Source organism: Bradyrhizobium sp. SUTN9-2 (assembly GCF_003122645.1).
Classification (GTDB): Bacteria; Pseudomonadota; Alphaproteobacteria; order Rhizobiales; family Xanthobacteraceae; genus Bradyrhizobium; species Bradyrhizobium yuanmingense.
On record NZ_LAXE01000001.1, the window covers coordinates 5,606,443 to 5,664,113 of the forward strand.

Annotated in this window: 48 protein-coding genes and 1 riboswitch (2 of these 49 only partly in view); of the genes, 18 read left to right on the forward strand and 30 right to left on the reverse strand. The window is 65.5% G+C overall.

All coding sequences use genetic code 11. From position 1 onward, the window contains the following. On the forward strand, positions 1 to 15 hold the 3' portion of the coding sequence (locus XF30_RS39855; RefSeq protein ID WP_260346694.1) for a hypothetical protein. Its footprint begins 108 nt before the window's first position; only the last 15 of its 123 coding nucleotides appear in the window; its start codon lies beyond the left edge, outside the window; its stop codon occupies positions 13 to 15. Between the two features lie 313 nt (positions 16 to 328). Then, positions 329 to 1,465, forward strand: a complete 1,137-nt coding sequence (locus tag XF30_RS26040; protein ID WP_109144256.1) for a GNAT family N-acetyltransferase — start codon at positions 329 to 331, stop codon at positions 1,463 to 1,465. A gap of 20 nt (positions 1,466 to 1,485) precedes the next feature. Here XF30_RS26040 and XF30_RS26045 read toward each other — a convergent pair whose 3' ends face one another. Then, on the reverse strand, positions 1,486 to 2,703 hold the full coding sequence (locus XF30_RS26045; RefSeq protein ID WP_192893251.1) for an FAD-dependent oxidoreductase: 1,218 nt from the start codon (positions 2,701 to 2,703) through the stop codon (positions 1,486 to 1,488). 409 nt (positions 2,704 to 3,112) lie between these two features. On the opposite strand from XF30_RS26045, the gene XF30_RS26050 reads away from it, so the two are divergent. The 3 genes from XF30_RS26050 to XF30_RS26060 all read left to right on the forward strand — a co-directional run bounded on the left by XF30_RS26050 (position 3,113) and on the right by XF30_RS26060 (position 7,406). Continuing rightward, complete coding sequence (locus XF30_RS26050; RefSeq protein ID WP_109144258.1) at positions 3,113 to 4,459, forward strand: lipopolysaccharide biosynthesis protein; 1,347 nt, start codon at positions 3,113 to 3,115, stop codon at positions 4,457 to 4,459. Positions 4,460 to 4,665: 206 nt separating this feature from the next. Beyond that, positions 4,666 to 5,841 (forward strand): glycosyltransferase family 4 protein, encoded by a 1,176-nt coding sequence (locus XF30_RS26055; RefSeq protein WP_109144259.1) that lies wholly within the window; start codon positions 4,666 to 4,668, stop codon positions 5,839 to 5,841. A 29-nt stretch (positions 5,842 to 5,870) separates the two neighbouring features. Beyond that, the gene (locus XF30_RS26060; RefSeq protein ID WP_109144260.1) at positions 5,871 to 7,406 is read left to right on the forward strand and encodes a glucosamine inositolphosphorylceramide transferase family protein; all 1,536 of its coding nucleotides are present in this window, start codon (positions 5,871 to 5,873) and stop codon (positions 7,404 to 7,406) included. Here XF30_RS26060 and XF30_RS26065 read toward each other — a convergent pair. The 7 genes from XF30_RS26065 to XF30_RS26095 all read right to left on the reverse strand — a co-directional run bounded on the left by XF30_RS26065 (position 7,371) and on the right by XF30_RS26095 (position 15,889). Beyond that, positions 7,371 to 9,077, reverse strand: a complete 1,707-nt coding sequence (locus tag XF30_RS26065; RefSeq protein WP_192893252.1) for an FAD-dependent oxidoreductase — start codon at positions 9,075 to 9,077, stop codon at positions 7,371 to 7,373. The genes XF30_RS26060 and XF30_RS26065 overlap by 36 nt on opposite strands. 67 nt (positions 9,078 to 9,144) lie before the next feature. Then, entirely contained in the window at positions 9,145 to 9,612 is a 468-nt protein-coding gene (locus XF30_RS26070) for a MarR family winged helix-turn-helix transcriptional regulator (RefSeq protein WP_192893253.1), read from the reverse strand. Positions 9,613 to 9,762: 150 nt separating this feature from the next. Further along, complete coding sequence (locus XF30_RS26075; RefSeq protein ID WP_036023609.1) at positions 9,763 to 10,710, reverse strand: ABC transporter substrate-binding protein; 948 nt, start codon at positions 10,708 to 10,710, stop codon at positions 9,763 to 9,765. A 101-nt stretch (positions 10,711 to 10,811) separates the two neighbouring features. Next, positions 10,812 to 11,852: an ABC transporter permease subunit gene (locus XF30_RS26080; protein ID WP_036005162.1), complete on the reverse strand. Its 1,041-nt coding sequence runs from the start codon at positions 11,850 to 11,852 to the stop codon at positions 10,812 to 10,814. Next, positions 11,845 to 13,368, reverse strand: a complete 1,524-nt coding sequence (locus XF30_RS26085) for a sugar ABC transporter ATP-binding protein (protein WP_109144262.1) — start codon at positions 13,366 to 13,368, stop codon at positions 11,845 to 11,847. Before XF30_RS26085 ends, XF30_RS26080 begins: the two co-directional genes overlap by 8 nt. 138 nt (positions 13,369 to 13,506) lie before the next feature. Beyond that, complete coding sequence (gene xylB / locus XF30_RS26090; protein ID WP_109144263.1) at positions 13,507 to 14,952, reverse strand: xylulokinase; 1,446 nt, start codon at positions 14,950 to 14,952, stop codon at positions 13,507 to 13,509. A gap of 13 nt (positions 14,953 to 14,965) precedes the next feature. Then, positions 14,966 to 15,889 carry a LysR family transcriptional regulator gene (locus XF30_RS26095; protein ID WP_036023604.1) on the reverse strand — a complete coding sequence of 308 codons (924 nt, stop codon included), beginning with the start codon at positions 15,887 to 15,889 and terminating at the stop codon, positions 14,966 to 14,968. A 107-nt stretch (positions 15,890 to 15,996) separates the two neighbouring features. On the opposite strand from XF30_RS26095, the gene XF30_RS26100 reads away from it, so the two are divergent. The 11 genes from XF30_RS26100 (at position 15,997) to XF30_RS26150 (ending at position 26,869) form a co-directional block, all read left to right on the forward strand. Beyond that, positions 15,997 to 16,320, forward strand: coding sequence for a Dabb family protein (locus XF30_RS26100; protein ID WP_036005173.1), 324 nt, complete (start codon positions 15,997 to 15,999; stop codon positions 16,318 to 16,320). Continuing rightward, on the forward strand, positions 16,317 to 17,396 hold the full coding sequence (locus tag XF30_RS26105) for a maleylacetate reductase (protein ID WP_036005176.1): 1,080 nt from the start codon (positions 16,317 to 16,319) through the stop codon (positions 17,394 to 17,396). The genes XF30_RS26100 and XF30_RS26105 overlap by 4 nt, the downstream gene beginning before the upstream one ends. A 4-nt stretch (positions 17,397 to 17,400) precedes the next feature. Then, on the forward strand, positions 17,401 to 18,789 hold the full coding sequence (locus tag XF30_RS26110) for an amidohydrolase family protein (protein ID WP_109144264.1): 1,389 nt from the start codon (positions 17,401 to 17,403) through the stop codon (positions 18,787 to 18,789). Beyond that, positions 18,786 to 19,688 carry an NAD(P)-dependent oxidoreductase gene (locus tag XF30_RS26115; RefSeq protein WP_109144265.1) on the forward strand — a complete coding sequence of 301 codons (903 nt, stop codon included), beginning with the start codon at positions 18,786 to 18,788 and terminating at the stop codon, positions 19,686 to 19,688. Before XF30_RS26110 ends, XF30_RS26115 begins: the two co-directional genes overlap by 4 nt. A gap of 15 nt (positions 19,689 to 19,703) precedes the next feature. After that, positions 19,704 to 20,588, forward strand: coding sequence for an intradiol ring-cleavage dioxygenase (locus tag XF30_RS26120; RefSeq protein ID WP_109144266.1), 885 nt, complete (start codon positions 19,704 to 19,706; stop codon positions 20,586 to 20,588). Positions 20,589 to 20,643: 55 nt separating this feature from the next. Continuing rightward, positions 20,644 to 22,038 (forward strand): FAD-linked oxidase C-terminal domain-containing protein, encoded by a 1,395-nt coding sequence (locus XF30_RS26125; protein ID WP_109144267.1) that lies wholly within the window; start codon positions 20,644 to 20,646, stop codon positions 22,036 to 22,038. A 10-nt stretch (positions 22,039 to 22,048) separates the two neighbouring features. Further along, positions 22,049 to 23,572: a sugar ABC transporter ATP-binding protein gene (locus XF30_RS26130; protein WP_109144268.1), complete on the forward strand. Its 1,524-nt coding sequence runs from the start codon at positions 22,049 to 22,051 to the stop codon at positions 23,570 to 23,572. Beyond that, positions 23,565 to 24,515, forward strand: coding sequence for an ABC transporter permease (locus XF30_RS26135; protein ID WP_109144269.1), 951 nt, complete (start codon positions 23,565 to 23,567; stop codon positions 24,513 to 24,515). The genes XF30_RS26130 and XF30_RS26135 overlap by 8 nt, the downstream gene beginning before the upstream one ends. Continuing rightward, positions 24,512 to 25,489, forward strand: coding sequence for an ABC transporter permease (locus tag XF30_RS26140; protein WP_109144270.1), 978 nt, complete (start codon positions 24,512 to 24,514; stop codon positions 25,487 to 25,489). The genes XF30_RS26135 and XF30_RS26140 overlap by 4 nt, the downstream gene beginning before the upstream one ends. Before the next feature lie 41 nt (positions 25,490 to 25,530). Then, complete coding sequence (locus XF30_RS26145; RefSeq protein WP_036005202.1) at positions 25,531 to 26,505, forward strand: sugar ABC transporter substrate-binding protein; 975 nt, start codon at positions 25,531 to 25,533, stop codon at positions 26,503 to 26,505. 76 nt (positions 26,506 to 26,581) lie between these two features. Continuing rightward, positions 26,582 to 26,869 carry a YciI family protein gene (locus XF30_RS26150; protein WP_100230901.1) on the forward strand — a complete coding sequence of 96 codons (288 nt, stop codon included), beginning with the start codon at positions 26,582 to 26,584 and terminating at the stop codon, positions 26,867 to 26,869. Positions 26,870 to 27,118: 249 nt separating this feature from the next. On the opposite strand, the gene XF30_RS26155 is transcribed toward XF30_RS26150, so the two are convergent. The 13 genes from XF30_RS26155 to hydA all read right to left on the reverse strand — a co-directional run bounded on the left by XF30_RS26155 (position 27,119) and on the right by hydA (position 42,721). Continuing rightward, positions 27,119 to 28,111 carry an ABC transporter ATP-binding protein gene (locus tag XF30_RS26155; protein ID WP_036005207.1) on the reverse strand — a complete coding sequence of 331 codons (993 nt, stop codon included), beginning with the start codon at positions 28,109 to 28,111 and terminating at the stop codon, positions 27,119 to 27,121. After that, positions 28,108 to 29,097 carry an ABC transporter ATP-binding protein gene (locus XF30_RS26160; RefSeq protein ID WP_192893254.1) on the reverse strand — a complete coding sequence of 330 codons (990 nt, stop codon included), beginning with the start codon at positions 29,095 to 29,097 and terminating at the stop codon, positions 28,108 to 28,110. Before XF30_RS26160 ends, XF30_RS26155 begins: the two co-directional genes overlap by 4 nt. Positions 29,098 to 29,128: 31 nt before the next feature. After that, positions 29,129 to 30,052 carry an ABC transporter permease gene (locus XF30_RS26165; RefSeq protein ID WP_036034858.1) on the reverse strand — a complete coding sequence of 308 codons (924 nt, stop codon included), beginning with the start codon at positions 30,050 to 30,052 and terminating at the stop codon, positions 29,129 to 29,131. Then, entirely contained in the window at positions 30,049 to 30,990 is a 942-nt protein-coding gene (locus tag XF30_RS26170; protein ID WP_036023577.1) for an ABC transporter permease, read from the reverse strand. The genes XF30_RS26165 and XF30_RS26170 overlap by 4 nt, the downstream gene beginning before the upstream one ends. A gap of 17 nt (positions 30,991 to 31,007) precedes the next feature. Continuing rightward, complete coding sequence (locus XF30_RS26175) at positions 31,008 to 32,612, reverse strand: ABC transporter substrate-binding protein (protein ID WP_109145850.1); 1,605 nt, start codon at positions 32,610 to 32,612, stop codon at positions 31,008 to 31,010. Between the two features lie 150 nt (positions 32,613 to 32,762). Then, a complete protein-coding gene (gene nikE, locus XF30_RS26180; protein ID WP_109144272.1) occupies positions 32,763 to 34,433 on the reverse strand; it encodes a nickel ABC transporter ATP-binding protein NikE in 1,671 nt (556 codons plus the stop codon). Further along, entirely contained in the window at positions 34,430 to 35,278 is an 849-nt protein-coding gene (locus tag XF30_RS26185; RefSeq protein WP_036005271.1) for an ABC transporter permease, read from the reverse strand. The genes nikE and XF30_RS26185 overlap by 4 nt, the downstream gene beginning before the upstream one ends. Continuing rightward, entirely contained in the window at positions 35,275 to 36,309 is a 1,035-nt protein-coding gene (locus XF30_RS26190) for an ABC transporter permease (protein ID WP_036005288.1), read from the reverse strand. Before XF30_RS26190 ends, XF30_RS26185 begins: the two co-directional genes overlap by 4 nt. Positions 36,310 to 36,337: 28 nt before the next feature. Next, positions 36,338 to 37,957, reverse strand: coding sequence for an ABC transporter substrate-binding protein (locus tag XF30_RS26195; RefSeq protein WP_036023574.1), 1,620 nt, complete (start codon positions 37,955 to 37,957; stop codon positions 36,338 to 36,340). A 119-nt stretch (positions 37,958 to 38,076) separates the two neighbouring features. Further along, a complete protein-coding gene (locus XF30_RS26200; protein WP_109144273.1) occupies positions 38,077 to 39,513 on the reverse strand; it encodes an NAD(P)-binding domain-containing protein in 1,437 nt (478 codons plus the stop codon). Then, a complete protein-coding gene (locus XF30_RS26205; RefSeq protein ID WP_109144274.1) occupies positions 39,510 to 40,259 on the reverse strand; it encodes an SDR family oxidoreductase in 750 nt (249 codons plus the stop codon). Before XF30_RS26205 ends, XF30_RS26200 begins: the two co-directional genes overlap by 4 nt. A gap of 1 nt (position 40,260) precedes the next feature. Next, entirely contained in the window at positions 40,261 to 41,235 is a 975-nt protein-coding gene (locus XF30_RS26210) for an NAD-dependent epimerase/dehydratase family protein (RefSeq protein ID WP_109144275.1), read from the reverse strand. Between the two features lie 16 nt (positions 41,236 to 41,251). Beyond that, positions 41,252 to 42,721, reverse strand: a complete 1,470-nt coding sequence (gene hydA, locus XF30_RS26215) for a dihydropyrimidinase (RefSeq protein ID WP_109144276.1) — start codon at positions 42,719 to 42,721, stop codon at positions 41,252 to 41,254. Between the two features lie 56 nt (positions 42,722 to 42,777). Between hydA and XF30_RS26220 the strand changes: the two genes are divergently transcribed. Then, a complete protein-coding gene (locus XF30_RS26220) occupies positions 42,778 to 43,440 on the forward strand; it encodes an aspartate/glutamate racemase family protein (RefSeq protein WP_036005298.1) in 663 nt (220 codons plus the stop codon). Here XF30_RS26220 and XF30_RS26225 read toward each other — a convergent pair. From XF30_RS26225 to XF30_RS38255, 8 genes are all read right to left on the reverse strand, one after another. Then, positions 43,437 to 44,096 (reverse strand): flavin reductase family protein, encoded by a 660-nt coding sequence (locus XF30_RS26225; protein WP_192893255.1) that lies wholly within the window; start codon positions 44,094 to 44,096, stop codon positions 43,437 to 43,439. The two genes, XF30_RS26220 and XF30_RS26225, sit on opposite strands and share 4 nt — an antisense overlap. A 5-nt stretch (positions 44,097 to 44,101) precedes the next feature. Continuing rightward, complete coding sequence (locus XF30_RS26230; RefSeq protein WP_109145851.1) at positions 44,102 to 45,034, reverse strand: N-carbamoyl-D-amino-acid hydrolase; 933 nt, start codon at positions 45,032 to 45,034, stop codon at positions 44,102 to 44,104. Positions 45,035 to 45,137: 103 nt separating this feature from the next. Further along, positions 45,138 to 46,820 (reverse strand): long-chain-fatty-acid--CoA ligase, encoded by a 1,683-nt coding sequence (locus XF30_RS26235; protein ID WP_109144278.1) that lies wholly within the window; start codon positions 46,818 to 46,820, stop codon positions 45,138 to 45,140. Further along, entirely contained in the window at positions 46,817 to 48,112 is a 1,296-nt protein-coding gene (locus XF30_RS26240; protein WP_109144279.1) for an aminotransferase class III-fold pyridoxal phosphate-dependent enzyme, read from the reverse strand. Before XF30_RS26240 ends, XF30_RS26235 begins: the two co-directional genes overlap by 4 nt. Before the next feature lie 10 nt (positions 48,113 to 48,122). Beyond that, complete coding sequence (locus XF30_RS26245; protein WP_192893256.1) at positions 48,123 to 49,703, reverse strand: hydantoinase B/oxoprolinase family protein; 1,581 nt, start codon at positions 49,701 to 49,703, stop codon at positions 48,123 to 48,125. After that, complete coding sequence (locus XF30_RS26250; protein WP_109144281.1) at positions 49,700 to 51,709, reverse strand: hydantoinase/oxoprolinase family protein; 2,010 nt, start codon at positions 51,707 to 51,709, stop codon at positions 49,700 to 49,702. Before XF30_RS26250 ends, XF30_RS26245 begins: the two co-directional genes overlap by 4 nt. A gap of 463 nt (positions 51,710 to 52,172) precedes the next feature. Next, a complete protein-coding gene (locus XF30_RS26255) occupies positions 52,173 to 53,609 on the reverse strand; it encodes a PepSY domain-containing protein (RefSeq protein ID WP_109144282.1) in 1,437 nt (478 codons plus the stop codon). A gap of 12 nt (positions 53,610 to 53,621) precedes the next feature. Continuing rightward, positions 53,622 to 55,979 carry a TonB-dependent receptor gene (locus XF30_RS38255; protein ID WP_158284416.1) on the reverse strand — a complete coding sequence of 786 codons (2,358 nt, stop codon included), beginning with the start codon at positions 55,977 to 55,979 and terminating at the stop codon, positions 53,622 to 53,624. Between the two features lie 113 nt (positions 55,980 to 56,092). Then, positions 56,093 to 56,294, reverse strand: a riboswitch (cobalamin riboswitch). Between the two features lie 72 nt (positions 56,295 to 56,366). On the opposite strand from XF30_RS38255, the gene XF30_RS26270 reads away from it, so the two are divergent. Next, the gene (locus XF30_RS26270) at positions 56,367 to 56,939 is read left to right on the forward strand and encodes a histidine phosphatase family protein (protein WP_192893257.1); all 573 of its coding nucleotides are present in this window, start codon (positions 56,367 to 56,369) and stop codon (positions 56,937 to 56,939) included. Here XF30_RS26270 and cobT read toward each other — a convergent pair. Further along, positions 56,932 to 57,671 carry the 3' portion of a nicotinate-nucleotide--dimethylbenzimidazole phosphoribosyltransferase gene (gene cobT / locus XF30_RS26275; RefSeq protein ID WP_109145852.1) on the reverse strand. Its footprint extends 313 nt past the window's final position, so the window shows 740 of its 1,053 coding nt (coding positions 314–1,053); its start codon lies off the right edge, out of view — the gene reads right to left on this strand; it ends in the stop codon at positions 56,932 to 56,934. The genes XF30_RS26270 and cobT overlap by 8 nt on opposite strands.

Consider the following 57,671-nt stretch of genomic DNA (forward strand, 5'->3'; position numbering starts at 1 on the left):
GGGGTGCGTCTCTGAGAAGGCTCACTCGCGCTTGAGCCCGATCGGCCCGAGGATCGGAGCGGAGGGAACGAGCTCGACCTTGCGAACCATAGCTTTCCTGCAGCCGAGGATCGTAGATCATTGCCTGCGCCATGCAGACGATGGCGCCGCGCAAGGTGCGCTCCATGCGCCATTTCCGCCTCCGGCTTCAGAATTTGGTAACCATACGAGCATGGTTGAACGCATTGGCGCAAATCGCGCGGCGGCAGTGTCTGACCTGTAACGGCCTTGGTATAAGCGCAGCTACGGTTCGAACGACGTTCGCGGATGATCCGGTTTCCTTGTGCGCATGAATAAGCCCAGCAACACGTTCGACATCGCCATCGAGCCGTCGTTCGACTTTCTGTCTCCGGAATATGCAGAGCTGTTCGATCGTTCGGCTGCCACTGCCTTCCAGCATCCGGTCTGGTTGCATAGCCTCTACACCAGGCTCGCGCCGGAAACGGATGCAACGGCTCTGGTCGTCGTGGTGCGCTACCGCGACACCGGCGCCCTTGCCATGGTGCTGCCGCTGCTCCGGATCCGGCGCGGTCCGATACGGACCATCGAGTTCGCCGACTTGCGCGTTTCCGACTATCTGGCACCGGTTTGCAGCCCGGACGTGTTCTCGCAATTGCTCCATGATGCGGCTGCATGCGCGCAGATTCGGCGCCTTGTCCGCCCCTTCGATCTGCTGCGAATGGCCAAGCTGCCTGACGGACGGCTTCCGATCGAGGACCTCCTCGCCACGTCCCGCCGTGTCTCGATGAACACCAATGCTTATGCCACGGTTCTGGTCGCGCCGTACGAGCAATGGCGGGCCAGTGCGATGGATCGCTCCTACCAGAAGGAGCTCGCCAAGAAATATCGCCAGCTGCAGAAGAAGGGCGCGCTGAGCTTCTCATGCTGCAGCGACAGCGCCGCCGTGCTCGAGACGATGGAGGTGATGAGGAAGTTTCGCGGCCCGCGCTTTCACGCACAAGGCGACGGAGACCTGCTGCAGCGGCCCGAATATTACGGCTTCTATTCCGACGTCGCCCTTCGGGGCCTCGGGTCCTTCGTTCGCCTCTATGCCATGAAGATGGACGGCGAAGTGATCGCCGCCGTGCTCGGATTGTGCCACCGCGACAGCTTCCTCGTCATCATGAGCGCCTTCGACATCGCCGGCTACAAGAGCCAGTCCATCGGCGCGCTGATGTTCGAACAAGTGGCGCGGGATTGTATCGAGCGCGGAGATCAGATGCTCGACTTCACCATCGGCGACGAGCCATACAAGAAATCGTTCGGCGCACAGGCTTCACCGATGTGGGAGGTCACGCAGGTCGGCAGCGCCGTAGGCGCAATCGCCCTCTTCGCGCTGAAGCAGGCGCCCTGGCTCAAGCTGGCGGCCAAGCGGCTCTCCGATTTGAAGGTTCAGCCCGCCCACACCGCGAGGCCCACGCGCTGACCGGCGGGGGGTCGCAGAGATCAGGCGCGCAATACGCCGCGGACGCGGCCAAGCCAGCCCGGATGCATCTGATCGACGCGGTGTGCAAGACTGCGCCGCAGGAAGTGCAACCGTCGCCGCACGTCCCAGCCGATATCGTTGCGCGAGGTCAGCGCCTGGCGGAAGCGTGCCATCTTCAGCGATTGCTGATCCGCCGCGATCTTGTCGCGATCGGCATAGAATTGCGAGATCTTCTCCAGGCCCATGCCTGCGGTCACGAGCCATTGCGGCACATATTCGGTGCAGAGACGGTCGACGTCCACGAGCAGGCGGGCGACGCCCGTTCCGGCCGCAGGACAATTGGTCTGGAACGCATCGCCGATGAGCACGATTCCGGGCCGGAGATGCCCCTCGACGACGGTCAGATCCATCACCCAGTTCTGGACGCGATCGGTCACACGGAAATCGCCGAGGTAGCTCCGCAATCCCGGCAGCAGGCGCAAAACTGTCGCCTCCGGTTCGCGGCGCAACTCGCGCATAACAGGATCGGTCGGATCGCGGAACATGAAGAGATTGGCACGCATTCCGGCGTGGACGGGAAACAGGCTGAGATAGTCGATGCCATCGGCGGTGCGTTCGCCGTAACAGGTCAACGCCTCGAAATCGAACGGGGTGCCATCCTTGCGCGCGATCGTGAAACCGAACGACACCGAATGGCGCTCGGCAAGCACGCGCCGCCTGATGCCGAGCTTGTAGCCCAGGGCTCCCGCCATGCCGGTGGCCAGAACGACGAGGCGCGCCGCCACGCGCCGTCCGGAGGCGAGCTCGAGATGCTGGACATCGCCGCTGCTGCCAATCGCTGTGACCTCGTCGACGATCAGGTTGGAAGGATCCGGAAGCTGGCGACGCGCCATTGCGACGAGATCGGCATAGGCAAATCCGTAAGCCCTGCCGACGCTGACATCGACCACCTTGCCCTCACGGATGTTGAGCACTTGATCATATCGGCACGCGACATCTTCGAGCGCATCGAGAAAGCCGAGCTTGCCGAACAGCTCCAGCTGATGGCCGCCAATCTTCTCGACCCGGAACTCATCCGGATGGACTGCCCGCTTGTCGATCAGAGCGACGCGGCGCCCTGCCCGGGCCAGCACGGCCGCCGCAAGCGATCCCGCAAGACCGCCACCGACGATGGCGACGTCCGAGTCGATGGTTGCGGTCTCGTCCCCGTCGACCGGCTCGGTCACGGTTCTCGTCATGGCTCCGGCTCCCACGGTTAACAGCGTCTGCAGTGCAATTCTCTCGCCTGATGTCGCATCGCAGGGCCGGGTGCGAACATTTCCTGAGATTGAGGTTAATGACCGCAGGTGCCCAGTTCGCCGACTCGCCGCGGCACGCGTCTTGCTGTCCCGAAACCATTCTGCACGCGAGCCCCGGATCTCGCCTTCTCAGTCGTCGATGCGGCGTTATGCCGTCCGTCGCGCGACTTGAAACTCGCAGATGTTGGACAATGGAGACAGCGATGTTCCAGAACGAAGCAACCCGTATCGCCGCGATCGCCGAAATCCTCCAACTCGTCCATTAACACTCGCGATTGCTCGACATGCTAGGTTCTCGCCGGTATCGGAACATGTCTCGTCAGGGGAGCGCGGCTCCCTTAACCCTTCCATGATCGCATCCATTCTCCAGTTCATGCGGCGCGACGTCACGCGCGGCGTTGCCGGGACCATCCTGCTCAAGGTCGGCAGCGGCGTGCTCGCGTTCGCGTTGTTCTCGCTGGCTGCGCGGACGATGTCGCCTGACGGCTTCGGCATCTTTGCGACCTGGCTGTCGGTCGCGCAGATCGCAGCCGTCGTGGGACTGGTCGGCCAGGAATCCCTGCTGGTGCGATTCCTGAACGAATATCAGGTCGGCGAAAGGCCGGACCTTACCAAAGGCGTGCTGCAATCGAGCTTGAAGATCGCCTCGGTCGCAATGCTGATCGTGATCGGCGGGATCGCGATCGTCGCGAGCATAAGAGGCGACTGGTGGCTGCTGATCCTTGCGGTGTCGGCCTACACGGCCGTCAATGCCGGATTGATGCTCGGCAGCCAGATCGCGCGCTCGCTGGTCAGCATTATCATGGGCGAAGGAAACCGCGAGTTCCTTTGGCGGGCCCTCGTCGTCGTGTTCCTGCTCGTCATGCTGCTCGCCCATCGCCAACTCGATCCGGCCGAGCTGTTCGCGGCGATGACGGTCGCCATGTCGGTTGGCCTTGTTGCGCAGATCGTATCCGTCGCGCGCGTGCTGCCGGATCTGCGCAGTACGCCGGCGCGCTCGGAGACGTCACGCTGGCGATCAAGTGCCCTGCACTTCTGGCTCGCATCGATCCTCGAAGTCGCCAATCAGTATCTCGACGTCATTCTGGTCTACTGGATGCTGGATCCGACGACCGCGGGAATCTACTTTGCCGCCTCGCGCCTCGCCAACATTTTCGCCATGGTGTCCGCGGCGCTTTACACGTTCGGTGCGCGCCGGCTCCCGTCGCTCTATTTCAGCAAGAACCACGGGGAGTTCGAGCGGACCTCGCGCTTGATGGCGGAAGTGACTGGGCTCTGCGTCGTCGCCGGTCTCGCCACGATCTGGATCGGCGGCCCCTATCTCCTCAACCTGTTCGGACCTCATTTCGCCGAGCAGCATTCGGTCCTGATCGTGCTTGCAATCGGAACCGCCATTCAGGCGGCGGGCGGCCCGGCTGCTGCGATCCTGCAGCTGACCGGTCATGAACGAATCTATGTGCCGGTGGTCGCTGCCAACGTCGGGCTGCGGCTCGTCGGATTTCTCGTCCTGGTCCCCTTCCTCGGCGTGCTTGGCGCGGCGATTTCGACGACCGTGTCGCTCGCGCTCGCGACCATCGCCCTGAACGTCCTCTGCCGCCGGCGCAGCGGGGTGGATCCTTCCGTTCTGGTGCTCTTGCGCTTCCCAGCATCGAGGCGCGGCAATTATGCCGTTCGTAGCGCGGACTCGCGTGACTAGGTGTCAGCACGCGCCGCCGGGGTGAACGCGCAGGACCGATTGGTTAACGCGCCAGCCGGGAACCAGCGGAAATGCTGCGCCAACGACACCGTCGCCATCGCGCCGCATTAACTCCGTTTGTTGCTAGCCGGTGTCCGCGGGATGCCCGCATGATAGGTACGGAGTTAAGAAGGTGAAGATTTCGTTGCTTTAGCGGGTCGGGATCCGTGCTCCATTATCAGCCGAACAAGGACCTGGACGAGACGAGCGCGACGGCACCTGCGCGGCCGAACGGCAGTGGGCGAAAACTCCACGTGCTTCTTGCGCAAACCCAGGCCGAGAACGCCGGTGCACAGGAGATCTCGCGGCTGCTCGGCGCCGGGCTGACCGCGCGCGGTCACCGGGTCACCAACCTGTTCTTCTTCCGCAAATCGGACTCCTTTGACGAACCGCCCGCCACGCTCTACTGCGCGCCGAGCCGGCCGGGCAATCCGCTGGCGCTGCTGCGGATGCTGTGGACGCTCGGCCGCCACATCAGAACCACCAGGCCCGACGCCGTCTTGACCTTCCAGCATTTCGGCAACGTCATCGGCGCCGGCGTCACGCGCCTCGTGAGCCGTGCACCCGTCGTCGCCAATCAGGTTTCATCCGCGCTGGCGATGAGCTGGCCGGTCCGCACCGCCGACATCGCCATGGGCAGCCTCGGCTTCTTCGACTGCATCACGCTCAATTCGCAGGACATGGAGCGCGAATATTCGCGCTACCCCGCGGCCTACCGGTCGCGCATGGTGCATGTGCCGCACGGCTTCGACGACAAGGCCCTTACCCTGTCGAAGGAGGCGGCACGAGGTCAATTCAACCTGCCACCGGACCGCGTCCTGCTCGGTTGCGCGGCACGGCTGCATCCGCATAAGCGGCTCGATCTGGCGATCGGTCTGCTGCCGGATCAACCGTCCTGGCATCTTGCGCTGGCCGGCCAGGGAGCCGACGAGGCCCGGCTGAGGCAGCTCGCGAACGACTTGAACGTCGCGGACCGTCTGCATTTGCTGGGAGAGATTCCTCCTGGCCGGATGGCGGACTTCCTTGCTTGTCTCGACGTGTTCGTCTTTCCGACCCAGGCCGAGACCTTCGGTCTGGCCGCGGTCGAGGCCGCCAACGCCGGTGTTCCCTCCGTCGTCACCGATCTTCCCGTCCTGCGCGAGGTATTGTCCTACGAGGGCAGACCGACGGCGCTCTTCGTCGATGCCTCCGATCATGCGAAGCTCTCCGCGGCGGTCTCCAGGCTGGTAACCGACAAGCAATTACGTGACGAGCTGCGACAAAACGCCAAAGGCCTGCGGCTGCGCTATTCGGTAGATGCCATGGTCGAGGAATACGTCCGGATTCTCGACCGGGTCGTTTGACCTGATACGTCGGAACAGATTGGCTCGACATGATCATCGAGTTTCGCTGTGAACGTGACTATGCGCGGCGCTGGATGGACCGCAGGACGCTGTCGGTCGACGGCCGGGACATGTCGGTGCAAGTTGCATGGACGGCAACGGCGGAGCCGCGGCCGGCAGGTCTCGATGCGCTGTTCGAGCTCGAACGCATCGTGTTGCACAAGGGCAAGCACAGCGCCGCCGACAGGCTGACGATCAGCTCCGAACCAGCACGGGTCAGCATCGGCACCGCCGACGTAATCGTCGATTTCACGAATGCCCCGCGCGATCCGGCGAGCCCGGCCCGGCTGTATCTGCGGCCGCTGTTCAACGGCGTCGCAGGCGAAAATGCCGCGCTCGCCGCCATCCTCGCCGGCGACCTGCCCGTGATCGAGATCGTCAACGAGATCGACGGTTCGGTCCTCGACCGCGGCCATCCGTCCGGTGAGATTGCTGCGGGCCTCAGTGGTGCGCTCGAAACGATCATGGCGCGGACCCTCACCATGCTGGCGGCGATCCTGTCGGGAAGGCCGCGCATCGTGCCGCACCTGCCGCGCCCCGCTTCAACTGTCCCGCACCGCGGACCCGTTGGCTACGTGGCGCGCGGCCTTGCCGTTTCGATCGCCAAGGAGATCTATCGCCTCTGCTGCTATGCCCCGCATTGGCATATCGGATGGCGCTTCAACGACGGCCCGGGCGTCTGGCAGACCGGAGACCTGTCAGGTCCAAGCTGGAACGTTCTGGGAGATCCTGGAAACCACTTCTACGCCGATCCGTTTCCCGTCACGTGGCAGGGACGGACCTTCGCCTTCTTCGAGGATCTCGATCACCGTGTCGGAAAAGGTATCATTTCCGCGATCGCGTTCAACGACGCGGGGCCGATCGGCGAGGTGACGCCGGTGCTGGAGGAGCCCTGTCACCTCTCCTATCCGTTCCTGATCGAGGACGATGGCGAGCTGTGGATGATCCCGGAGAGCTCGACCCGCGGGGACGTCGCCCTCTACAAATGCACTCGGTTTCCGGACAAATGGGAGCGATACGCAACGCTCCTTTCCGGCCTCGAGCTGGCCGACGTCACGATCACGCGCCACAACGGCCTGTATTATCTGTTTGGCGCCTGGCGCGACGGAACGGGTGGCTATTCGGATTCGCTGGCGATCTATTACGCCGATCGGCTCTTGGGGCCTTGGCTTCCCCACGCCAGCAATCCCGTCTTGATCGACCGCGCCAGCACGCGGCCGGCAGGAAACTTCGTCACGCTCGATGACAAACTGTGGCGACCGGTCCAGGATTGCACCGACGGATACGGCGCAGCGCTTGCCCTGGCGGAAGTGGTCGAGCTGTCGCCGACGGTATTCAAGCAGGTCGTCCGCCACACTCTGAAACCCGGACCGGCATGGCCGGGCAGGAAGCTGCACACCTTGAATCGCTGCGGGCGGCTCGAGCTGATCGACGGATCGCGCGTCCAGCCCAAGACCAGTCTCTTTACGAGCGCAATTCCATCGGCCGTGTCACCTGCGCGAACCAATCCCTCCACCGCCGGCTAGCAGCCGCGCGTCTTCGCGCCCGAGTACGCGGCTAAGAACGCGTGCGATCGTTCCGGCCTGCGATGCGTTGCCGCGCCAAGCCACGATCTGGTCGGGACGTATCAGGGCGAGATCCGCCTCATAGAGATCGCGCAACGATCTGGGTAGCGTGACGAGCTTTACGTCGGCCCCGATCGCGCGAATGGTGTCAGCGAATGACGCATGGGCCGACATGACGTCCCCAAACTGAAGCAAGGTCCATTCGAATCCGAACTGGTCGTATAGCGACATGCCGTCCTCCAGCCACGCATGCGGTGGGCGGCCACCGGGAGAGGCGGTGGGAACGTAGACGTTGGCAGCATCCGGCGGCGGCTCGCTACCATCGGGGACGATGATTGGGGAGCCGTCGTAGCGTCCGCCGAAGGTGACGCCGGGGATGTTGAACTCGGCACGGGCGTGCTGATTGAGATAGGCACCCGCGATTCGCCGCGCCTTGTGGCCGGCCTCCGTGGCATCCTCGATCTCCGGCGCCGGCGCGAAGAGGCCAAGCGAATCGGCGAAGCGGCGCGCATGATCGGTGTTGCGGAGCGCCACCGGACGCCGCTCGACCTCGTAACTATTGAGCAGTGCCGCCGGGCTCACGCCCTTGACGACGCTTGCGAGCTTCCAGCCGAGATTGACCGCATCCTCGATGGCGGTGTTGTAGCCGAGCCCGCCGGTCGGCGTGAACAGATGCGCCGCGTCGCCGCCGAGGAAGACCCTGCCCCGCTGCATCCCGCTTGCCACCAATGCGTGACCGGCGGTCCAGGTCAGGAAGGACAGAACTTCGCAATCGATCGGCGCACCGCAGGCGCGCTGGAACGCGGCTTTGGCCTGGTTGATCGTGATCGCAGTTTCGTCCTCGGCCGGTCGCAACTGGGTGTGGAATGCAAACTCATCGCGGCCGTTCACCGAAGCCATGAAGGCGCGGCGGTCGCCGTTGAAGCAATTGTACATCCACGCTTTCGCGTGGGGAACGCGCGCGTAGAAATCGGGCGAGCGGAGATAGACCGCCAGCATGCGGCCGCCCATGAAGTCGCGCTGCGTCCCGCTCTCGCCGCCATAGACGATCCCGAGCGATTGTCGGACCATCGAGCGCGGCCCGTCCGCCCCGCCCAGGAAGCCGGCCCGGACCCGGGAGCGGCTGCCATCGTCGAGACGTTCGATTTCGCCGACGATACCGTCATCACTTTCCGTGTAGCCGATCAGCCGGTGACCGTAGTTGAGCTGGATTCCGGGCAGCCGTTCGGCGTGGCGGCGCAGCACCGCCTCGACATATTTCTGCGAGACCCGATGCGGCAGCTCCGCCGCGCTCCAGGAGCCTGACATGCCCTTGATCAGCTCACCCGCCCGCGACGCTGACGGCAGCGCGAACCGCGCCAGCTCGTATCCGGTATAGCGCGTGAAATATGCGACATCGGTCGGGTAGTCCGCGGGCAGACCTTCGCGCCTGATCTCGTCGGCAAAGCCCAGCCGCCGATAATGCTCCATCGAGCGCGCCTGCGTCGCATTGGCTTGCGGGTTGAAGGCCGTGCCCGGCTTTTCGTCGACCAGGATCGCGGACACGCCGCGGCGGCCGAGCTCGTTGGCCAGCATCAGCCCGCAAGGGCCCCCGCCAACGATGAGCACCGCGGCCGTCAGACGAATTTCCAAGCTGCTTCTCCCTACCAACGCCAACCTGCATGGTAAGGACACCTGACTATTTCGTCAAGCTGCCTGACTAATCCGGGTCATCGAGCGTGTCGAATTCCGTGCCATACACCGCGAGCCCCTTCAGGATTGCATCCATCGTGGCCTTGCCGAGCTCGACGCGCATCTCCCGCTCGGCGATGTCGACGGCATCACGGAACGCATCGAGCCATTTGCGTCCGGCCGGCGTGAACACGACGATGCGCGCGCGCCGGTCGGTCGGATCGGCGATGCGATCGACGAGGCCGAGCGCGGCGCATTGGTCGACCAGCTCGCCCATCGCCTGCTTGCTCATGGAGGCGCGGCGGGCGAGCTCGGTGAGCCGCGTCCCCTCCACGTCCAGATTGCGCGTGAGGCTGACATGGGCGATGCGCGTCTCGTCGTGGCCCCGCTCGGTCATCAATTCGAGCACACGGCCTTCGAAGCGCCGCACCGCGTTATTGAGCAGGCGGCCGATATTGGCATGCCGCCACGCGGTGCCTGACGTCGTGGATTTCACCGGATCTGCTTTCCGAATCGACCGAACGAGATCGTGGAAAGCTAGCACAGGCATTGCTGCGTGCTACTGGTGAGCACGCGAGGTATCGGCGGCGGGCGGCGCGATCGAACCGCCACCCGCCATCTCTCGTGCTTCGAACGCCCCGATGCCTTACTGCGAGCGATCCGAGGTCCAGCCCTTGTACGCGGCAACGTTGTCCCTGGTCACCAGCTTGGACGGCAGCAGCTCGACGGTCGAAGCCGGCTTCTGGCCGTTGAGAATGCCGACGCCGACCTGCACGGCCCGCCGCGCCATGAAGAACGGATCCTGCGACGCGGACGCCTGAATCTGCGGCGACTGCGGATCTTTCAGCGCGGCCTCGATATCGGGCGCGCCGTCGACGGCGGTGATGATCATGCCGGTTCGGTTCTGCTGGCGTGCCGCAAGGTCGGTGCCGATCGCCTGCGGATCGTTGATGGCGAAGATGGCGTCGATCTTGGGGAAGCGGGTCAGATAGCCCTGCGCGACGGTGAGGCCGCCCTCGCGCGAGCCCTTGCCGTCCTGGTCGCTCGACAACACCTTGATGCCGGGATTCTTCGCGAACACGTTCTTGCAGCCGACCACACGGTCGATCACGGCGGAGACCTGCGGCCCGTTCTCGATGATGACGTCACCCTTGCCGCCCAATTTGTCGACGATGTACTGGCAGGAGATCTCGCCGGCCTGCACGTTGTTCGTGGTCACGGTGGCATCGGCGCCTTCGGCCGCGGTGTCGACAGCGACGACGACGATGCCTGCGGCTTGCGCCTTCTTGATGGCCGGCCCGATCGCCTTGGGATCGCCGGGATTGAGCAGGATCAGGTCGACGCCAGCGGCGATGAAATTGTCGATCTGGGTGACCTGCTTGCCGAGGTCGTATTCGAAGCCGACCGTCGTGATCTTCACGTTGGGATTGGTCTTCTTGGCCTCGAACTCGGCGCCCTTCGACAGCGCGACGAAGAACGGATTGCCCATCGATCCCAGCGAGACGCCGATCGACTTGAGCTCCTTGGCGAAGGATGGTGCGGTGGTGAGGGCAAGCGCCATGGCGGCGCCGGCGAGCATGATCGTCTTCAACATGGACTTCCTCCCTGGTCTGTCTTCGTCCCCGGCGCGGCAGACCAGTTGCCGCAACGGAATCTCGTCTCAAGCCATGCGCACGCCGTTGCGCGCCAGACCTTTCACGTTCTCGCGGAGCCTTGCAGCCGGTAGCGGTCCAGCGCCACGGCACCGATGATCACCAGGCCCTTGATCACATATTGCCAGATGTCGGAGACACCGATCAGGATGAGCCCGTTCGAGAGCACGGCGATGATGAGCGCACCGACCAGCGTGCCCCAGATCGAGCCGATGCCGCCGACGAACGAGGTACCGCCGAGGATCACCGCGGTGATTGCATCGAGCTCATAGGACTGGCCGAGCTGGAGTCCGTTGGCTGCGTAGAGCCGCGCCGCCTGCATGGCGCCGCCGAGCCCGGCGAAAAGTCCGGAGATGCCGTAGACGAAGATCAGGACGGCCCAGACCTTGATGCCGGCAAGCCGCGCTGCGCTCTCGTTTCCGCCCACGGCATAGATATGCACGCCGAGCACGGTCCGGCGCAGCACCAGCCAGGAGACGAGAATGACGAGCAAGGCGATTACCGAGAGCCATGGGATCGACGCGACTCCGGGAATGAGCGTCAACGAGCCGTTGCCGATGAAGGCATAGGGAATGGAGGGATTGAACACGGTGGTGTCAGCCCCGAGCAGCCGCGCCAGGCCGCGCACTGCGGTGAGCGAGCCGAGCGTGACGATGAAGGGCGGCAGGCGCAGCAGCGCAATCAGCGCGCCGTTGACGATGCCGAAGACGAGGCCGGTGAGCAGTGCGGCCGGCAGCCACAGCAAGCCGAGCTCCGGCATCTTGGAGAGCGTCAAACCCGCCATCGCGGAGGCCGCCAGGATCGAGCCGACCGACAGGTCGATGCCGCCGGTGAGGATGACGAAGGTCATGCCGGCGGCGAGCACGGTGTTCACCGCGGCCTGCTGCAATACGATGCCGAGATTTTGTCCGGTGAAGAAGCGGCCTTCCGACAGCACGTTGAAGCCGATGCAGAGGATCAGCAGCACCGGCAACATGCCGAGCGCGCTGATCAGCATCCTCATCCGCTGGCGTCTTGTCTCCGCGGCAGCGCCATTGGTCGTCGTCGATGCCGGCTTTGCCTCCGCAGCACCATTGTCAGGCATCGAGATGCTCCATCCCCGTGGCAAGCCCCATGATGTCTTCCTGCGCAAGCGGCGAATTCGGACCGCGGCTGACCTCGCCGGCAATGTGCCCGGCACGCATCACGATGACGCGGTCGCAGATGCCGATGATCTCGGGCAGATCGGACGAGATGACGAGGATCGCGGTGCCGGCCTTGGCGAGATTGTCGATGATCGAATAGATTTCCGACTTGGCACCGACATCGACGCCGCGCGTCGGCTCGTCGAGAATGAGGACCTTCGGCGCGATGGCGAGCAGTCGCGACAGCAGCACCTTCTGCTGGTTGCCCCCTGACAGGCCGCCGGCGGGAACGCCGGCATTCGCGGCGCGGATGCTGAGGCCGGCAAAGGCGCGGTCGGCGCGCTCGCGGGCCTTGTCGCGATCGAGAAACCAGCCGAGCTTCGCATCGCGGCCGAGCACGGCGAGGTTGATGTTGTCCAGACACGACATGTCGAGAAACAGGCCGAGCGCTTTCCTGTCTTCCGTCAGATAGGCGATGCCGGCCTCGAGCGCCTCGCCCGGCGTGCGGATCTCGACCGGACGTCCCTCCAGCTCGAGCCGGCCGGAGGTTTTCGGTGACGCGCCGATGATGAGATGCGCAAGCTCGGTGCGACCGGCGCCGATCAGGCCGGCAAGGCCGACCACCTCACCCGCATGCACGGTGAGAGAGCAGCCCTTGACGCGCCCGCCATCGGCCATGTCGATCGCCGCGAGCACGGGATGCCCCCGCCCCGCCTCCGGATCATGGTCCTTCTTGTAGAACGAGGAGACGTCGCGACCGACCATCAAGCGCACGATGGTGTCGGCACGGATCTCGGGCTTGTCGAGCGAGCCGACCAGGCGGCCGTCGCGCAGCACGGTGACGCGATCGCCGAGCGCATAGACCTCGTCCATGCGATGCGAGATGTAGATGATGGCAAGGCCCTCGGCGCGAAGCTGGCGGATCAACGCGAACAGCCGCTCACTTTCGGCGGCCGACAACGAGGTGGTCGGCTCGTCCATGATGAGGATTTTCGATCTGACGTGCAGCGCACGGGCGATCTCGACCAGCTGCCGCTGCCCCATGGACAGATGCGCCACCAGCGTCGAGGGCAGGAAGTCCGCGCCCAGGCGCTTCAGGATCGGGCCGACGCCCTCGCGCATTGTGCCGCGCGCCAGCAAGCCTGACCGCGATATCTCCCGTCCCAGATAGATGTTCTCGGCAACGCTGAGATTGGGAGCGAGCGACAGCTCCTGGTAGATGATGGAGATGCCCGCCGCGCGGCCGCCGAGCGGGCCTTCGATCCGCACCGCCCTGCCCTCCATGCGGATCTCGCCGCCCGGGTCGGGCCGGTAGGCGCCGGACAGGATCTTCATCAGCGTCGACTTGCCGGCGCCGTTCTCACCCATCAGGGCGTGAATTTCGCCGGGATAGACGGTGAGATCGACGGCCCGCAGCGCCTTGATGCCGAAGAAGGTCTTCGAGACCCCGCGCATCTCGAGGATCGGATCGTTCATCGTGCCTCCCGGCGCACAATGCGTTTCCCACCCGCGTCTCGTTTCTCGGCAACGCGGTTTGGTCATTAAACAAAAGCGGGTGACGCAGGGCAATACCGAAGGCGAATATACCGAAGTATGCAAACCAGATTGGGCCAGCTAGTGGCGCGGCCGATACAGGTCGCGCCAGGCGGGAAGCCGTTCAGCGTAGGCATCGACCAGTGCAGCGTCGGGCTCGAATGTTTCGATGCGCTGCGGCTGCATGCATACGTCACCGATTGCCTCACCCGTGACAGCAAGCCGCCCCAATCTCGCCGCACCGAACGCGGCGCCGGTTTCACCTCCGGCAAAGCGATGGATCGGAATGCTCAGCACGTTCGCCAGCACCGAGAGCCAGAAGGTAGAGCGTGAACCGCCGCCAATCACGTCGGCCTCCGCAATCCCGATGCCGGCATCCGCGAGCGCATCGCGGCAATCGGCAAGCGCGAAGGCAACGCCTTCGAGCACCGCCCGCACGATCGCCGCGCGATCGGTGCCATGGCTCAGGCCATCCAGCATGCCGCGCACAACGGGATCGTCGTGCGGCGTCCGCTCACCGGCGAGATAAGGCAGGAAGCTCACGGGCGACGGCGCCTGCGGTCGTGCTCCAAGCGGCGCCAGCAGCTCGGCCTCGGCGGCGCCGAACAGGCGCGCGAGCCAGGCAAGGCAGGAAGCGGCCGAGAGGATCGCGCCGGCCTGAATCCACATCCCTGGAATGGCGTGGCAGAACGTGTGCACGACACGGTCGGGATTGGCGGCGATCCGGTCGGTCGGGACCATGAGCGCACCCGAGGTTCCCAGCGACACGAAAGCGGCTCCCGGCCGGATTGCGCCGATGCCGATGGCGCCCGCGGGATTGTCGCCGGCCCCACCCGCGATCACCGGCTGCCTGATCATCCCCCAGCGCCGCGCGAGTTCGCTGCGCAGCGTGGTTGCGGGCGCGCATCCCTCGACCAGGCGCGGCATGTGCTCGCGCGACAAGCCGCTCGCTGCCAGCGCTGCGTCCGACCAGTCGCGGCGCGCGACGTCGAGCCACAGGGATCCCGAGGCATCCGAGACATCCTCGACGGCCTCGCCCGATAGCACCAGTCGCAGATAGGCCTTTGGCAGAAGAACGAGTTTCGTCGCCGCAAAGATCTCGGGCTCGTGCGCGGCGATCCAGAGCAGTTTTGGCGCGGTGAAGCCCGGCATCGCCTTGTTGCCCGTCACCTCGCGCAAGGCGGGCCAGCGTTGCTCCAGGACACGGCACTCAGTCGCAGAGCGTCCGTCGTTCCAGAGGATGCAGGGCCGCAGCGGCCTAGAGCTCGCATCGAGCAGCGTGGCGCCATGCATCTGGCCGGACAGCCCGATGCCTGCGACCGCCGCCAACGCATCGGCATGCGACGCCTTGAGGGCATCCAGCGTGGCGAAGGTCGCATCGATCCACTGCGCCGGATCCTGCTCGGAATAGCCCGGTTGCGGCGAGACGGTCGCGAGCGACCGGCTCTCGCTTGCGATCACGCGCTGGGCATCATCGACGAGAACCGTCTTGACCGCCGACGTGCCGAGATCGATGCCGAGATACATGGCTGCTTCCCGCTCACTTCGCCGCGTCGATCCAGATCCCCGGCTCTGAATGCTCCCGGATGTAGCTGACGAGGAAGTCGGAGAACACCCTGATCTTGGCAGGCAGCCTGACGCGGTTCTGATAGGCGATGTTCATGGTGAGCAACGGCAGCTGCCAATCGCTCAGGACAGGCACCAGCCGGCCAGCCGCGATATCGCCCTGCACGATATAGAGCGGCTGGATCAGGATGCCGAGCCCCGCGCGCGCCGCACCACAGATGATCTGGCCGTCATTGCTGTCGAGCGTCGGCGCGATCCGGATCGTCTGCGTCGTGCTGCCCTGGCTCAGCCGTAGCGAATAGGGATCATTGGCGAGATTGTAGATCAGCATGTTGTGACGGGCGAGATCGGCGGGATGCTCGGGCCGGCCGTGCTTCTCCAGATAGGACGGAGCGGCCGCGAGCACGCGGTGCATTTGCCCGATGCGGCGCACGATGATGTTGGAATCCGGTTCGTGCTCGCGGGTGCGGATCGCAACGTCAATGCCGGCTTCGATGAAGTCGAGGTAGCGGTTCGCGCTGATGATCTGCACGCTGAGATCAGGATAGAGCGCACGGAAGGCGGGCAGCATCGGCGCGAGGTAGATCATCGCAAAGGACAGCGAAGACGTGACGCGCAGCATGCCCTTCGGCGACAGCGCGCGGTCGGAGACGGCGTCCTCAGCCTCGGCGAGCTCGTTCAGAAGCGTGCTGCACCGCTGCAGCAGTTCCTGTCCCGCTTCGGTCAGCCATTGCCGGCGCGTGTTGCGCTCGATCAGCCGGACCGCAAGCCGCTCCTCCAGCGCACTGAGATGGCGGCTCGCAGCGGCGTTCGACATCCGCAGGATTTCGGCGGCCTTGGAAAGGCTGCCGAGCTCAGCGGTTTTGGAGAACACCTCGAGTTGAAGCAGCCGGTCCATTTTTGCATAAAGAGGAAAAGAGACTTACAAATTTTGACCTTTATTTCCGTTTTCTGCAAGGCAAAATGGCGCCAACAAAGCACCATTGCAGGCGAGGAAATCAGGAAATGTCGGGCCCGATCAGGCACATCGTGATGTGGCGACTGCGCGGGGAGAGCCCTGAGGAGCGCTCGGCCGCCCGGCTCAAGGTCAAGACCCTGTTCGAGGGCCTCAAGGGCCGGATCGACGGCCTCACCCATATCGAAGTCGGCATGGACGTCAGCGCGGTTGATTATGCCTGCGACGTGGTGCTGTTCTCCGAATTCACCGACCAGGCGGCGCTCGCCGCCTATGCCAACCACCCGGAGCATCTGCGCGTGCGCGAGGCGCTGGGCGACTTGCGGATCGGGCGCTTCCAGGTCGATTATCCCATCAAAGAGACCGGCGCATGATCGGCTCGTTCACCTTCGAAAACCTGCCCTGCCGCGTCGTGTTCGGCAGCGGCACGCTTGCCTCAGCCAAGGCCGAGGTCGAGCGGCTCGGCGGCAAGCGTGCGCTGGTGCTGACGACGCCGCAGCAGGAGGCACAAGGCAAGAGCTTGGGAGCCGCGCTCGGCCCGCTCTATGCCGGCATCTTTTCCGGCGCCACCATGCACACGCCGGTCGAGGTCACGGAACGCGCGCTCGCGGCAATGAAGGCATGCGAAGCCGATTGCGTCGTTTCGCTCGGCGGCGGCTCGACCACCGGGCTCGGCAAGGCCTTGGCCTTGCGCACCGGCGTCAACCAGCTCTGCATTCCCACCACCTATGCCGGCTCGGAGATGACGCCGATCGTCGGCCAGACCGAGAACGGACTGAAGACCACGGTGCGCGATGCAGCCGTGCTGCCGGAGACCGTGATCTACGACGTCGACCTGACGCTGACGCTGCCGGCGAGCCTCGCCGCAACCTCCGGCATCAACGCGATCGCCCATGCCGTCGAGGCGCTTTACGCGCGCGATGCCAATCCTGTCACCTCGCTGATGGCCGAAGAAGGCATCCGCGCGCTGGCGCGCGCCCTGCCCGCCATTGCCGCGAAGAGCGACGATCGCGAGGCCCGCACCGAGGCGCTCTATGGCGCCTGGCTGTGCGGTGTCTGCCTCGGCACGGTCGGCATGGCGTTGCATCACAAGCTCTGTCACACGCTCGGCGGCACTTTCGACCTGCCGCACGCCGAAACGCACACCATCGTGCTGCCGCATGCGCTGGCCTACAACGCGCCGGCCGTGCCCGACGCGATGGTGCGGATCGCGCGCGCGATCGGGGCAGCCGATGCAGCTCGGGGGCTTTTCGAACTTGCGAAACGGCTGGGTGCGAAGGTCGCGCTACGCGACGTCGGCATGCCCGAGGGCGGGATCGACAAGGCGGCTGACCTCGCAGTCACGAATGCCTACTGGAATCCGCGGCCGCTCGAACGAGGCGCCATTCGCGAGTTGATCGCGCGCGCCTGGACCGGCGAGCCACCCGGCGCCATCAAAGCGGTAGCTTGAAGCGATGCGGCGCACCCTGATCAGATCCGCCACCGTCATCAGCATGGATGACGCGATCGGCGATCTCTCGACCGGCGATGTGCTGGTCGAGGGCAGCCGGATCGCCGAGGTGCGCCCGTCGATCGACGCTGCGGCCGACACGGCGGTCGTCGACGGCACGGGCCGCATCGTCATTCCCGGCCTGATCAACGCACATATGCACACTTGGCAGACCGGCTTGCGCGGCTTTGCCGCGAACTGGACGCTGCTGGAATATTTCCGCCGCATGCATGCGGGCCTCGCCACCGTGTTCCGGCCCGACGATATCTACATCGCAACCCTCGTCGGCGCGCTGAACCAGATCAATCACGGCGTCACCACGCTGGTCGATTGGTGCCACAACAACCCGACGCCGGATCATACCGACGCCGCCGTGCGCGGCCTGATCGAAAGCGGCGTCCGCGCCGCGTTCTTCCACGGCTCGCCCAAGCCCGAGCCGAAGCCGGGCGAGCCGCATTTCTCGGAAGTGCCGCATCCGCGCCGTGAGGTCGAGCGGCTGCTGGCCGGGCCCCTCGCCGACCGCGACGGCCTCGTCACGCTCGGGCTCGCCATCCTCGGTCCGCATTATTCGACGCTCGACGTCGCCATGCACGATTTCCGCCTGGCGCGGGAGCTGAAGCTGATCGCATCGATGCATCAGGGCGGCGGTCCGGCCAAGACGCCCGGCGGCTGGGAGAAGCTGCTCGAGGCCGGCCTCGTCGGTCCCGGCATCAACATCGTCCACGGCAACGATCTGCCCGATGATCTGCTCGATCGTCTCGTCGATCTCGGCGTATCGTTCTCGGTGACGCCCGAGAACGAGATGATCCAGGGCCATGGCTTTCCGATCACCGGCCGCCTCCTGAATCGCGGCGTGCGGCCGACCATCGGCATCGACCTGGAGTCCGTGCTGGCCGGCGATCTCCTCTCCGCCGCGCGCGTTGCGCTGTCGATGCAGCGGGCACTGGACAATGTGGAATCGCGCAAAGCAAGTGGCGCCATTCCGGCGACGACCACGATTCCCGTGCGCGAAGCGCTGCGCTGGGTCACGACGGAAGGCGCCCGCATGCTCGGCCGAGGGCACCAGATCGGCTCGCTGACGCCTGGCAAGCTCGCCGACCTCGTCATCATCAACGCCTCCGACCTCAATCTCCATCCAGTGCACGATCCCGTCGCAACCGTCGTGATGCAGACGAGCCTCGCCAACATCGAGGCCGTCATGATCGGCGGTGCCTGGAAGAAGCAGAACGGGCGGCTATTGGTCGAGGGACTCGAGACGAAGAAGGAGCTGCTGGCGCAATCCGGCCGGCGGCTGGTGCAGGATATTGAACGACAGGGACGCGCCGCCTGCGGAGCCAATGGACAAGAACAATGACTGACGCTCTGAAAACAGTTGGTTGCATCGGGATCGGCAAGATGGGCCTGCCGATGTCGGTGCTCGTCGCCAAGGCGGGCTTTGCCGTTACCGCGTTCGACCAGAGCGCGGCGCGCATCGACGAGGCACGCGCGCAGGGCATTGCGATTGCCGCTTCGCCGGCCGAGGCCGTGCGCGGCAAGGCCGCTGTGATCACGTCCCTGCCCGACGACGCCGCTTTGCGCGGCGCATTGCTCGGCTCCGCCGGCCTGATCGCCGCGATGGCGCCCGGTGCCGTCTTGATCGAAACCAGCACCGTGAGTGTCGAAGCCTCGGCTGAGGTTGCGGCCGCCGCGCCGGCACGCGGCATTTCCTATCTGCGCTCGCCGGTCTCCGGCAATGCCAGCATCGTTCACACCGGCGCGCTGACCTGCTTCGTGTCGGGGCCGAAAGACGCCTTCGAGAGCGCAAAGCCGCTGTTCACCGCATTCACCCGCGCCCAGACCTATCTCGGCCCGGCCGAGGAAGCGCGCTACGCAAAACTCTCGGTCAACCTGATGATCGCGGTGTCTGCGGCGATGATGGCCGAGAGCCTGGCGCTGGCGCGCAAGGGCGGCATCGCCTGGCAGGACATCCTGAAAGTGCTCGACGACAGCGCGGTCGCCTCTCCCATGGTGAAGTACAAGACCGCGCCGCTGCGGACTCGCGACTTCGAGTCCACCTTCTCCTGCAAGCAGATGGCCAAGGATCTCGACCTGATCCTGGGCGCCGGCCACGCCGTCGGCGTGCCGCTGCAGCTCGCCGCCCAAGTGCGCGAGACCTATGGCGCGCTGGTCGCCCAGGGCGACGGTGATACCGACTTCATTGCGACCGTCAAGCATCTCGAACGGCTGTCCGGCCTCAGCGAGCCGAAGCTGTGATCCACGGAGGCTGACATGCGTAACTTCAACGAAAACACGATCACGGACGCCGTTCTGGAGCGGATCGCGGGCGCGACCGATCCACGCATCAAGCAGGTGAGCGAAGCGCTGGTGCGGCACTTGCACGCCTTCGTCCGCGAGGTGCGGCCCACCCAGAAGGAGTGGGAGTTCGGCATCGATTTCCTGACCCGCACCGGGCACATGTGCAACGACAAGCGCCAGGAGTTCATCTTGCTGTCGGACACGCTCGGCGTCTCCATGCTGGTCGACGCCATCAACCATCCGGTGCCCGAAGGCGCGACCGAGACCACGGTGCTCGGCCCCTTCTTCGTCCAGGCTGCGCCCGAGAAGGACAGCGGCGCTGACATCTCCGGGCCGATGGATGGCGATCCCATGCTGGTCACCGGCTCGGTCTCGACCGTGGACGGAAAGCCGCTCGCCGGCGCGATCGTGGACGTCTGGCATTCCGACGACGACGGCTATTACGACGTGCAGCAGCTCGACAAGATCGGCGATCTCGCGATGCGCGCCCGCTTCCATACCGACGCCAACGGCCGCTTCCATTTCTGGTCGATCAAGCCGGCCGCCTACCCGATTCCGCATGATGGACCGGTCGGCGAGATGCTGGAGGTGCAGGGACGCCATCCCTGGCGCCCGGCGCACGTGCACTTCATGATCTCAGCGCCAGGTTTCGAGCAGCTAGTTACGCACGTGTTCGTTGCCGGCGACCAATATCTCGACAGCGACGTGGTGTTCGGCGTCAAGGACAGCCTGATCCGGGAGTTCGTCCGTCATCCCGCCGGCCGTGCGCCGGATGGTCGCATGGTGGAGCGCGACTATTTTCATCTCAACTATGACTTCGGCCTGAAGCAGCTCGCGAGCAACGCAAGAGCCGCTTAAGCTGAACGACGGACCAACAAGAGTCCGGAGACAGGGAGCAAACGGGAGCTTACGGATGGGACCGCGGGTCAGCACGGACATATTGGCCGAGCGCCTCGCCGGCATGATCGGACCGCGCGCGAGCGTCGCGCGCGGCGTGCTCGATCAGCATGGGCAGAGCGAGTCGCATTATCGCAGCCTGCCGCCGGACATCGTCGTCTTCCCTGAGACGACGCAGGAGGTCGCTGAAATCGTCAAGCTCTGCGCCGGCGCGGGCATGCCGATCGTCCCGTTCGGCGCCGGGACCTCGCTCGAAGGCAATGCGGCCGCGGTCGCCGGCGGCGTCTGCTTCGACTTCGCGCGCATGAACAAGGTGCTCAGCCTGCACGACAGCGACATGGACGTCGTGGTGCAGCCCGGCATCACGCGCAAGCAGCTCAATGCGGAGCTGCGCAACACCGGCTTGTTCTTCCCGATCGATCCGGGCGCCGATGCCTCGATCGGCGGCATGACGTCGACGCGCGCCTCGGGCACGATGGCGGTGCGCTACGGTACCATGAAGGACAATGTCATGGCGCTCGAGGTCGTGCTGGCCGACGGCCGCGTGATCCGTACCGCCCGGCGCGCGCGGAAATCGGCGGCCGGCTACGACCTGACGCGCATGTTCGTCGGTGCGGAAGGCACGCTCGGCGTCATCACGGAGATCACGCTGAAGGTACACCCGGTGCCGCAGGCGATCTCGGCGGCAGTCTGCAGCTTCGACACCCTGCACGATGCGGTGGACACCGCGATCTCCGTGATCCAGTCCGCGATCCCCGTGGCCCGCATCGAGCTGCTCGACGATGTCATGATGCGCGGCATCAATGCCTACGCAAAGCTCGGCTATCGCGAGGCTCCCACCCTGTTCTTCGAATTCCATGGCTCAGAGACTTCCGTCGCCGAGCAGGCCGAAGCCGCGCAGGCGATCGCGGCCGAGCATGGCGGCCATGGCTTTGCCTGGGCTAAGGCGCAGGAAGACCGCAGCCGGCTCTGGCATGCCCGCGACAACACCCTGTACGCCGGCCTTGGCTTGCGGCCCGGCGCGCGCGCTGTGATCACCGACGTCTGCGTGCCGATCTCGCGTCTGGCGGAATGCCTGATCGAGACGCGGCGCGATGCTGACGAGCACGGCTTCACCGCGCCGATCGTCGGCCATGTCGGCGACGGCAATTTCCACATGCTGATCCTGATCGACCCGACACGACCGGAGGAGGTCGAGGGCGCCAAGGCGCTGCAGGCCCGCATGGTCGCGCGTGCCATCGCCATGGACGGCACCTGCACCGGCGAGCACGGCATCGGGCTCGGCAAGATCGACTATCTCACCGACGAGCTCGGCGAGGCCGTGGACGTGATGCGATCGATCAAGGCGGCGCTCGATCCCGACGGATTGATGAACCCCGGAAAGATCTTTGCTGGCAGAGCCAAAACATGAGCAATAAGCCATGAGCGACGCGCTCCCGATCGAGGTCACCTCGCCCACGCCGCTGCTGGAGCTGCGCGGCATCAGCAAGGAGTTTCCGGGCGTCAAGGCGCTCGACGACGTGTCCTTTGCCGTCTACCCCGGCGAAGTCCATATGCTGCTGGGCGAGAACGGCGCAGGCAAGTCGAGCCTGATGAAAGTGCTGTGCGGCGCCTATCGCGCCGACACCGGCGAGTTCTATTACAATGGCGAAAGAGTCGCGATCTCCTCGACCGCCGATGCGCAGAAGCTCGGCATCGCCGTGATCTTCCAGGAATTCTCGCTCGTCCCCTATCTCGACATTGCCCAGAACATCTTCCTCGGCCGCGAGCCAAAGGGCCGCATTCCCGGCACCATCGACCGCCGCAGGATATTGGCCGACGCAAAGCGCGTGCTCGACACGATCGGCTTCGACATCGATCCCGCCACCACCGTCGACAAGCTTGGCGTCGCCCAGCAGCAGATGGTCGAGATCGCCAAGGCGATCAGCCAGAATGCCCGCATCCTCGTCATGGACGAGCCCACCGCAGCCCTGTCCGATCGCGAGACCGAGCTCTTGTTCGCGCTGATCGCGCGGCTGAAGGCCGATGGCGTCGCCATCGTCTACATCTCCCACCGCATGGCCGAGGTGTTCGCGCTCGGCGATCGCATCACCGTGCTGCGCGACGGCCGCCGCATCGACGGTGTCCGGCCTGCCGACGTCACGCCGGACCAGCTGGTCCGCATGATGGTCGGCCGCAACGTCGACATGACCTATCCGCGGAATTTCGCCGACAAGCCCGGCGAGGTGCTGCTCGAGGTCAAGGGCCTCTCCGCGTCCACCGGCATCTCCGACATCAACATCGAGGTGCGCCGCGGCGAGATCGTTGGGCTGTGCGGGCTGGTCGGCTCCGGCCGCAGCGAGGTCGCCCGCGCCATCTTCGGCGCCGATCCCGTGACATCGGGGGAGATCATCTTCGACGGCAAGAGCATTTCCGGCGAGCCGGATCTCGCCGCCCGCCGCGGCATCGCGCTGATCCCTGAGAGCCGCAAGAGCGAAGGCCTCGCGCTGCTGCGATCCGTCAGCGACAATCTGGTGGTGTCGGCGCTGAAAAAGCTGTTTCCGAGCGGGCTGTTCGACCAACGCTCGGCACAGCGCACCGCCGACGGCCTGATCCGGCAGCTCCGCATCGCGACACCGAGCGCACGCCAGACCGTCGGACTGCTCTCGGGCGGCAACCAGCAGAAAGTCGTGATCGGCAAATGGCTGGCAGCCGGCTCGAAGCTCTTCATCTTCGACGAGCCGACGCGCGGCATCGATATCGGCGCCAAGTCGGAGATCTTCGCGCTGATCGACCGCCTCGTCGCGGACGGCGCCGCGGCCCTGATGATCTCGTCCGAGCAGGTCGAGATCTGCCATGTCTGCGACCGCGCCTATGTGATGCGCGAGGGGCGCATCGCGGGACATTTGTCACGCAACGAATTGACCGAGGAGAACATCGTGCGACTGGGGATGCATCATGCGTGAAGCCGCGATCGTCTCAGAGCCCAATCCGCTGCAGCGCATTCCCGGCGTTGCCATGGTGCTGGTGCTGCTGATCGTGCTGTTCAGCGTGATCGCGCCCGGCTTCCTGTCGGTCGCCAACCTCTCCAACGTGCTGGTGCAGTCGACCATCCTGACCATGCTCGCGCTGCCGATGACCCTGATCATCATGACGGAGGGGCTGGACCTGTCGATGGGCGCGGTGCTGACGCTGACCTCGCTCTGCGTCGCGATCGTGTCGCTTGCGACCAAGTCGATGCTGCTGGGCCTCGGCGCCGGCCTTCTGGTCGGCACCGCCTTCGGCCTCGCCAACGGCTGGCTGGTCGCGATTCTCGGCATACCGCCCTTCGTCGCGACGCTCGGCACGCTCGGCATGGCGCAGGGCCTGTCGCTGATCGTCAGCGACGGCCAGAGCGTGGTCGGCATTCCCCACAGCGTGCGCGACATCTACTCGGCGACGCTGCTCGGCATTCCCGTGCCGATCGTGATGGCGCTGGTGACATATGCGGCCTTTCACGGCCTGCTCTATCACACCCGCTTCGGCACCTACATCTTCGCCCTCGGCGGCAACCGCGAGGCGCTGCGCTATGCCGGGCTATCCCCCAACAGGCTGCTGATCGCGGTCTACGCGATCGGCGGCGCCATGGCCGGAATCGCAGGCCTGTTGATGACCGCACGCATGAACTCCGGCCATCCCACCGCCGGCCTCGGCCTGGAATTCGATGCCATCGCGGCCGTCGCCGTCGGCGGCACCTCGTTCGAGCGCGGGAATGGTTGGCTACTCGGTACGCTGCTCGGAGTCCTTTCCGTCGGCGTGTTGCGCAACGGGCTGAACCTGATCTCGCTCCCCTCCTCGGTGCAGGTCGCCAGCGTCGGCGTGCTCGTCATCGTTGCCCTGTTCCTCGACGGCCTCAGGAGCCGCACATGACCGACATCACCAAGGGCGCCATGGCGCCGCCCCGCTCCTTCCTGTCGCAGGACGCGGTCCAGCTATTCTATCGCCTGCTCGCGGCTTTCCTGATCTGCGCGGTGCTGGCCGTGCTCAGCGATTCCTTCCTGAGCCTCGGCAACATCCTCAACGTGCTGAGGCAGGCAAGCTTGACCTTCTTCATCGCCTCCGGCCTGACGCTGGTGGTGCTGACCGCAGGCCTCGATCTCTCCGTCGGCGCCAATGTCGCGCTGTCCGCCTGCCTCGCCGGTACCGTGATCCACACGACCGGTTCGCCTGCGCTCGGCATCCTCACCGGACTTGCCTGCGGCGGGCTCGTCGGCCTGATCAACGGCGTCATGGTCACGGCGCTCCGCATTCCCTCCTTCATCGCCACCTATGGCATGCTCTGGGTGCTGAACGGCCTCACCTATTGGTACATGGCGGGCGAGACCCTGCACGGCTTCCCGGCCGGCTTCCGCCAGATCGGCAGCGGCTATCTGTTCGGCCTGCCCATTCCGGTCTACCTGCTCCTGGTGTTCCTCGGCATCGGGACGTTCTTCGCGCAGCGCACGGTCTGGGGCCAGGAGATCTACGCGATCGGCGCCAATCCTGCCGCCGCACGACTATCAGGCATTCCCGTCGCGCGCCGCCTGCTGCTGGTCTACGCGGTCTCAGGCACCATGGCGGGACTTGCCTCGATCATCTTCCTGTCGCGGCTCAATTCGGCCGAGGCCGATATCGGCGAGAGCCTGACGCTGCCGGCGATCGCGGCCGTTCTGATCGGGGGCACCTCGCTGTTCGGTGGCGTCGGCACCGTGTTCGGCACCTTCATCGGCGCGCTGATACTGACCCTGGTGCTGAACGGCATGAACCTGCTCGCGGTCAGCGCCAATTGGCAGCCGCTCGTCACCGGCGTCATCGTCATTCTCGCGGTCTGGCTCGACATGAAGACCCGCCGCCGCGCGCAATGAGTTCCAGCAATCCAACAAGCAAAATGAGGGATGGAGGCAATATGAGAAAGACAATTGGCTATGTGGCGCTGCCGCTGCTGATGGCGACTGCGCTCACCACTGCGGCGCGTGCCGACGGCGAGACCATCGCCGTCTTCACCAAGAACCAGACCAATCCGTTCTTCCAGACGGTGCGGGTCGGCGCCGACAACATGGCGAAGGTGCTGAACGCGAAGACGCTGCAATACATCCCGACCAAGCCGGACTCGATTCCCGAGCAGCTCAGTCAGATCGAGGACGTCGTGGTGAAAAAGCCGAGCGCGATCGTGTTCACGCCGGTCGACTACAAGGCGATGGTGCCGGGCGTCGAGAAGATCAACGAAGCCAAGATCCCGGTCGTCAACATCACCGACCGTTCGGCCGGCGGCAAGTTCCTGTCCTTCGTCGGCGCCGACGATTACAGCCTTGGGCTGGAGACCGCGCGCTTCCTGCTGAAGACGCTCGGCGGCAAGGGCAACATCGTCATCATCGAAGGCGTCAAGGGCTCGCTAACCAATGTCGACCGCGTCCGCGGCTTCAACGACGCGCTGAAGGAAGCCCCCGGCGCCAAGCTTTTGGCTTCGCAGCCCGGCAATTATCAGCGGCTGCAGGCGCTCCAGGTCATGGAAAACCTGATGCAGTCGAATTCGCAGATCGACGGCGTGCTCGCCGCCAACGATGCCATGGCGGTCGGCGCGATCGAGGCGCTCGACGGTGCCAACCGCAAGGCGCAGGTGATCGGCATCAACGGCACCAAGGAGGCGATCGACGCGATCAAGTCCGGCAAACTGCTGGCGAGCGGCGACTACAACGGCTTTGCGCAAGGCTGCCTCGGCACCATGATGGCAATCCGCTCCCTTCGGGGCCAGCCTGTCATCAGCGAGATCGTGCTGAAGCCGACGGTGATCACCAAGGACAATTACGGGCCGTTCGACGTGCCGCTGGAGCAGCGGACCTGCCCCACCTTCGAGGACGCCGGCAAGCTCAGCGCGAAGTAGGCCATCCCCCCACATCAGGACCGGACGGCCGCAGCCCGCGGCCGTCCCAAGAATGAAGCCAAGAAACGGAGACAGCATGCTGTTCGCCATTCACGCCCTCGACCGCACCGGCGCGTTGCCGACGCGGCTCGCCAATTACGACGCCCACAAGGCTTTCCTCAGCGACACCTCGCGCTTCGGCGTCAAGATCGTGATGTCCGGTCCGCTCGTCTCCGACGACGGCCAGACCATGATCGGCAGCCTGTTCCTGATCGAGGCCCCCGGCCGCGCCGAGGTCGAAGCCTTCAACCGCGCCGATCCGTTTGCCGCGGCCGGCATCTGGGACAAGGTGACGATCACCGGCTTCCTGCGCCGGCAGGGTTGAGGGTCCGCCACGACAAAGTGCGAAAACAACCCCATGCACAGTAGAACGGGGCTTGTTTTCGCTTACGAATTTCCGATGCACCGCGCGACCTCGCATCCGAGGCCAATGCCGACCCGGATCGGCGGTGGATTTTGACTCGTCGGGCAAAACAGGGGCATAATGTAATCATCACCCGATGTCAGTTGCGCCCGCCATCCAGGCACCTGCCCAGCGTCGGCGCGGTGTGCGATGCGGACTGGCGTCAGGTCCCTAACCGCTGACTGCCGCCGCAGCCTCTTCCAGGTGACACGCCACCCACTGCTCGGGTCCCGTCGCGCGCAGCGTCGGCTCCTCGGTCCGGCAACGATCGAACACGAACGGGCAACGGGTGTGAAAGCGGCATCCCTTCGGCGGATTGATCGGGCTCGGCACGTCGCCCTTGAGGATGATGGGATTGCGCTGGGCTCCGGGCTCCGGCAGCGGCACGGCCGAAAGCAGCGCCTTGGTGTATGGATGCCTTGGCGCGGCAAAGATCTCGCGGCGCGGAGCCACCTCGACGATCTTGCCGAGATACATCACGGCGACGCGATGGGTCATGTGCTCGACGATGGCAAGATCGTGGCTGATGAAGAGCAGCGCGAGCCCGAACTCGCGCTGCAGATCCTGCAGTAGATTGACGATCTGCGCCTTGACCGAAACGTCCAGCGCGGAGACCGCCTCGTCGCAGACGATCAGCTCGGGCTCGGCAGCCAGCGCCCGCGCAATGCCGATGCGCTGACGCTGGCCGCCGGAGAATTCGTGCGGCCTGCGGTTCAGCGCCTCGCGCGGCAGGCGCACCGTGTCCATCAGTGATGTGACACGGACCTCGAGATCCTCTGCGGACTTGGCGAGGCCGAAATTGCGGATCGGCTCGGCGAGAATGTCGCGCACACGCATGCGCGGATTGAGGCTGGAGAACGGGTCCTGGAACACGACCTGCACGCGGCGGCGCATCTGGCGCATCGTGCCAGGTGCTGCGTCGTCGATCCTCTGGCCGTCGAGGATGACCTGGCCCGAGGTGATCTCGAACAGCCGCAGGATGGCGCGGCCGACCGTCGATTTTCCGCAGCCGGACTCCCCGACCAGCGACAGCGTCTCGCCGCGCGCGATCTCGAAGGAGACGCCGTCCACCGCGTAGACGAATTCGGACTTGCGGCCGAACAGGCCGCTCTTGACCGGAAAATGTTTCTTGAGGTCGTTGACCTGGAGCAGCGGAGGACTCATGCCGCGACGGCTCCCTTGGCGGCGTAATGGCAGGCGGCGACGTGGCGCGGGCCCTTCTCTTCAAGTCCGGGCGCATATTGCCGGCAGACGTCGGTCGCGAGCGCACAGCGGCCGGCGAAGACGCAGCCGATAATGGGCTTGCGGAGATCCGGCACTTGCCCCGGGATCTCGGCAAGGCGGGTCGCGGTGCCCGCGAGCGAGGAGCCGAGCTTCGGCACCGCGCCCAACAGGCCTTGCGTATAGGGATGACGCGGGGATCGGAACAGCTCGGCCACCGGCGCCTCCTCGACCTTGCGGCCGGCGTACATCACCATAACGCGCTCGGCGATCTCGGCGACGACGCCGAGATCGTGGGTGATCAGGATGATGGCGGCGCCCACCCGGCGCTTCAGGTCCAACATCAGCTTGAGGATCTGCGCCTGGATCGTCACGTCGAGCGCGGTCGTCGGCTCGTCCGCAATGAGAAGCTTGGGATTGCAGGCCAGCGCGACCGCGATCATCACGCGCTGGCGCATGCCGCCGGACAGCTGATGCGGATATTCGCCGACGCGCCGTTTCGGCTCGGGAATGCCGACCAGTGTCAGCATCTCGACCGCGTGCGCCTCCGCCGCCTGCTTGTCGAGGCCCTGATGGATCATCAAGGTCTCGCGGATCTGGCGGCCGACGGTGAGCACCGGGTTCAGGCTCGTCATCGGTTCCTGAAAGATCATCGAGATGTCGTTGCCGCGGATCGCGCGCATCTCGCGGTCGGACAATTTCAGCAGATCCCTGCCCGCGAAGCGGATGCTGCCTGCGATCCGGCCCGGCGGCTCCGGAATCAGCCGCATCAAGGACATCGATGTCACCGACTTGCCGCAACCGGACTCGCCGACGATGGCGAGCGTCTCACCCTCGTTGACATGGAAGGATACCCCGTCGACCGCGCGGTTGATGCCGCCGGGCGTGCGGAAATGGGTCTGGAGGTTCTCGACTTCGAGCAAAGCCATCGCAATCAGCCTCGATCCATCACAGACAACATCACAGGCTTTTGGCCATGCGCGGGTCCAGCGCATCGCGAAGACCGTCGCCGAGCAGATTCACGGCGAGCACGGTGACGGACAGGAACGCCGCCGGGAAGAACACGATGTAGGGCTTCACCTGCCAGAGCGCGCGGCCCTCGGCCATGATGTTGCCCCAGGACGGGATGGTCGGCGGCGTGCCGGCGCCGATGAAGGACAGGATCGCCTCCGTGATCATGGCGCTGGCGCAGATGTAAGTTGCCTGGACCAGCATCGGCGCAACCGTGTTGGGCAGGATGTGGCGCAGGATGATCATCGGCGTGCGCGTGCCGCAGGCCACGGCCGCGTCCACATAGGGCTGCTCGCGCAAGGACAGCACGACGCTGCGGACGAGGCGCGAGACGCGCGGAATCTCGGCGATGGTGATCGCCAGGATGACGTTGCCGACGCTGCCGCGCGTCAGGGCCATGAGCGCGATCGCCAGCAGGATCGGCGGAATCGACATCAGCCCGTCCATGAACCGCATCAGGATGCCGTCGGCCCAGCGGATGAAGCCGGAGACCATGCCGATGGCAAGGCCGATCGCCGAGGCGCAGATCGCGACCGACAGGCCGACCGTGAGCGAGACGCGCGCGCCGAACAGCACGCGCGAATAGATGTCGCGGCCGAGCACGTCGGTGCCGAACCAGAAATCGGCCGACGGCGCGCGGGTGCGCTTGGCGGGCGCAAGCGCGGTCGGATCGACCGTGCCGAGGTATGGCGCAAAGATCGCGATCAGCACCAGCATCAGCAGCAGCGCGCCTCCGATCGCGACCGTCGGGTGGCCGCGCAGGAGGCCGACGAAGCCGCGCCGTATCCTGACCGGCCGCAGGATCTCGGGCAGTTGCGGCGCAAGGACGAGGCCGGCCGGAAGCGAATGCGGATTAACGGTGGTGTCGGTCAATAGCGGATCCTCGGGTCAACGAGCGTGTAGACGACGTCGATCATCAGATTGACGAGGACGTAGACGAAGCTGAACAGCAGCACGATGCCCTGGATCACCGGATAGTCACGGCGCAGGATTGCATCGATGGTGAGGCGGCCGAGGCCGGGGATCGCGAACACGCTCTCGGTAACGACCGCCCCGCCGATCAGCAGCGCGATGCCGATCCCAATCACGGTGACGATCGGCACCGCCGCGTTCTTCAGCGCGTGAATGAACAGGATGCCGCCCTGCCCGAGGCCCTTGGCCTTGGCGGTGCGGATATAGTCCTGCTGCAGCACTTCGAGCATGGCTGCCCGCGTGATGCGGGCGACCAGCGCGATGTAGACGCAGCCGAGCGCGATCGCCGGCAGGATCAGGTTTTCCAGCCATGGCCAGAAACCCTGGGCCAGCGGCGTGTAGCCCTGCACCGGCAGCCATTCCAGCTCCAGCGCGAAGATGTAGGCGAGCATGTAGCCGACCACGAAGACGGGCAGCGAGAATCCGAACACGGCAAAGCCCATGATGACGCGATCGATCAGGCTGCCGGCCTTCCATGCCGCCACCACGCCGAGCGGCACTGCCACCACGATCGTCAGCAGCAGCGTGACGATCATCAGCGACAGCGTCGGTCCGAGACGCTGCCCGATCATCGCCGAGACCGGCAGGTTGGTGAAGATCGAGGTGCCGAGATCGCCGTGCAGGATGCGCCAGACCCAGCCTCCGAACTGGACCAGGAAGGGCCGGTCCAGCCCGAGGCTCTGGCGGATGCGCTCCACATCCTCCGGGCTTGCCTGATCACCCGCGATCACCACGGCCGGATCGCCGGGCGCGATGTAAAGCAGGCTGAACACGAACAGCGCGACGATGGCCATGACCGGCAAGGTCGCGACGATGCGACGGAGGATGTAGGAGAGCATCTGGCCTCAGCGCACGATCATGCGGACTTCGACACGCCCCAAAAGAACGGCAGCGGTCCCTTGGCAACGCCGGAGACGTTCTTGCGCCAGGCGGTGTAGCTCAGGAAGAAACCCGTGGGCGCGTAGACGACGTCATCGATCGCCGCCTTGTTGAGGCGGCCCATGGCGGCCTTCTCTTCGTCGACGTTCTTGGCCTCGAACCACGAGGCGACCTCCTTTTCGGTGGCCGCGCTGGTGGGCCAGCCGAACCAGGCCTTGTCGCCGTTGGCACGGATGGCGGTGTAGGGAGCCGGATTGACGCAATCCGCGCCGGCGTGCCAGGTGTGGAACATGTTCCAGCCGCCCTGTCCCGGAGGCGTCTTCTGCGCGCGGCGGGAGCCGACCGTGCCCCAATCGGTTGCGACGAAGTCGACATTCATGCCGAGCTTCTTGAGAAGGTCGGCGGTGACGTCGCCCATTGCCTTGGTGATCGGCTGGTCCTGCGCGACGAGGCAGGTCACCGGCTGGCCGGAATAGCCGCTCTCCGCGAGCAGCTTCTTGGCGGCGTCCAGATCGCGCTTGCCCTTCAGGATCTCGCCGCCCACTTCGGTGTAGAGCGGCGTATCCGGCGTGAAGAAGCCGGGCAGCGGCTTCCACAGCGAATTGTCGTCGCCGACGATCGCGCGCATGTAGTCTTCCTGGCTGAGCGCCATCAGCACCGCACGCCGCGCCTTGACGTCGTTGAACGGCGGATACAGGAAGTTCATGCGGAACGAGCCGATATTGCCGAGGGGATCGCCGATATCGACGCTGATATTCTTGTTCTTCTTCAGAACCGGAACGAGATCCGCGATCGGGTTCTCCCACCAGTCGATCTCACCGTTCTGCAGCGCGGCCGCCGCGGTTGCCGGATCCGGCATGATCACCCACTCGACGCGGTCGACCATCACCTGCTTGCCGCCAGCAAGCCAGGACGCCTTCTCCTGCCGCGGTGAATAGTCGGCGAATTTCTCGAACACGGCCTTCGCACCGGGGACCCACTCGCTCTTGGCGAACTTCAGCGGACCGGAGCCGATATATTCGGAAATCTGCTTGAACGGATCGGTCTGCGCGATGCGCTCCGGCATGATGAAGCTGCAAGGCGAATTGTTCTTGCCGAGCGCGTAGAGCAATTTCGGGAAGGGCTGCTTCAGCACCCATTTGAAGGTGCGGTCGTCGACGGCCGTGAGCTCCTGCTGGAGCGCCTTGATCATCAGGCCCATCGGATCGCGCGCCGACCAGCGCGTCAGGCTTGCCACGACGTCCTTGCTGAGCACCGGCTCGCCATCGTGGAATTTGAGGCCGGGCCGCAGCTTGAACGTCCAGGTGGTGCCGTCGTCGGTCACTTCCTCGGACTCGACCATCTGCCGCTGCGGCCGGAACGAGGAATCGATGCCGTAGAGCGTGTCCCAGACCATCGCGGCGGCATTGCGCACGACATATTGCGTGCCCCAGATCGGGTCGAAATTGGCGAGATTGGCCTGGGGCACGAATCGCAGGGTGCGCGCCGCCGCACCCTGGGCGATCGCCGGGGCCGACAGGCCACCCGTCAACGCCAGACTGCCCGCGCCAGCCAGTCCCTTCAATACCGTCCTGCGATCCATGAAGTCCTCCCAGAGATGCCGTGATGCCAGCTGTTCATTGGCAAAGGGCAAGTGAAACCGAACCCATTTGCAAGCAAATGGTATGCCACTAAATGCGGCTTCGCCAGCGGGATCTCGCCATTTGGCGGCCCAGGAATACGAGTTCGGGGTTCACAGAGCGGCCGCCAGCGTCGGCCCGGTCTCGATATGCGGGATCGCCTCGACCAGTTTGCGCGTGTAGTCGGTCTTTGGATTGTCAAACAGCGCTCGGCTCTCGCCCTGCTCCACGATGCCGCCGTTGCGCAGCACGATGGTGCGGTCGCACAGCATGCGCACGACGTTGAGATCGTGGCTGACGAACAGCAGCGCAATGTCGTTCTCGCGCCTGAGGCGATCGAGCAGTTGCAGCACAACCGCCTGCACCGAGACGTCGAGTGCGGCGGTCGGCTCGTCCAGCACCAGCAGCCGCGGCCGGCAGGCGATGGCGCGGGCAATGCCGACGCGGGCCTTCTGCCCGCCGGAGAGCTGATGCGGAAACCGCGGCAACAGATCGAGCGGCAGCCCGACTCGCTCGGCGCATTCTACCACCCGTTTGCGCAAGCCTTCGCCCGCGCGCATGCCGTCGAGCCGCATCAAGGGATGGGCAATGCAATCGAACGCCGTGAAGCGCGGGTTGAGGCTTTCGTTCGGGTCCTGAAAGACCATCTGGATGTCTTTGCGCAACGGCGAGCGGTGGAAATCGCGCGCCGCCACGTGCCCGATCGACTGCCCGTCGAACACGATGTCGCCCTCGCTCGGATCGATCAGGCGGCAGATCATGCGCGAGGTCGTGCTCTTGCCCGAGCCGGACTCGCCAACCAGCCCGACACTCTCGCCGCCCGCCATCGTCATCGAGAAGTCGGCAACCGCAGCAGAGCCCTGATCGGAACGCTTGGCGAGCTTGCGCACTTCCAGGAGCGGCGGCGTGCCGTGCGCTCGCTCCTGCCTGGGCCTGGTGACGACGTTGGCGTAACGCTCTCTGTCCTCCTCCGTCACGAGATCTTCGATCCGTGACGTCGCCGTCGGCGACGCCGCAACCAGGCGCCTCGTATAGGCGTGCTGCGGCGCGCTGAAGAGAATGCCGGGGCTCGCCTCCTCGACGATGCGGCCGCGCTCCATCACGGCGATCCGGCGGCAATAGCGCGCCGCAAGGCCGAGGTCGTGCGTGATCAGGATGGTGGCCATGCCTCGCGCGGCGGCAATGTCTGCCAGCAGATCCATCACCACCTTCTGCGTGGTGACGTCGAGGCCAGTGGTCGGCTCGTCCGCGATGAGCAGCGCAGGATTGCAGGAGATCGCGATCGCGATCATGACGCGCTGGCACATGCCGCCGGAGAGCTCGTGCGGATAGGCGTTCATCCGCGCCTCGGGATCGCGAATCTGAACGGCGCGCAGCAGGTCCAGCGCCTCGGCACGCGCGGCCTCTTTCGAGATACGCTTGTGGGTGAGGATCGCGTCCGCAATCTGCAGGCCGATCGCGCGGATCGGATTGAGCGCCGCCCGCGGGTTCTGGAAGATCATCGACATCGCCGCGCCCTGCAGCTGTCGCAGATCATCGCCGCGGAGCTTGGTGACGTCCTGCCCACGGAACAGAATCTTGCCGCCGGTGACGCGGCCGGCTGCATCGAGCAGCCGCGTCGTCGCAAAGCCGGTGACCGACTTGCCCGAGCCGCTCTCGCCGACGAGGCCGAGCATCTCGCCGGCCTTCACCGTGAGCGTGACGCCGCGCACGGCCTCGACCATGCCCCGCCGCGTCGAGAACGCGACGTGGAGGTCGTCGATCCTGAGCAGGTCCTCGCTCATGTGCGCATCCGCGGATCGAGAATGTCCCGCATCCCGTCGCCGAGGAGGTTGAAGCACAGCACCGCCAGCATCAGCGCAAGGCCGGGAAAGGCCACCAGCCACCAGCGTCCGGTCGAGATGAAGCGCGCCCCTTCCGCGACCATGATGCCCCATTCCGGCGTCGGCGGCTTGACGCCGAGACCGATGAACGACAGGCCGGCGGCATTGAGAATGGCCCAGCCGAGATTGAGCGAGATCTGCACAGCCATTGCGGGCAGGATGTTCGGCAGCAGGAAGCGCAGCACCACCGAGAAATGGCTCTCGCCGCAGGCGCGCGCGGCCTCGACCCAGCCGACATTGCGGCGGACGTTGACCTCGGCCCGTGCGAAGCGGATGTAGAACGGAAGATTGATGATCGCGGTCGCGATCACGATGTTCTCGATCCGGTTGCCGAGCGCGGCGACCATCGCCATCGCCAGCACGAACAGCGGAAAGGCCATCATCACGTCGACGAAGCGGCCGACGGCGCGATCGAGCCGTCCGCCGGCATAGCCGCAGAACGCGCCGACGACGGCCCCGATCACGAACGAGATTCCGACCGCGGAGACTGCGATGGCAAGGTCGAGCCGTGCAGCGATGATGAGACGGCTGAACACGTCGCGGCCGAGCTGGTCCGTGCCGGCAATGTGCGCCGCACTCGGCGGCAGCAGCGCCTCCGACACGTTCGAGGCCACGGGGTCGTAAGGCACGATCCACGGTCCGAAGATCGCGACCAGGACGAACAGCGTCACCCCGGCCGCGGCCACCGCCGTGAGCGGATTGCCGCGCAGGATCCAGACCGAATGGCGAAGTGTGGCGCTGGTCATTCGATCGACACCCTGGGATCGGCGATGCCGTAGCAGATGTCCACGACGAGATTGACCAGCACGAACAGGCTGGCCATCAGCAGCACGAAACCCTGCACCGGCGCATAGTCGGAGGACAGCAACGCGTCGAGCGCATAAGAGGCCACGCCCGGCCAGGAGAACACTTTCTCCACCAGCACGTTGGCGCCCAGCATGGTCGAGAACACGATGCCGGCGATGGTGATGACGGGCAGGATCGCATTGCGGAGCGCATAGGTGACGACCACCTTGCGCCAGGACAATCCGACCGAGCGCGCAGTGCGCACGAAATCGCTGCCGAGCGAGACCAGCATCGAGGCCCGCGTGATCCGCGCCAGCGGCGCGATCACGAACAGCGCCATGCTCACCGCCGGCAGGATCAACTGCCTGCAGGCCGCCCACCAGCCCTCGACGTCGCCGGCGAGCAGGAAATCGATCGAGAGGAAGCCGGTGCGCTGCGGCGGCAGCGAGGTGAAGACGTCGATGCGCCCGGTCGGATCAGGGGCCAGCCCGAACAGATAATAGAAGACGTAGATCAAGAGCAGACCCGAGACGAAGGTCGGCACGCAGACGCCGAGTGCGCAGAACAGCCGAACGCCGTGATCGATGATCGATCCCGGCCGCAGCGCCGCCAGCACCCCAAGCGGCACGGCCGCGATGAGCGCGATCAGCAGTGCGGTGAAGGTGAGCTCCAGCGAAGCCGGCAATCGCTCGCGCAGGTCCTTCAGCACCGGCTGTCCCGTCATCATCGAGCGGCCGAGATTGCCGTGGCCGATGTCGGAGAGATAGAACACGAGCTGCTCCGGCACGGATTTGTCGAGCCCCATCTGCTTGCGGATCTGCTCGATCTCCTCCTTGCCGGCATTGGGCCCCGAGGCGAAGAACACCGCGGGGTCGCCGGGCAGGACGCGCATCAACAGGAAGGTGAAGACCAGCACACCGAACAGTGCCGGCAGCGACGATAAGAGCCGCCTGCCCGCCCGCACCATCGTTGCACCAAGACCGGTCGTCACCATTCAGCGTCCCTGCTCGCCGCGGATGTCACTTGCGGCTGACATCGCGATAATCCACCTGGCGGTGGAACTCATAGGTGTAGCCTTCGATCGACGGCGCCATCACCGCGTCCTGATTGGGCTGCCACAGCATGATCTGCGGCATCAGGTCGACATGCATCGCGTTGAGCTTGCGGCCGGCTTCCTCGTACTTGGCCTTATCCGGCTCGAAGCGGGCCTCCTGCGCAATCGCGGCAAGGTCCGGATTGTTGATCGAAGAGTAATTCCAGCGCTGAGTGCCGGTGTAGAAGTTGCGGTAGAAATAGTCGGTCGACGGCAGCCAGGCGACGATGCCTTCGGTGAAGAACGGCAGCTTCTTCTCGTTGATCTGCGTCGACATCTGCGCGTCCGGCAGTTTCTGGATGTCGACCTTGATGCCGATCTTGCCAAGAGACTCCTTGACGAGGGCGGCCATCGGCTCGGCCGTCGAGGCCTGGCCGACATTGAAGCTGAAGGTGGTCGAGAAGCCTTCGGGCAGACCTGCAGCCTTGAGGTATTCCCTGGCCTTGTCGAGATCCATCTTCACCGGCTGCTGGAACGGATAGATGCCGTTCGCCGGCTTGCCGTCCGGCCAGGTCGCGCCGAACAGCGGCGCGCCGCGGCCGAACAGGGCCGCCTTGAACATGTCCTCATAGGGCAGCGCGGAAGCGATGGCGCGGCGGACATTGACGTTGTCGAAGGGCGGGATCTGGTTGTTCATCGAGACGTAGGTGACCGCATTGTATTGCGGCGTCGAGATTACCTTGAGCTTGCCCTTGGCCTCCAGCGACTGCACGTCGCTGGCCTGCAGGTCGAGCACGAGATCGGCATCGCCGCGCTCGACGAGGTTGGCGCGGGTCGCCGGCTCCGGCACCGATTGCACGATGACGCGCTTGAAGTACGCCGGCTTGCCCGGCGATCCGCGGTTCCAGGCCTCGTTGCGCTTGATGATCACCTGCTCGCCCGGCTTGAAGCTCTCGACCGCATAGGCGCCGCTGCCGGCGGTGTGCTCCTTCAGCCAGGCCGTGGCCCAGGGATCGTCAGCCGTCGCGTGCTCTTTTGCCACTTTCGAGTTGATGATCATCGGATAGACGGTGGCAAGATTAGGCAGCGCAAGCTTGTCGGGTTTTGGCAGCGTCACCTCGATGGTGAGGGGATCGATCACCTTGAACTGATCGGCCGAGGTCAGCGAGCCCGTGAGCAACTGCGCCTTGCCGAGGATCGGCGCCGTGACGCAGCGGTCGAGCGACCACTTGACATCCTCGGCCGTAACAGGCGAGCCGTCCTGGAACTTTGCATCCTTGCGCAGGCGGAAGGTGATCTTCAGGCCGTCGGGACTGACGTCATAGGATTCGGCGAGCTCGCCGGTGATCGTGTCGAGGTCGAACACCCATTTGCCGTTGAGCTGCTTGCGGCCGAATGCCACCAGCCGGTCATAGGTGCTCATGCTCAACGCGAAGGATTCGCGGGTCGAGCCGGGGATGTTGGGATCGAGCGTGTTGACGGAGGCGCCGGTGACGTAGCGCAAGGTCTCTGCCCTGGTTTGCGCTTGCGACGGCGCAGTGGCGATGAGCAGCAGCGCAGTGGTAGCGAGAACTGAGGTCGCCAGTCTGAAAGACACAAAACGCATTGGTTTTTCCCTGAATTTCGAACGAGAACGCCAGCAAGGCAGGTTCAGAAGGAAGCAAGTTGCGCGCCAGTCCGATCGGACATTTCGAGGGACGCGAGGTCGCGACGGCGCATGGGTGATCACAGCGATTCCCCCATTTCTCGCGCCTGACGCGTCACCACCGCCTGCGGCACGTCATAGGCGCTGAGCGAATCCCAGTGCCGTTCGACATCGGCGCGAAACAGGCCGCGCGTCAGGCCGTGGACCAGCTTTGGAACGGCCGTCGTCATCGCATTGATCGACGATCCCGACGGACCGAAGCTCATGGTCGAGGCGATGGCGAACAGATGGATGTCGGCGATCCACGGCGTCATTCCCTGCTCGCGCTCGGTGAAGGCATAGTCGTCGGCGAGATAGGGAAAGCGGCCGAGCCGTTCGTTGCGTTCGTCTTCCGGCGGCTGGTAGCGGTCGGCCCAGGTCGCGATGTTGCCGGCACATTGGGCGAGCTCGCCGCGGCCGGCAAAGTCCATGTCGATGCCGGTGCCGCAGATGACGAAATCGGCGGTGATGGCGCCGCGCGGCGTCTGGAGTTCAACGCCGTTATCGGTCTTGCGCGCGGCTTCGACCGGCGCGCCCTCGTGCAGTGTGAAGTTGGCGTGACGCGCACAGCGGTCATAGGTCGGCTGCGGAAATCCTTCCCGCATCTCGAGGATCTTGCGCATGAAGCGCCAGCGCCAGGCATCGTCGAGATCGCTGAGATGACGCAGGAAGCCACGAAAGGTCAGCCAGCGATAGGGCTGGATCACCTGGATCTGCGCACGGCGGCACAGCAGGTGCACTTCAGCGGCACCGGCCTCCAGCGCAGTCGCCGCATTGTCGAAAGCGGAGGCGCCGGCACCGATCACGGCGACGCGCTTGCCGCGCAGGCTTTCGAAATCGATGTCATCGGCGACGGTCGCAACTGAGCTCGCCGGCAGATGCACCAGCTGCTCCGGAATCATCCATCCGCCCATGCCCTCCTGCCCTGTCGCAAGCACGATTTTCCGCGCATAGAGCGTCTCGACCTCTCCTGCCCGTTTCACGCGCGCAGCGAGCAGGCCGTCAGCCGCCGGCGCGATCTCCTTGAGCTCGCAAGCGTTGCGCACCGGCAAGCCGACCGCGCGCCGCAGCCAGAGCAGATACTCCGCCCAATGCTCGCGCGCGATCAGGCCGAGCTCCTGCCAGCTCGCCTTGCCGAAGCGGGCCTCGTGCCAGGACTGGTAGGTCAGGCCGGGGATGTCGAGGTCGGGCCCGGTGTAGTCCTTCGGGCTGCGGAGCGTCGGCATCCGGGCGTAGGTGAGCCACGGGCCCTCCTTGCCCTCTTCGGCCTTGTCGATCAGCAGGATGTTGCTGACGCGCGAGCGCAGCAGGCCGAAGCCGATGGCGATGCCGGACTGGCCGGCGCCGACGATGAGAACATCCAGCGCCGGCTTGCCGTCTGGCCCCGCTTTCGGTTCGAGCCACGCCGCGCCGGGATGCGCGATCCGAGCGAGATCGGCGTGAATGTCGGCTTCGAGCTGGGTCAGCGTCTCACTCATGCGGCGAGCCAGCCTCCGTCGACCACCATCACGGTGCCGGTCGTGAACGACGAGGCATCGCTCGCGAGATGCAGTGCGGTTTGCGCGATCTCCTCAGGCACGCCGAAGCGCTTCATGGCGTGGCGGTTGCGCGAGGCCTCGCGCACTTGCTCGGAATTGGCGTGCCGGGCAAAGCTGCGGCGAAGCATCGGCGTGTCGATTGCGCCGGGCGCGATCGCGTTGACACGGATGCCATCCGTTGCGAAATCCACCGCCATGGTCCGCGTCAGGCTGACGATCGCGCCCTTGGCCGCGATATAGGCGCTGTTGCCCTTGCCGCCGGCAATGGCGAGCTGCGATGCCAGCGTGATGATCGAGCCGCTGTTCTGCCGCTGCATCTGCGGCACCGCAGCCCGCGCCCACAGCCAGGTGCCGCCGACATTGGCGCGGAACACCGCATCCCAGTCGTCCAGGCTCGTGGTCAGCACCGTGCCACCACAGGAGAAGCCAGCCGCGGTCATGAGGATATCGAGCCGACCATGCCGGGCCACGACGTCGCCGACGACGGTTTGGGCGAATGCGCCATCGCCGACGTCGCCGATATGCGTCGTCGCTTCGCCGATAAGGCTCAGCGTTTTCTCGAGGCCCGCGGCGTCACGATCGACCAAAGCAAGGCGCGCGCCCTCCTCCGCGAACAGTTTTGCGCTGGCGCGGCCGATGCCCGAGCCTGCGCCGGTGATGATGGCCGTGCGCCCCTGCAGCCGCATGTCAGATCCCCTCCCTGTGCTGCATCCACCAGGCGCTCATCGCGGCAGCGGAATCCGCACAGCCGAACCGCGCGCGCCAGCCGAATTCGTCGGCCATTCGCGTCACTGAGAGCGGCGCGCGATCGCCGCCATGAAGCTTGATGAAGGTCTTCTCGCCCGGCTCCGCCAGCCGACACTCCAGCCCGGGATGCAGGGCCGCAAAAGCCTCGCCCCATTGCAGCGCCGACCAGGCCGCGCCGCTGGAGATATTGTAGAGCCGATGGCGCGGCCGCTCGGCTTCGATCAGCACAGCCACGGCCTCGGCAGCGTCCAGCGCGTAGGTCCAATCCTTGATGCCTGGCGCCGGCAGCAGCGCCGGTTCGCCGCGAGCGAATGCAGCAAGGATCTGGAACTGGAGGCTGGGCGTATCGCGCACCGAACCTGGCCGCTCCCACGGACCAAATACGGCACTTAAGCGCACACTCAGAAAATCGCCGCCAAACAGCTCGGCATGCCGCGCCGCCGACCGCTCGGAAGTGAACTTGCTGATGGCGTAGAACGAGACGGGATCGCAGGGCGTTTCCTCGTCGAGGATCTGATGACGCTTACCCGCAGCGCCATAGGCTGAGGCCGACGAGAGATTGACAACGCGGCGAACACCATGGTGGATCGCGGCTTGCAGGATCGGGATCTGGGCCATGACGTTGATCTCGAGAACGCGCGCGGGCGATGCCCGTTCGAGGTCATCGCCGGCGGTGACCGCGGCACCCAGTACGATCGCATCGCAGCCCTTTGCAATCAGGGCGTCGATGGTGTCTGTGTCGCTAATATCGCCCTGCACGGCATTTATCCGCGCGCCGTAGTCAGCCAGAGATCTTTGTGCACTCGCCGGCAACGCCGCACGATCATGCAGCGTCACCTCGTGCCCGCGCGCGAGCAGCACCTCGGCGAGATTGAGGCCGACAAACCCGGTGCCGCCGAAGATGACGATCCTCATCGCGCGCGATCCACCGTCACAGCAGCTTTGCTCCGAAATTCCGTTCGGGATCCATGTCGGCGACGAGCCGGCCGGTCGGCCTGGCCGCCTCGCCGCCGCTGCGCGCGAGGAACTTTCCGCTGCCGGCGCTCGCGAGGCACTTGTCGCCCTCGATGATCACGCGGCCGCGCGAAAGCACCGACACCGGCCAACCCTTGAGCTTGCGACCCGCGAACGGCGTGTAGCCGGCAAGGTCGTGCATCATCTCGTCGACGATGGTGACCTCGCGGTTGGGATCCCAGATCGCGATATCGGCGTCGGCACCGACGGCGATCGAGCCCTTGCGCGGATGCAGGTTGTAGATCTTTGCAGGCGCCGTTGCGGTCAGCTCGACGAATTTCTCCAGGCCCAGCCGTCCCTTCGACACCATCGCATCGAACAGCAGCGGCAGCCGCAGCTCAAGGCCCGGCAGGCCGTTGGCGACCTGCTTGAAATTCGGATTGGGGCCGGCGCGCAGCTTGCCGGTCTCGTCATAGCGATACGGCGCGTGGTCCGACGAGATGGTCTGGAGATCGCCGAGCGAGAGCGCCTGCCACAGCGCCTCCTGGTCGGCATGCGAGCGCGGCGGCGGGCTGCACATCCATTTGGCGCCTTCCGCGCCGGGCTTGTCGAGATCAGCGGCGGTCAGGAACAGGTATTGCGGACAGGTCTCGGCAAAGACCTTGAGCCCCTGCCCGCGCGAGTCGCGGATCACCTTGGCGCCTTCGGCTGTCGAGACATGGAAGATCATGATCGGCTGGTCGATCAACGCCGCCATGCCGATCAGCCGGGTGAAGGCCTCGGCTTCCGACACGCGGGCGTGGCTGACGGCGTGGTATTTCGGCATGGTGTAGCCGCGCGAAAGCAGCCGCTTCACCATCCAGGCGATGATGCCGTGGTTCTCGGCATGGGCGCACAGCATCGCACCGGACTGGCGCGCCGCGAGCAGGATGTCGAGCAGCGGCTCGTCGTCGACCTTGAGGCGTTCATACGTCATGAAGATCTTGATCGAGGCGTGGCCCTGCTTCACCAGCGCGGGAATGTGTTCCTCGACCGTCTCCTTGGTCGCGTCCGCAATGATCATGTGAAAGGCGTAGTCGATCACCGCACCCTTCTTAGCCAGGGCGTGATAGTCCGCGACGACCTCAGGCAGCTTCATGCCGACATGTTGAGCTGCGAACGGAATCACCGTGGTGGTGCCGCCGAAGGCGGCGGAGACGGTGGCGCTCTCGAACGTATCGGCATTCATGATGCCGGCGGCCGACAGCTGCTCGATATGGGCATGGCTGTCGACCCCACCGGGCAGCACCAGCTTGCCGCGCGCGTCGATCTCGCGCTTTGCGGGCGGAAGCCCGCGGCCGATGGCCGCAATGGTCTCGCCGGAGATGGCGACGTCGGCCTCGAAGACGTCTGTGGTGGTGGCGACGCGGCCGCCGCGGATGATCAGGTCGTAAGCGGGTTCAGTCATGAGGCACTCCGTGATAGGCTCAAGGCACGTTCGCTAAATCTCGCAGGAAGATCATCATGTCCCGGCCGCGCATTCTCGTCATCAACCCGAACTCCAACCACAAGGTCACGCAGGGGCTGGAGGATGCGTTGAAGCCGCTCGATTTCGAGGGCGGGCCGGAAGTGGTCTGCCAGACGCTGGCCGAAGGTCCGTTCGGCATTGAAAGCCAGGCGGACGCAGACAGCGTTGCGATCCCACTGCGAAAGCTGGTCGAAAGCGACAACAGCTCGGCCGCCTTCGTCATCGCCTGCTACAGCGATCCCGGGCTGCAAGTTTGCCGGGAAGGCACCGACCGCCCCGTGTTCGGCATCGCCGAGTGCGGCGTGCTGACGGCGCTTTCCCGCGCGGAGACTTTTGGCGTCATCGCGATCGCCCAGCGTTCGATCCCGCGTCACATGCGCTATCTCAGGCAGATGGGCCTGACCGACCGCTTCTCCGGCGAGCGGCCGCTGAACATGAGCGTCGCCGAAACCGCTTCGGGCGAAGGTACGCTCGCCAAGATGATCGAGGTCGGCCGCGCGCTGCGCGACGAGGACGGTGCCCGCGCCGTCGTGATGGGCTGCGCCGGCATGGCGCGCCATCGCCGCGCGCTGGAAGACGCGCTGCGGATTCCCGTCATCGACCCGACGCAGGCGGCCGTTACCATGGCGCTGGGTACGGTGCAGTTCTCGGCTCACTAGGCGTCCTTCAGCTCTTTGGCACCCTGGCGCGCGAGCCATTGCGCATGGCTCTCGCGGACAAGGGCAAACGTATCCCGCTGAGTGGTGTAGAGATTGCCGAACATGCGGCCAATCGGCCGGTAAGCGTCGAGATCGACATACATGTTGGCGCTATCGACCAGCCCCTCGCGGGCGTGAACCCGCAAGACCTCGCCGACCAGGAGCTCGCGATCGGGCGAGAAGGTCATCACGACATGGCGCCGGCATTCCAGCGCGAAGGGCGCCGCGGCGAGACGCGGCGCCTTCACGTCGACGGAGGGAAGCGTCGCCAGGCCCGTCGCGGCGACCTCGCTGTCTCCGGAGGGGAAATCGACCGCGCAGTCGTTCATTGCGACCGACAGCGCCTCGTCCACCATGTGCACCACGAACTCGCCGTCGCGATGGATGTTGCGGGTGGTGTCCTTCGGCGAGTGATCCGGCTTGTGCTGCAGGCCGAGCACGATCAGCGCGGGACTTTCGGAGAACACGTTGAAGAAGCTGAAGGGGGCGGCATTCACCGTGCCGTTCTCATCCAGCGTGGTCACCAGCGCGATCGGCCGCGGCACCACCACGCCACACAGCAGCTTGTAGCGATCGCGCGGATCGAGCTCACGCAAGGAAATGCCTTTGTCGGCCATCGGCGTCACGTCTCCGGCGGCGGCACCGCGCCGGTCTGGCTGGTGATCAGGCCGTAATGCTCGATGCGGCGATGCCGGGCGAAATCGAAGATCGTGGTCTTGCCGAAGACCGTCGCATCGAGGTCGCAGGCGTGGACAAGAACCTCGTCGTCCTCGCTCTTGGCCTCGGCGACGATCTCGCCATTGGGATCGACGATCAAGCTGCCGCCGAACAGCGGGTGGCCATCCTCATTTCCGGCCTTGGCGACCGCGACCACCCAGGTCGCGTTCTGATAGGCGCCGGCCTGCACCGAGAGGCGGTTGTGGAACAGGCGCTTCTCGACGCCCTCCTCGCTCTTCTCGGCATTCACTGACGGCGTATTGTAGCCGATCAGCACCATTTCGACGCCCTGCAGGCCCATGACGCGATAGGTCTCGGGCCAGCGGCGGTCGTTGCAGATCGCCATGCCGATGATGCCGCCGAGCTCGCGCCAGACCTTGAAGCCGAGATCGCCCGGCTCGAAATAGCGCTTCTCCAGGTGCTGGTGCGAGCGCTTGCTGTCGTATTCCACATGGCCAGGCAGATGCACCTTGCGGTATTTGCCGACGATCCTGCCGGACTTGTCGGTCAGGATCGCGGTGTTGAAGTGGTGGCCATCGGGCGTCAGCTCGGCATAGCCGAAATTCATCGCGATCCCGTGCTGGGCCGCACGCTCGAACAGCGGCCTGGTCGCCGCGTTCGGCATTTCGCGCTCGAACCAGATGTCGAACTCGGCGCGGTCCTCGACGTACCAGCGCGGGAAGAACGTCGTCAGCGCCAGCTCGGGATAGACGATCAGGTCGGCACCCTTGCTCTTGGCTTCGTCCATCAGCGCGATCATGCGCTTGACCACGACCTCGCGGCTGTCGGCTTTCTGAATCGGGCCCATCTGGGCGGCGGCGACATTGACGATGCGCATCAGCGAGTTCCTGGTGATGTCTGAGGGGAAGCGTCGGCTTGCAGGATCTTCCGCGGCGCCGAGCATAACTCGGCTCCGTGCCGATATTCCAGCCAAGCAGCTTTCATGCCGTCCGCCCCCATTCGGCATCCTGCAACAGCCGCCAGTTGATCTTGTTGCTGGCGGTGCGCGGCAGCGACTCGACGAAGACGACGGCGCGCGGCGCCTTGTAGCTCGCCATCGCGCTGCGCGCCCAGCCGACGATGTCGCCCTCCGACGTCGTCGCGCGCGCGGCGTCATCGAGCACCACCAGCGCCTTGACGGTCTCACCGCGATAGCCGTCCGGCGCTGAAACGATGCAGCATTCCCGGATGGCGCGGTTCTGGTACATCGCCGCCTCGACCTCGGCCGGCCACACCTTGAAGCCGCTGACATTGATCATGCGCTTGAGGCGGTCGACGGCGAAGAAATAGCCGTCGGCATCGCGATAGCCGAGATCGCCCGTGCGCAGGAACCGCTTGCCGTCGCGTTCGATGAAGGCTTCGGCATCCGCCTCCGGCCTGTTCCAGTAACCCTGCAGCACCTGCGGCCCGTGCACGATGATCTCGCCGACGACATTGTCGTCGAGCTCGATCAGGCTCTCGGGATCGATCACCCTGGCGTCGGTCTCGTGCACGGCGATGCCGAGGCACTGCCGCTTCGGCGCCGCCATCGGATTGAGGTGCGTCGGAGACATCGTCTCGGTCATGCCGTAGCCCTCGACGAAATCGAGCCCAAACCGCCCCTTCAGCCGTTCCGCGACGGCGGTCGGCATCGCCGCGCCGCCGCCGGTCAGCACCTTGAGCTTCGCAAAACATTTGTCGCGGAAGCTGGCGCTGGCGAGCACATCCACGATCATGGTCGGCGCAGCGTTCCAGAACGTGACGCCATAGGTCTCGAACAAATCCGGCAGCAGATCCTTGTCCCAACGCGCCATCAGCAGCAGCGTGGCGCCGGCGACGATGGCCGCATTCATTGAGCCCTGCATGCCCGCGACATGGAACAGCGGCATGAAGCCGGTCATCACGTCGCTGCCATTGAGCCCATACCAGCGCGCTTGCAACACGGCGGTGAACAGCGCGCTGCGATGGGTGTGCATGCACGCCTTGGGCTTACCCGTCGTGCCGGACGTGTAGGGCAGGATCATGAGATCGTCCGGCCCCGCCTCCATCGCACCCGGCTGCAGGCCCTGCACTATCGCGGGCGACCACGAATACCAGCCCGGCGATGAAGGCGGCTCCAACGGCGCCTCGGTCACGCATGATGGCAGTGTGTAGGGCGTCGCGGCTGGAACTTCGTCGCGGTACTGCGCGACAATCGCATGCGTAATCGCCTCGCCCACCAGCGGTGCAAACACATCGCTTAGCTCGCTGCCGATGATTGCAACCCTGGCGCCGCTGTCCGCGGCGAGATACGCGATCTCGGCGGTCTTGTTCATGGGATTGACCGGCACGATCACGGCGTTCGCCCGCATCGTCGCATAGTAAGCGATGACGTATTGCGGCGAATTCTGCAGCGCGATCATGACGCGGTCGCCGCGCTTCACGCCGCAAACGCCTTGCAGAAAGCCGGCCATGGCATCGACCCGGTCGCGCAGCTCGGCGTAGCTCAGGCTCGCCCCGTAGAACATTGTGGCCGGATGCGTTGGCCGTTCACCTGCAGCGCACGCCAGCGCGTCGTAGAGCGTCCCCTCCGGCATCGCGAGATGCCACGGCTCATCCGCCGGCCAGGCCGGCGAACGACGAGGTGCTGCGTGGTCCGCGATCACCCGTGCTCCTTATCGGCAATTTCGAGGCCGTGGTCGAGCGCGTCCAGAAGCTGGTTAGCCTCCCACTCGGAAATCACCAGCGGTGGTGCCAGGAACAGCGAGGTCTGCTCGCCGCTGGTCCCGATCACGGCGCCGGCTTCCAGCGCGCGCTCCGCGACCCGCGAGGCGATCGGCACCTCGGTGGTGTCGGCGTGCCAGGCCCGCCAGTCCGGGCCGTGCAGCTCCACCGTCCAGTGCAGCCCCTGCCCAGCCACGCGCTGCACGCTCGGATGCTTTTGCGCGATTGCGAGGAGGCGGCGGGTGAACAGCTTCTCCAGACTTTGCACGTGGTCCAGAATCTTGTCCTCACTGACGACCTTCAGATAGGCGCTGACGGCCGCCATGCTGATCGGATGGCCACGCAGCGTGCCGTAGTTCTGCCAGCTCGTGCCCTTCAGCCGCTCGACGATATCTTTGGACACCACGACAGCGGCCACGGCCGCCGCGCCGCCGCCGAGCGACTTTCCGAGCGTCACGATATCGGGCCGGCTCTGCGCGCCCTGGAACGCGAACCAGCGGCCCGCGCGGCCGGCGCCCGTGACGACCTCGTCCGCGATCCAGTAAGAGCCGGCCTGCCGGGCGCAGCGCGCGACCTCGTCCTGATAGGCCCCGTCGTAATAGATGCCGCCTTGGGTGTAGTCGATGATCGTCGCGGCCGTATCCGAGAGCAGGCGCAGGGCGTCCGCGAGATATTCGCTGGGCGGGGTGTTGTTGGCCGGCGCGCCATAGATCGCCCCATCCGGCGCCGGCAGGATCCGCACCGGCGCCATCGGTGCCGGCAGCTTCGAGCCGCCGGCGTGCACGGCGAGTCCGCCGTGCCATTGCGGCTGCACCGTCATGCTGCGCGACAGCCCGGTGATGCCGTGATAGGCGCGCTCGCGCGTTGCCAGCGCCGAGCGCTGCGTCAGCGCCTGGCAGAGCGACAGCGCCATGTCATTGGCCTCGCTGCCGCTGATGCAGAAGCGCACCGCGCCGACCCAGTCCTCTTCGCCCATGAAGGCGATAGCCATCAGATCGTCGGCGGCCTGCTCGCGGCCGACCCAGGTCCAGCCTTCGTTGACGACGGGCGTATCGGCCGCGCGGCGGATCGCCTCCACCATTGCAGGATGGCGATGGCCGAGACCGCCGCCGGTATTGCTGCCGTCGATCAGCTTGCGGCCATCCGCAAGATGAAAGTAGACGCCCTCGCCGCCGACCACGGCCATCGGCGCGGCCTCGCCCGCATTCAGCCCGGTTCGCAACAATCTGCTCATCGCCACTGCCTCACTCCGCCGGAACGGCGCCGTAGCCACCGCCACCGCACATCTCGATCGTGACGAGATCGCCTTGCTGCAACACCAGGTTCGACTTGCCGTCGATGGCGACGTCGGCGCCCTGCCGGACCAGCGAGATGCGGCAGGCCTTGCCCGATTCGCCGCCCTGCATGCCCCACGGCGCCATCACCATGCGTTCGACGCAGGTGGTCAGGTGCATCGAGGGCGCCAGGATGCGGTAGGTGCGGACTGAGCCGTCACCGCCGCGATGCGCGCCCGCGCCGCCGGAATTCCGGCGGATGGCCTGCTGCTCGAGCCGGATCGCGTAGTTCGCCTCGATCACCTCGACCGGCGTGTTCGAGGTGTTGGACAGATGCACGCGGGTCGCGGACGTGCCGGCCCGATCGTGCCGCGCGCCTTCGCCACCGCCATGGACTTCATAGAGCATCTTCCACGACCCGTTCGGCCGCGGCTCGGCGAAAAACAGCACGCCCGCGGTGGTCGCCCCGCCCGCCGACAGGCGCTCGGGGATCGTGTCCTGCATGGCACGGAAAATCGCATCGACGATGCGCATGGAGGTCTCGTGATTGCCGGCCGCGACCGATGCGGTCCAGCCGGGCTCGAGGATCGAACCCGGGCGCGTGATGATGGTCAGCGGCCGCAGTGCGCCGGCATTCTGCTGCATGTCGCGTCCGCTCATGATGCGCGCGGCATAGGCGACCGCCGAGCGCGCCATGAACGGCGTCGTGTTGCAGAAATTGGAGACGCGGTCGCAGCTTCCGGAGAGATCGAAGGTCGCTTCATCCCCGCGAATGGTGATCTTCACATGGATCCGCGCCGGCGCATTGTTCGCGCTGCCGTCGTCGAGATAATCCTCGCCCTCGTAGACGCCATCCGGCAGATCGCGCAGCGCTTCCCGCATCTCAATTTCGGAGAGGTCGTGGAGGCGCGACTGCGCCGCCATGAAGACGGCTTTGCCATGCTCGCGGCAGAGCTCGACGATGCGCTTCTCGCCGGCCTTGGTCGCCGCGATCTGGGCAAGAAGGTCGCCCTCGCAGGATTCGGCATCGCGGACATTGGCCTTGAGCAGCTGCACGATCGGCGTGTTGAGGCCGGCTGCGGTTGCGATCAGTACCGGCGGAATCCGCATCGCCTCCTGGAACGTATCGACCGCCTTGGCGAAATAGCTGCCGGGCCAGGTGCCGCCGATGTCGGGCCAATGCGCGAGGCTGACTGCAAAGGCGACGATCTCGCCGTCGAAGAAGACGGGACGCACGACCTTGACGTCGTTGAGATGATTGCCGCCGAGCGCGCCAACATTGTAGATCACGACGTCGCCGTCGTTCAGGCCATCGCGCGGCATCACCTTCAACAGTTCGGGGATGGTGTAGGCCATCGCGCCGAGGTGGATCGGGATGTCGCGGCCCTGCCCGACCAGGCCGCCGTGACCGTCGGTGATCGCGGAAGAGAGGTCGCCGGCCTCGCGCAAGAGCGGCGAGCGCGCCGAGCGCGTCATGACGAGGCTCATCTCCTCGGCCGCGGCGGAGAGCCCGTGCCTGATGACCTCGACGACGAACGGATCGAGCTTCATGCCGCCCTCCGCGTCAGGAACAAATTGCCTGATGTATCGGGCTTTGCCTGCCAGCCCGGCGGCACCACCACTGTCGACCAGGCGTCTTCGATGATGGCGGGACCATTGATGGTCTCGGTGAGCGAGGCGCGGTCGACGATCTCGGTTGCGATATCGTGGAAGCCGTCGAACGAGCAGGTGCGCGTGCTCATAGACACTGCCCTCGCCGCAGTCGCCGGCCGGCTGACAATTGTCGTCGACGGGCGACGCGCCTGCACCCGCACCGATTCGATGACGCAGGGCTCGCCGGTCGCATAGCCGAACAGCTCATGATGCCGCGTCAGGAAGTCCTGCTTCAGCCTGGCGACGTCGAGCGGCAGCGTGAAGGATACCGGAATGGCGTCGTTCTGCGCCGCGTAGCGCATCAAGGCCACCGGCTCGACCTGGATCTCGGCCTTCGCAACATTGTTGGCGAGAAGCGGCGCCGAGGCATCGGCAATCAGGGCCTCGATCCGTTCCGAGGCGCGGGCGAGATCGATGCCGTCGAGGGCGGCGCGAAGGGTCTGCTGCTGCAGGAAGCTGAAATCGGCGGTGAGGCAGCCCAGCGCCGAGAATGCGCTCGAGGCACTGGGCACGACCACCTCCGCAATGCCGTAGAGACTGGCAAGGCCCGCGGCATGCATCGGGCCGCCGCCGCCGAAGGCCAGTAGCGTGCAATCGCGCCCGTCGATGCCGCGCTCGACCGTGACGCGGCGGAGCGCGCGGGCCATGGTCGCGTTCGCGACCTTGATGATGCCGAGCGCCGTCTCCGTCAGGCTCAGCCCGAGCGCGCGGGCAATCGGCGCGATGACGCGCTTTGCGGCCGCGATGTCGATGCCGATGCGGTCGCCAAGCTTGGTCTCAGGATTGAGATAGCCGAGCACCGCATTGGCATCGGTGATGGTCGGCTCCGTGCCGCCACGGCCATAGCAGGCCGGGCCCGGCTCGGAGCCGGCGCTCTCCGGCCCGACCGTCAGCCCGCCGGGACCGTTGCGCACGATCGATCCACCGCCGGCGCCGATCGAATGCACCGCGAGCATCGGCTGGCGCAGCGGCTTGTCGCCGAGCATGCGGCCGTCGGTCATCTCGGCCTGGCCGTCGACGATCAGGCACACATCCGTCGTGGTGCCGCCCATGTCGAAGGTCAACATCCGCGCGCAGCCGAGCTGGCGCGCGATGCTGACCGACGCCGAGACGCCGGCCGCCGGGCCCGACATCGCCATCACCAGCGGACGCTGCTTCACCGCCGAAATCGGCACCATGGCGCCGGCGGAGTGAAACACCTGCAGGCCGGGCCCGATGGGCAGCCGCTGTTCCAGCTCGCTGAGATATTCCACCGCAATCGGCATCGCGGCGGCGTTGAACACGGTCGCCGAGGTTCGCTCATATTCGCGCGCCTCGGGGTTGACCTCGTGTGAGAGCGAGACGTGAGCGACCACATCCTTGAGCCGCTCGCCCAGCATCTTTTCATGCACCGGATTGGCATAAGCGTGAAGGAGCGCGACTGCGACGCTCTGCACGCCGGTCCCCTTCAGCCACGCCACCAGGCGTTCGACCTCCGCTTCCTCGAGCGCCTTCAGCACCCGCCCCTCATGATCGAGGCGCTCGGCGAGCCCAAAGCAGCGTTCAGGCGGCACCAGAGGCGGCGATTTCGGCGGAATGTCGAGCCGGTAGAGGTCTCGGCGGCGATAGCGCGCGATCTCGAGCACGTCGGCAAAGCCTTCGGTCGCGACCAGCGCCACCTTCGGCAGCCGGTTCTCGACGATCGCGTTGGTCACGCGCGTGGTGCCGTGGACGAAGCGCTTCACCTCGCTCTTGCGCAGGCCGACCGCCTCGATCGCCTCCAGCATCGCTTGCACCGGTGCGTCGGGGCGCGACGGCACCTTCGCAATCCGCGCTTCCGCGGAATCGCGCCGGATCGCGATGATGTCGGTGAAGGTGCCACCGATATCGGTGCCGACCTCCCAATGATTGCCGGGATCGCTCATCTGCACAATCAGCTACGCGTGACGTTCATCATCATTCCCTGTCATGCCATCACGTGCGAGCGTGCGACAGAGCGATGGCCGCGGGATAGGGTCAGAGTTGTCGCAAACCAAAGCGCTAGCAAGCCACCGGCCTTGCGCGGCGCAGCATCGGCTGCACGTTTCCGTGCAGCGCTGCTCGCGCAGAGAGCAGAAGGCCGCGAAGTCAAAATGTGCAGCGCACCCTTGGATTCTCCGAGGCAAATAGAAGCGCCCGTTGCACTGCAATCGGATCGCACAAGGCCGTTTGTCTAATTTGCAGGCGATCGGTCGGCGGTGCGGGAGATAGCACTGACCAAGAGCTATGCACGCAGGTCGGCTCAGCCTCTCTTTATTGTACGGTCGGTAAGCGAGGACATCACCGGCCGCTGGTGGATAACCCGGCGCGCCGAACGGGTCGCGCCGGGTACGGAGATTTCGCGACTGGCTATGCGCTCGCTAGCCATGCCCGCAAGCGCCGCCAACCGATGACGATGCCGGTGATGGAGAACATCAGCCCGAGCGTACAGAGCCCGACAATGAGAGCGTCACGCAGCCGCGCATGAGCCAGCAGAATCGGGAAATCAAGCGTGTGCAGCGCACTGTAAAGCCAGCGATAGGCGCGGCGCGACGGGTCCAGCCTTTGCAGCACCTTGCCATCGGCGGCATCGACATCGAACCAGAGATCGCCGCAGGTCGTCCGGTAGACAGGAGCCCCCGGAAGTGCGGATTGCGCCGGATAGCCGTCGTTGCTGGCGAGCAGGAACGGTGCGGCACAGCCGGTGCCAAGGCGCGCCGTCAGGTCGCCGATCTCCTGCCTATCCAGGTATGCCGCCTGTCCATCACGCGGCGCCTCTCTAGCCCTGATCAATGTCTGGTGGCCTAGGGCGATCCGATCGCGCCGATAGACCTTGCCGTTGAACGCGAACCATTCGATCTCGCGAGCCGAGGGGGATATTGGCTGCCGATCCAGCGTTGGAGCTTCCTTCCAATCGGGCGCGGCGTTCACCACGCCGGCCTCTGCCGGCGTCAATTGCCCGCGCGAGAACAGGCGGCCGTGATCCATCGACAGCCAGCCGCTGAAGATCCAGGTCAGCACGAACACGGTCGCGACGAGACCGATGATGTGATGCAGGGCGTGCCAGCCCCGATAGGGCGACGAGAGCTGGCGTCCCCGCATTTTCACACGCACGATTCCGAGCACCGCGCCAAGCAATGCTGCGATCAGGGCCAGCAGCGACAGCGTCCAGACCACGCGATCCCACAGCGCCCAGCTGCTGCGCAGAATTGTCGGATAGATCCAGTGCAGCACGCTGCCGGCCCAGTTCCACGCGCGCTCGCTGCGCGTCGTATCCAGGACGACTTCGCCGGTCAGCGACGAAACGTAGACCTCCGTTCCAGGGGCATCGCCGAGAGCGGCGCGAAACAAGGGGCGATGGCGATCAAAACCGTTCGGCACGCTCCATTGATCGTAATCCGACCGCGCGACGATCGCAGCGCGCACCGCCTCAAGCCCGCGCTGACGTGAATAAGCTTGCACGATGGTGAGCGCGACATCGGCTGATGTCACCGACGCGTCTCCTCCATCGGAGGCGCGAACCGCTCGCGAACCTATGGAGCCCGAGACGACGTAGACCGGTCCATCGCTCCGCTGGATCAGCCGAACACGCCTGCCATCGGCAATCCCGCTCGCCGCAACGGCGTCCGCGACCGAGATCCTCATCCCGTCGCGATCGACCGGCACAAGTCCGGCAAATCGCTCCGCTTCCGTCAGCGACGGAAACGGGACGAAGTGCATGACGATCCCGCTCGCGAACCACATCGCGAACAGCAGGCAGAATGCGATGCCGAGCCAGCGATGCGTGAGGACGATCGCGCCCATCATGCGCTCAAGGCCTCACCATTTGAACGCGGCCGATATTTCATAGGTACGCGGCGCGCCCAGGAGGATCTGGTCCGGATAGAACGGATCGCCCCAGATCGCATAGCGCTTATCAGTGATGTTGCGGACACGGAAGGTCAGGCGGGCCTGGTCGACCGCATTGAACGCCGTCTTGGGGATGTCGACGAAGGCGTAGACGTCGGCCACGGTGTAAGCCTTCATCGTCACGACGTTGGCGTCGGTGTTGTAGCGGTCGCCGACATGACGGCCGGTGATGCCAAGCTCCACCGGCCATGGTGTGAAGAAGCGATACGACGCGCCGGCATTGGCGACGATACGCGGCACGTTTGGCGGCGTGTTGCCGGAGAACGAGCCGCCGGCAAAATTGTAGTCGGCATAGCGCGCATCGACATAGGCGATGTTGCCCCACAGCCGCAGCGGCTCGATCGGGCGTATCGAGGCGGCAAGCTCGACGCCTTTCGACTCCTGTCGTCCGGCGATGTTGAGTTGCATGCCGCCGGCGGCCGCATAGACGTTCTTGCGCAGGATGTCATAGGCCGAGAACGACCACTCCGCCCGATTGTCCCAGAACAGGTGCTTGACACCGGTCTCATAGGTGCGCGCGGTGGTCAGATCGAGCGGCTGGGTGGGCGAGAGCAGGAAGATGTTGTTGGCTGCGACGTCGGCGCCGGTGGCGTATTGGCTGAAGAAGGTCAGGCCGGGAACGGCCTCCCAGGTGTAGCCGATGCGGCCCGTCACCGGCGCCCAGTCTTTCCTGAATGGGAAGCCCACCTTCTCCACACCGTTCTTGTCGGTCGAGTTGCGGTCGAGCCCGATGTGCTCGACACGAAGGCCGCCGATCAGCGCGAAGCTGCGCGTCAGCTTGAGCCTGTCCTCGAATGACAGCGCCTCGTTGTCGATGCGCGCGGTCTGCTGCTGCGTCGTGAGCAGGCCGTAGAAACCGCGGTTGGGGTCGACCAGCGAAACGGAATCGCCGGGAAAGTTTGCCGCACCGGGCCTGACGAAATCGAGATAGCTCGACGACAGCGTCGTGACCAGCCGGTTGTCGAAGCCCGCAATATTTGTATCCCAGATCAGGTCGGTGATGTTGCCGACCAGTCGCTGACTGTGGGCGACATAGAAACGCTCGCGATCGACCAGGTTCGTGGTGGAATTGAACGCCTCGATCTCGTTATTGAACCAGGTCCGTTCCGCGCCATAGCCATAGGCCTGACTTTTCAGCGTGAGGTCAGGCGCGAGCTTCAGCTCGAAGCCGCCACGCAGCCACACTTCCTGCGCCACGTTGCGGTTATCGAGAACGTTGTAATTGGTGTTGAAGGTGCGGTCGTCGATGGTGACGGCACCGAGATTCGTTCCGTTGTAATTCGAGACGTAATTGCCGGAGACGATCCCCGTCGTCGCATGCGAACCGCTGAAGGCCACCGGCACCAGCGGCGCGCCCCAATAGGCCTTCGAGCGGTCTTCACGATATTCGACCGCACCCCAGATCCTGAGGCTGTCGGAAACACGGTAGTTGAGCTGGCCGGACGTGCCGAACGTCTTGACATTGGTGTCATCGGCAAAGCCGTTGAGGGCGGAACGGCTGATGTCGAAGCGATAGTCCAGTCCCTGCACATTGGTGCTGCCGCCGGAGCCGTAATGGGCACGGAACGAATTCAGCGAGTCCCAGGAGAAATTGGCGTCGTTGCTGACAGCTCCGGTGTGCGGCTGCTTGGTGACGAAGTTGATGGCACCGCCCGCAGCGCCCTCGCCCGAAATCAGCGAGGCCGGGCCCTTGAGAAATTCCACCGCCTCCAGATTGGCGGTATCCACGATCCGCGAGGTCATGTTCTGCGGACCGATCTTGATGCCGTTGTAGAGCGTGTTGATCTGGCTGTTGGTGAAGCCGCGCATCGAGAAGGCCGAAGGTTCGGCCGGGTTGTCGCCCGAGGTGACGCCGGCGGCGCCCTGCGCCACCTCGGACACGGTGCGATGGCCCTGCTCGCGCATGGTTTCGGCCGAGATCACCTCGACCGTCGCGGGCGTCTGCCGCACCGTCAGGCCGAGCCGCGAGGCGCTTTCGGCCACGGCATTGGTGTTGAGCGGCGTCTGCACCGTCGAATCCGGCGTGACGGGTCTTGGCGCTGCGGATACAGCCGCCGGCCTGCGCGCTGCCGCGCGGCGCGCGCTCTGCGCCGTTCCTGCTGCCGGTTTGGCCGGCTTGCGGGCCTGGGCGGGCGACACCTCGATGGGCGGCAGCGGCTCTCGGGCCTGCTGCGCCAGAGCGGCAGGCGGACCAAGAGCGGCGAAGGACGTGAACGCGGCGGAAACCAGCAGGACGCGGCGCGGTCGTGCGATACGGATGGAAGACACAGGTGAAAACCTCGGTATGACGTCAGTGGCACGTCACAGCGAACGAGGTTTCACCTTCGGCCTTAGCCGTCCGATGAAGCCGAATGTCTGTACTCCCCGACCGACATCTTCGCGTGTGACCACGGCTGACGGCAGGTCTCCTGGCTCGCGGGTCGTGACCGCTTCGTCGCCTTCCCGGGACCGAGGACCCAGTGGCTCGTGACGAAGGATTCACCGCTTACAGTTGCGGGGGCAGCCGCGGCATTGGGGACATTTTCCCCGCACCGCATTCCCTTTTCATTCCCTCTCGGGAAAACCGTCGTGAGCATCTAGGATTACCACCAAGACAGAGTCAATGTGCCAGTTGCGGCGTTGGGGCCACAGCAACCAACTTCCTTGGAGATGAGCATGGAAGGCGAGACCTTCCTCTGGTTGATCAGGCATGCGGCCGTCGCGGGCGTGCCCGGGACGATCCATGCGGCCGATGCGCGGGCCGACCTCGGCGATCACGCTGCATTGGCGGCCCTGAGGCAGCTGTTGCCCGCCGATGTCGCCGGCTATGCCAGCCCGTCGCGGCGCACGGTCGAGACGGCGCGCGCCCTGGAACTCGAACCGGAGCTGATCAGCGAGTTTCGCGAGCAGGATTTCGGCGACTGGACCGGTCATCGGCATGACGAGCTCGCCGCGACCGGCGGCGAGGCCTACGCGCAGGTCTGGCGCGATCCCGCGCACGGACGGCCGCCGAACGGCGAGAGCTTTGCGGATCAGGTCGCCCGCGTCCGCCTGGGCCTGGCGCAGATTGGCGCAGGCTCCGCGGCGCTGGTCGTTCATTCCGGCACCATTCGTGCCACGCTCTGCATCGCGCTCGATCTCACACCGGACGCCGCGCTGCGCTTCGTGATAGATCCGCTGTCGCTGACCCGGATCGACCGGCTCGCGGGCGGCTGGCGTGTCGTGTCGGTCAATCAACGCATCAGCTAGGCCGATCCGGCACGTTGGCCTGCGCGAACGTCGCCATGCCGTTGTGAAGTGCGCAGGCCGAGCGCACCAGCGGCAGCGCGATCGCGGCACCCGATCCCTCGCCGAGCCTGAGATCGAGGCTGATCAGCGGCTGCACGTTCAGCGCGCGCAACACCAGCCGATGTCCCTGCTCCGCCGATTGATGCGAGGGCAACAGGAACGGCTGGCAGGACGGGTTGAGGCGCACTGCTGCCAGCGCCGCCACCGAGACGATGAAGCCGTCGAGCAACACGGGAATGCGGCGTTGCGCAGCCGCAATGATCGCCCCCGAGATCGCCGCGATCTCGAGGCCGCCGACCGCGCACAGGATCTTCTCGACCGCGGCTCCGGCGACGCCGTGGCGCGCGATCGCCGCATCAATCACCCGCGCCTTGTGCGCGCGGCCGGCCGCATCGACGCCGGTGCCGCTGCCCGCGATCTCCCCGGCGCTCACACCGAGCAGGCTCGCAGCAATCGCCGCCGACGTCGTGGTGTTGCCGATCCCCATCTCGCCGAAGATCAAGAGATCAGGCCGGCCGGCCTCGGCGCGCACCACCGCGCGCTGCCCGGCCTCGAAGGCGAAGGCCAATTCCGCCGGCGTGAGCGCGGCCTCGACACTGAAATCGCGGGTGCCGCTGCGCGGCTTGTCGGTGACGATTCCCGCGATCTGCGCCTCGGCCAGCGTGCCGGCGTCGACCACCTCGAGGCTCGAAC

Coding starts and splice junctions, on each gene's coding strand:
- XF30_RS26040 (WP_109144256.1), top strand. CDS start 329: ATGAATAAGCCCAGCAACACGTTCGACATCGCCATCGAGCCGTCGTTC.
- XF30_RS26045 (WP_192893251.1), bottom strand. CDS start 2,703: ATGACGAGAACCGTGACCGAGCCGGTCGACGGGGACGAGACCGCAACC.
- XF30_RS26050 (WP_109144258.1), top strand. CDS start 3,113: ATGATCGCATCCATTCTCCAGTTCATGCGGCGCGACGTCACGCGCGGC.
- XF30_RS26060 (WP_109144260.1), top strand. CDS start 5,871: ATGATCATCGAGTTTCGCTGTGAACGTGACTATGCGCGGCGCTGGATG.
- XF30_RS26075 (WP_036023609.1), bottom strand. CDS start 10,710: ATGTTGAAGACGATCATGCTCGCCGGCGCCGCCATGGCGCTTGCCCTC.
- XF30_RS26080 (WP_036005162.1), bottom strand. CDS start 11,852: ATGCCTGACAATGGTGCTGCGGAGGCAAAGCCGGCATCGACGACGACC.
- XF30_RS26085 (WP_109144262.1), bottom strand. CDS start 13,368: ATGAACGATCCGATCCTCGAGATGCGCGGGGTCTCGAAGACCTTCTTC.
- xylB (WP_109144263.1), bottom strand. CDS start 14,952: ATGTATCTCGGCATCGATCTCGGCACGTCGGCGGTCAAGACGGTTCTC.
- XF30_RS26095 (WP_036023604.1), bottom strand. CDS start 15,889: ATGGACCGGCTGCTTCAACTCGAGGTGTTCTCCAAAACCGCTGAGCTC.
- XF30_RS26100 (WP_036005173.1), top strand. CDS start 15,997: ATGTCGGGCCCGATCAGGCACATCGTGATGTGGCGACTGCGCGGGGAG.
- XF30_RS26105 (WP_036005176.1), top strand. CDS start 16,317: ATGATCGGCTCGTTCACCTTCGAAAACCTGCCCTGCCGCGTCGTGTTC.
- XF30_RS26110 (WP_109144264.1), top strand. CDS start 17,401: ATGCGGCGCACCCTGATCAGATCCGCCACCGTCATCAGCATGGATGAC.
- XF30_RS26115 (WP_109144265.1), top strand. CDS start 18,786: ATGACTGACGCTCTGAAAACAGTTGGTTGCATCGGGATCGGCAAGATG.
- XF30_RS26120 (WP_109144266.1), top strand. CDS start 19,704: ATGCGTAACTTCAACGAAAACACGATCACGGACGCCGTTCTGGAGCGG.
- XF30_RS26125 (WP_109144267.1), top strand. CDS start 20,644: ATGGGACCGCGGGTCAGCACGGACATATTGGCCGAGCGCCTCGCCGGC.
- XF30_RS26130 (WP_109144268.1), top strand. CDS start 22,049: ATGAGCGACGCGCTCCCGATCGAGGTCACCTCGCCCACGCCGCTGCTG.
- XF30_RS26135 (WP_109144269.1), top strand. CDS start 23,565: ATGCGTGAAGCCGCGATCGTCTCAGAGCCCAATCCGCTGCAGCGCATT.
- XF30_RS26140 (WP_109144270.1), top strand. CDS start 24,512: ATGACCGACATCACCAAGGGCGCCATGGCGCCGCCCCGCTCCTTCCTG.
- XF30_RS26145 (WP_036005202.1), top strand. CDS start 25,531: ATGAGAAAGACAATTGGCTATGTGGCGCTGCCGCTGCTGATGGCGACT.
- XF30_RS26150 (WP_100230901.1), top strand. CDS start 26,582: ATGCTGTTCGCCATTCACGCCCTCGACCGCACCGGCGCGTTGCCGACG.
- XF30_RS26155 (WP_036005207.1), bottom strand. CDS start 28,111: ATGAGTCCTCCGCTGCTCCAGGTCAACGACCTCAAGAAACATTTTCCG.
- XF30_RS26160 (WP_192893254.1), bottom strand. CDS start 29,097: ATGGCTTTGCTCGAAGTCGAGAACCTCCAGACCCATTTCCGCACGCCC.
- XF30_RS26170 (WP_036023577.1), bottom strand. CDS start 30,990: ATGCTCTCCTACATCCTCCGTCGCATCGTCGCGACCTTGCCGGTCATG.
- XF30_RS26175 (WP_109145850.1), bottom strand. CDS start 32,612: ATGGATCGCAGGACGGTATTGAAGGGACTGGCTGGCGCGGGCAGTCTG.
- nikE (WP_109144272.1), bottom strand. CDS start 34,433: ATGAGCGAGGACCTGCTCAGGATCGACGACCTCCACGTCGCGTTCTCG.
- XF30_RS26185 (WP_036005271.1), bottom strand. CDS start 35,278: ATGACCAGCGCCACACTTCGCCATTCGGTCTGGATCCTGCGCGGCAAT.
- XF30_RS26195 (WP_036023574.1), bottom strand. CDS start 37,957: ATGCGTTTTGTGTCTTTCAGACTGGCGACCTCAGTTCTCGCTACCACT.
- XF30_RS26200 (WP_109144273.1), bottom strand. CDS start 39,513: ATGAGTGAGACGCTGACCCAGCTCGAAGCCGACATTCACGCCGATCTC.
- XF30_RS26205 (WP_109144274.1), bottom strand. CDS start 40,259: ATGCGGCTGCAGGGGCGCACGGCCATCATCACCGGCGCAGGCTCGGGC.
- XF30_RS26210 (WP_109144275.1), bottom strand. CDS start 41,235: ATGAGGATCGTCATCTTCGGCGGCACCGGGTTTGTCGGCCTCAATCTC.
- hydA (WP_109144276.1), bottom strand. CDS start 42,721: ATGACTGAACCCGCTTACGACCTGATCATCCGCGGCGGCCGCGTCGCC.
- XF30_RS26220 (WP_036005298.1), top strand. CDS start 42,778: ATGTCCCGGCCGCGCATTCTCGTCATCAACCCGAACTCCAACCACAAG.
- XF30_RS26225 (WP_192893255.1), bottom strand. CDS start 44,096: ATGGCCGACAAAGGCATTTCCTTGCGTGAGCTCGATCCGCGCGATCGC.
- XF30_RS26230 (WP_109145851.1), bottom strand. CDS start 45,034: ATGCGCATCGTCAATGTCGCCGCCGCCCAGATGGGCCCGATTCAGAAA.
- XF30_RS26240 (WP_109144279.1), bottom strand. CDS start 48,112: ATGAGCAGATTGTTGCGAACCGGGCTGAATGCGGGCGAGGCCGCGCCG.
- XF30_RS26245 (WP_192893256.1), bottom strand. CDS start 49,703: ATGAAGCTCGATCCGTTCGTCGTCGAGGTCATCAGGCACGGGCTCTCC.
- XF30_RS26250 (WP_109144281.1), bottom strand. CDS start 51,709: ATGAGCGATCCCGGCAATCATTGGGAGGTCGGCACCGATATCGGTGGC.
- XF30_RS26255 (WP_109144282.1), bottom strand. CDS start 53,609: ATGATGGGCGCGATCGTCCTCACGCATCGCTGGCTCGGCATCGCATTC.
- XF30_RS26270 (WP_192893257.1), top strand. CDS start 56,367: ATGGAAGGCGAGACCTTCCTCTGGTTGATCAGGCATGCGGCCGTCGCG.